The following is a 55,759-nucleotide window of genomic DNA, read 5'->3' as shown; positions in this document are numbered from 1 at the left end:
GCCCAAGGAATGAGCGCACGGCCGCTGACCTCGGCCGAAATCGCCATGGCCCGCAGCGTGTTCGGCGACGCGATCGATTATGCGCCGGTGCGGATCGAACAGCGCAAATGGGCCTTTTTCCAACCACGCGAGACCGTGATGGCGCCGACCGGGTGCATTCATTTCCACCCCAAGGGCACGCGCTATCGCGATGATTTTGCGTGTGGAAACCTCGATGATCAGGGCCTGCTGATCCACGAATTGACGCATATCTGGCAAAGCCAAAACGGGATTTACCTGCCGCTAAGACGCCATCCCTTCTGCCGCTACGATTACGCAATTCGCGCCGGACTGCCGCTCAAGCGCTACGGTATCGAACAGCAGGCCGAGATCGTGCGGCATACCTTCGTGCTACGCCACGGCGGCTTCATCCGCGGCGCGATGCCGCTGGCGACGCTCGAGGGGATTTTGCCCTTCTAGCGTGATGGAAAGCTGCCTTGCGCCGCAAGCGGGAATGGCTGAAATTCGTGTTAGCTGCCATCGCTCAATGCTCGTTCAAAAGCCGAGCGAGCGGTATCTGTGTCGAATGGCGCGGCGCTCAAATCCGGAAACATTTTCGTTTTGCGGGCAATTTCGTTGAACCGACCAGCGGCCATGCCCGCGCGGTGGCTGGCGACAAGATTTGCATCGTTTGAAGACCAGTCGGCATCATTCAAGAAACCACTGTAAAAGGCACGAAAAACCTGATCCCGCGCGCCAAAATATCCGACGATCGGTTCCAATCGTTCGATCGCCGTGTCGACCAGCAACGCCTCATCGCCTGCGCCAAATCTGTGAAGCCACGTGCGAGCTAGGGAGAGTGCTTCATCGACGCGCTTGTCGCTGTTTTTAATTACCTCGACCGACGCGTTGATACCTTCATCCCAGATGGTCACCCAACCATCTTGAAAATCAACTGAATGAGGGAGACCGTCTGCGAGGCGAACGATTGCCTCGCCGCCCACGGGAATCTCAAACACATCGCATTGCATTTCGATGAAGATCGTGAGGGGTCGGTCGCCCTTGTTCCGTATCGGTAAGCGCATTTAGCCAGATCGCCTCGAAAGCGTTAAACTGACATGATAGCTTAATGTCTGCAATTGGGGCGAAAGCGGAAATCGACTGTCCTACAACCGCGCGGCCATGCCATACTGGCCGGGCTCTTTGAACGTGTTGGCTTCATGGATCGCGCCTTGTCCGACGGCGCGCCACACGTAAGGGCGATCCCGCGCCAGGGCGAAAGCCGTTTATCCCTAAACTTCGCCTAAACTTCCGCGGTCCCGGACCGTTCGCGCGATGCCATGCGCCGCCGGCCCGTACCCCCGCTTGGTGTGACGTTTGCGACTTTACGGAGCCGCCCGCACCCCTCAGGCTGCGCGCTCCAGCCCCGCCGCTTCCGCCAGCTCCAGCGTCAGCACCGCGACCGCACCCCGGCCCGGCCCGGCACTCTCCAGCTTCAGGCCCCCGCCCATCGCGTTCATCGAATTGGCGCACCAGTGCAGCCCGAGCCCGCCCGATTTGTGCTGTCGCGTGGAAAAGCCGCGCTGGAACAGGGTTGGCGTCTGGTCGGCGGCAAAGCCCTCGCCATCATCGCGGATTGCGATTCGCGCGGTATCGCCGACGTGCTCGATCGTCACGGTGATGCAGCCGCTCGCCGTGCCCGTCGCGGCGATCGCATCGGCCGCGTTCGAAAAGAGGTTGCCGATCACCTGGCTCAGGATGATGCGGCTAGCCAGTACCCGGCACGGATGCGCCGGGAAGCTGAAGGCGATCGACACAGCGCCCGAATAGCGCGCGATCGTGGCATTCTTGGCGATGATCTCGGTCACGTCGCACGGCTCGAGCGCGGGGCGTTCGTGCGCGGCGCTTTGCTGCGCGCCGATGATTTCCAGCACATGACTCATCGCCTCGCGTCCGATCTGCAATTCCTGACGGCGCGCGTCACGGTCCCGCTTCTCGGCGTCGAGGGCGGCGGTCACGAAAGCGATCAGCTTTGCACGGCGTGGCCCCGGCACATCGTCGGTTGCCAGCTCGGCCATGGCCCGGTCGAGCACGGAGCGGTCGATCGGCGGCGCTTGCGCGATGCCCTGCGACAGGATCGTGCTGATCGGATTGAGCGCATTGCGAACATTGTGCATCACCGCGACCGCGCTCTCGCTCTTGCCCAGCGCAAAGCTCTGCACTTCCAGCCGTTCGCGCAAGTCCTTCAATTGTTGCAGCATCGCGTTGAAACTGTTGCCGAGCGAGCCGATCTCGTCCTTGCGCACTTCATCCGGCAGCAGGCCAAGCGACCCCGAAGTGCGCACCACCTGCATATGGCTTTCGACGCGCGCCAGCGGGCGCAGCACCAGCGTCGTGATCATCCGCCGCAGCATCGCCAGCACGACGAGGAGCAACAGCGTAGATCCGGCGACTGCCAGCCAAAGCATGCGCTGGCCGAGCACCGAAATGTCGCGCGGCACGGTGAAGGCGGCACTCGCCACGGCACGGCCGTCACTGCCGCGGATCGGCACCGCGATCCGCATGGTCGCGCGCGCGGCGGTAATCATATTGGCATCCGGCGCGACATCCAGGTCGAGCGTCGCGGGCAGTTGCAGCACGTCCGACAGTGCCTTCGACGTAATCCGCCGCGCCATCAGCACATAGCCGCGCGGCGCGCCGGTGCCATCGCTGCGGCGCACCTTGGCCACGCCGATCGCCGCCAGCTCGCGTCCAAGCCGCAGATAATAGCTGCCCGAACTCTTCGCGCCCAGGAACCGCCGAAAATCGGTCTGCGTGAGCGCCGCGGCAAAGGCCGCGCGCTGATCGGGTCGATCCACGTTGCGCACGGCATCGCGCCAGCGCACGATCGCGATCCGTCCGTCATTGCCGATATAGGCCATGCCATCGACGTTGAGATTCGCCATGGCGAGCGGCGAGAAACTCTCGCGTTCGAACTCGCGATTGGGACGGGCCATATACTCATAGCTTGACGTCCAGTCGCCATAATCGCGTACAGCCCCCTCAACCTTCGACGCGAAATCGCTGAGCGCGGCGCGGGTCCGCTCGACATGCGCGTCGATCGATTTGGTCTCTAACTGATTGAAACTCGGGATGATCAGCGCGGCGAGCAAGGCCGTCAACGCGATCGATCCGACGAGGCCGACCGCGGTCAGGATAAGGACGAGCTTCGCGCCGAGCGAGCTGGGATTGCGCAACCGCCCGACCCTGCCCCTGACCCCGCTTTGCACGGAACGGAGCGGTGCCATCAGCCGTGCGTCCCGTGACCCGCTTCGACATCCTCAGCGGTATCGTAGACCGCGGTGGGATCAACAATGAAACGGGCTTCGGCGATGCCGCGTGCTACATCCTGCGCGACCGGGCGCGACAGGAGATAGCCCTGCATGTGGCTACATCCCGCGACACGCAGGGCTTGCAATTGCGCCTCGGTCTCGACGCCCTCGGCGACCACGCCAAGCCCCAGCGCGCGACCGAGATGAATGATCGAATGGACGATCGCGGCCGATTCGCGTTCACGGCCCATGCCGTCGATGAAGCTGCGGTCGATCTTCAGGCAATCGAGTGCGAATTTTCGAATGTTGTAGAGCGAAGAATAGCCCGTGCCGAAATCGTCGAGCGCGATGCGGAAGCCCATTTGGCGCAATTTATAGAGCGTGTCGGCAGCCCGATCGGCATCGTCGAAGATCGCGGTTTCGGTGATCTCGATCTGCACCCGCTGCGGCGCGACGCCGGCGCGCTGCACGCTTTCAACCAGACGGCCGACGAAATTGTGACGGCGGAACTGGCGCGGGCTGAAATTGACCGAGACATATTGGCTCGGCCATTCCGCCAGCACCTTGAGCGATTCGGCCAGCACCCAGTCGCCAAGTTCGTGAATCAGGTTCGATTCCTCGGCAATCGGGATGAACACCGCCGGGCTGATCGGCCCGTGATCCTCGGTGTTCCAGCGCAGCAACGCCTCGAACCCGACGACTTCGAGCTCTTCGCGCGCGACGATCGGCTGATAGACCAGGCTAAGTTCGCCCTTGGCGATTGCCTGTGACAAGCCGCCTTCGATTGCGCGGCGCAGGCGGATATTCTCGTCCATGCCCTCGTCGAACACGCGGACGATTCCGCGCCCGTCGCGCTTGGCGTCGTTGAGCGCGAGATCGGCGCGGCGCATCAGATCGGTCGGATCGCGGCTTTCGCCCGGCTCGGTGACGATCAGGCCGATCGAGGCGCCGCCCTGAACCGAATTGCCGAGCACCTTGAATGTGCCCGAGCATGCCTTCAAAATGCGCGTGCATTCCATCTCGGCAGCTTCCGCGCCGGGGGAATCGAACAATAAGCCGAACTCGTCGCCGCCCAGCCGCGCGACCAAACCACCTGCGGGGATATGCACCTGCAAGATGCCGCAGATCGTGCGGATGAGTTCGTCGCCAGCGAGGTGGCCGAGCGTGTCGTTGACCAGTTTGAAGCGGTCGAGATCGACCATAGCAACTGCGAACTGGGCGGTGCTGCGCGCGCGGTCGGTCAGCGCGCGACGGAACGCCAGCCGGTTGGGTGCCTCCGTCAGCGAATCGTGGTTCGCCATGTGGATCGCGCGGCTTTCGTTCGCGGCGAGTTCGTGGCCCTGCTCCTGCAATTGCACGACCTGAGCCGCCAGAATTTCGCGTGCCGTTGCCAATTCGCGGTCGCCTTGCCAGCGATGCGCCAGTGCGGTCGCCATCTGCGTGACCTCGGCCACTTCGAACGGCTTGGCGATGTAGAAGATCTTGTCGGCTGGGCCTGCCGCCTTGGAAATCTCGATCGGCGAGAAATCGGAAAAACCGGTGACGATGACGAGGTTGATATTGGGATCGAGCGCACGAATCCGGACCGCAGTTTCCTTGCCGTCGATGCCCGGTGGCATGCGGACGTCGATGAAGGCGACCGCGTACGGGTCGCCATTGCGGATCGCCGCTTCCACCGCTGCGACGCCGTCCAGGCCTTGCATCGCGTGGGTCAGGACGAACTGGGGGTCGGCGTCTGGATTGTCCGCATCGTCGTCGGCACCGAACAGTTCGGCCGCCATCGCGTCGAGCGCGCCGGTGTCGGCGGAGACCGGCGCGAAGCTGCGCCGATAGCTATCGTGCATGGCCGGTTCGTCGTCGACGATCAGTATTCGCATATCGGCACCGCCCGTAAGATCATTGGGCGCGTCGGCCCGTTGCAATGGGGTAAGCGGATACGGTTAAAGCGGGGTAAACACGTAGTTTATCGGAGTGCACGCACGCCCAGTTCAACTGCGCCTAGCGGCCCCGCCATTCCCCCCAGCGCAGCAGGCACGACATAGTCATCGATCGGCAGCAATCCGATGGCCGAAACATAGCCGCCGAGGCTGTCGACAAGCTTCGCGCGGATCGCGGGGAAGAGATGCTGCGTACCGACCATCACCCCACCGCCCAGCACGATCCGTCTCGGAATTCCAGTAAGGACCAGCATGTGGCAAAGCTGCGCCAACGTATGCGCCACCCCGTCCCACGCCGGATCATCGATCGGCAGATCCTGCGCCGCGACTCCGGTACGGGCGCGAATCGCGGTCCCGGAAACCAGACCCTCGACGCAGGCGCCGTGAAAGGTGCACGACCCCGGCCACGCGTCGCCGGGCGCTCGCGTCGGCCGGATATGCCCAAGCTCAGGGTGCGTCAGCCCGGCAACCGGATCACCGCCCAGCACCAGCCCGACCCCGACGCCGGTCCCCACGGTGACATAGGCATGATCAGCCACGTCGCGCGCAGCGCCCCAACGACCTTCGCCAAGGGCCGCGCCATTCACGTCGCTGTCGAACCCGAACGGCACACCCGCAACGCGCCCCAGCCGCATGCCAACATCGGTATTCGACCAGCCCGGCTTGGTCGCCGCGGTAATAAAACCGTAATTCGGCGCGCTACAATCGAGCGAGACCGGCCCGAAGCTTGCAATACCGAGTGCATCATAGCCCGACCATCGGCGCAGCACTTGCTCGACCGCGCCGAGCGTTTCGTCGGGCGCAATCGTCGGAATGGTCACGCGGTCGCGCACATCGTCCGGCCCACTGGCGAGAACGCAGATGACCTTTGTTCCCCCAAGTTCGACGCCAGCGACCAGTGGGTCGGTCACTCGTCCCACTTCACTCGACCGTGACCGACTTCGCCAGATTTCGCGGCTGGTCGACGTCGGTGCCCTTGATCACCGCGACATGGTACGCGAGCAACTGCACCGGCACGGCATAGACAAGCGGCGCGATCAGCGGGTGGACCTTGGGCATGGTGATCGTCGCGAGGCAATTCTCGCCCGCCGCCTGCACCCCATCATAATCCGAGATTAGCACCACCTTGCCGCCACGCGCCTGCACTTCCTGCATGTTGCTGACGGTCTTGTCGAACAACGGGCCGGAGGGTGCGATGACGATAACGGGCACGTTTTCGTCGATCAGCGCGATCGGCCCGTGCTTCATCTCGCCCGCGGCATAGCCCTCGGCATGGATGTAGCTGATTTCCTTGAGCTTCAGCGCACCTTCCAGCGCGAGCGGATAATCGGTCCCGCGCCCGAGATACAGCACGTCGCGTGCGCCGGCGATCAGGTGCGCCATCGCCTGGATCGTCTCGTCATAGGCAAGTGCGCCGTTGAGCGCTGCCGGGGCCTCGGCGAGGTGATGGACGATCGCCTTTTCCTCCGCCGCCGTCATGCGCCCCTTGGCCTTAGCGAGATTGGCGGCAAGTGCTGCCAACACCGCCAGCTGACAGGTGAACGCCTTGGTCGAGGCAACCCCGATCTCCGGCCCGGCATGCGTCGGCAGCAGCAAATCCGCCTCGCGCGCCATTGAGCTGGTCGGGACGTTGACGACGGCGGCGATGGTCTGCCCTTCGGCCTTGGCATGACGCAGCGCGGCGAGCGTGTCGGCGGTCTCGCCCGACTGGCTGATCACGATCATCAGCCCGCCCGGCTCCATCACCGGCGCGCGGTAACGGAACTCGGACGCGACATCGAGATCGACCGGCACGCGCGCAAATTGCTCGAACCAATATTTGGCGACCATGCCGGCATAGAAGCTCGTGCCGCACGCGACGATCGTCACGCGCTTGATGCTCGACAGATCGAACTCCGGGATCGGCAGCGTGATCTTCTCCTCCATCCGCTGGAGGTAGGACCGCAGCGTCTGCGCGACCACGATCGGCTGCTCGTAGATTTCCTTGAGCATGAAGTGGCGGAAATTGCCCTTGTCGATCAACGCGCCGGTGACTCCGGAAATCGTGATCGCGCGCTCGACCGGCATGTTGTCCTTGTCGAAGATCTTCGCGCCGTCGCCGGTGATGACGACCCAGTCGCCCTCTTCGAGATACGAGATGCGCTGCGTCAGCGGCGCGAGCGCGAGCGCGTCGGAGCCGAGGTAGGTCTCGCCCTCGCCATAACCGACTACCAGTGGCGACCCCAATCGCGCGCCGATCAGCAAGTCGGGATGCTGGCGGAACAGGATCGCCAGCGCGAACGCCCCGTGCAAGCGTGGCAGCACCTCCGCCACCGCATCGGTCGGGCTCATCCCGCCCTCGACCTTTTCGCTGATCAAATGCGCGACGACTTCGGTATCGGTTTCGCTCGTAAACACCCGCCCGCGCGCGATCAGCTCGTCGCGCAGCGGCTTGAAATTCTCGATGATGCCGTTGTGGACCAGCGCCACTTCTTCGGTGGCGTGCGGGTGCGCGTTGTTCGTCGTCGGCCCGCCATGCGTCGCCCAGCGGGTGTGTGCGATGCCGACGGTTCCGTCGAGCGGCGTTGCGGCCAGTTCGCGCGCGAGGTTGATCAGCTTGCCCGAGGCGCGCCGCCGCTCGATCTCGCCATCATGCACGGTCGCGATCCCGGCGGAATCGTAGCCACGATATTCAAGCCGCCGGAGCCCGTCGAGCAGACGCTCGGCCACGGGTTCCTTGCCGACAATGCCTACGATACCGCACATGGGGTGGCTCTTTCGCTACAGGGTGTAAGGAACACGGATTCCCGGCATTTCGGCAGGAAAGTCCTTGGTATTGCGCGTGACGAGGATACGGCCGCGCAATTGCGCGGTGGCGAGGATAATGGCATCGGGGGACTTTAGGCGGGGGCGCTGGCGGCGCAACGAGGCCGCCGTGCTGGCTATCTCGGCATCGATCTCATCCACGTTGAATCCCGACAAAAACGCCTCGGCGCTGCGAAGCATGGTTGGCGTACCCTTCGACAAGACCTCGACCCACACCATCCGGCTGGTCCATACCCGGCGATGCTGCTCCACAGCACGGAGTATTTCAGTCTTGGCCATGTCGTAGCCCGCCAGTGCATCGATGATGATGTTCGTATCGAACGAAAAACCGTTCATTATCAGGCGCCGCGCGGTTTGGGATATTTCCCCGCGACCATATCGAGGTAAATCTGACGCTGCCGGTCGTCTTCAGCATCGAACAGATCCGGAAATTCGGCCTTTACCGACTCGTAATCGTCATCCCAGGGCCGAGTCGATGACGCACGCTCGCGACGTTGCCATTCGACCGCGTCACCAATCTCGGTTCGATCCTTCCAAGCGCCGAACCCAGCATCAAGCCAGTCCAATTTGTCAGATGCGGACCCTTGCGGGTTATAGACCGAAACTGCCTCGCGGAGCACAGCGGCACGCGACGTGCCGCGATCAGCAGCGATCTGATCGAGCCGCTTAATGTCTTCATCGGGCAAATCAGCCAAAATGCGCGTCATAATGATATACTGATATCATATCTCGATATCATTCGCCAGACCTTTTCCGCGCAAGCATCGCGGTGCGGAAGCGGGCCGCCCAGCCCGACTTGACCATTTGCGGCGGTCGGACCAGCGCCAGCGCGTCCGCTTCCACATCGGCGGTGATGACCGATCCCGCCCCGACAATCGCGCCCGCGCCAATCGTTACGGGCGCGACGAGGGCCGAGTTTGAGCCGATGAAAGCACCCGCACCGATCACCGTCTTATATTTGAAAAAACCATCGTAATTGCAGGTGATCGTGCCTGCGCCGATATTCGCGTCCGCGCCCACCTCAGCATCGCCGAGATAGGTCAGGTGGCTCGCCTTCGCGCCAGGCCCAAGCGTCGCCTTCTTCATTTCAACGAAATTGCCGACCTTCGATTTCTCGCCCAGCACGGCACCGGGGCGCAGCCGCGCGAACGGGCCGACCTCAGCCTTCGCGCCGATCGTAGCACCCTGGATATGGCTGAAGCCGTGGATCGTCGCGCCATCACCGACGCTGACGCCGGGGCCGAAGAAGACGTTGGGTTCGATCACCACGTCACGCCCGATGACGGTATCATGCGCGAACCAGACCGTCTCCGGCGCGATCAGCGTCGCGCCATCGGCCATCGCCTGCGCGCGGCGCGTCGCTTGCCAGGACGCCTCGACGCCTGCGAGTTCTCCGCGACTGTTAACCCCGGCAACCTCCTCGGCGGCGGTTTCAATCACCGCCGAGCGACGCCCGTCGGCCGCCGCCAGCATCACCACATCGGGCAGATAATATTCCCCCGCGGCATTGTCGTTTCCAACGCGGGCGAGCAGCGGGAACAGATCGGCGCTGCGCACCGCCATCAGCCCGGAATTGCACAAGCCGACCGCGCGCTCGGCTTCGGTCGCATCCTTATACTCGACCATCTTGTCGATGATCCCGCCGGTCGCGATGATCCGGCCATAAGCGGCGGCATCGGCGGGGCGGAAGCCGAGCACGACGATGGCGGGCGCGTCGTCCGCGTTAAGCCGATCGATCATCGCCTGCATCGTCGCCGAGGAGACCAGCGGCACGTCGCCGTAGAGGATCAGGACATCGCCATCGAAACCCGCGAGCGCCGCTTCGGCTTGGGCTACCGCATGGCCAGTGCCGAGCTGCTCGGCCTGCAGCGCGGTCGCGATGCCGAGCGGCGAGACCGCGGCCTCGACTTGCGCGCGCCCGGAACCCGTCACCACGACAGTGCGCTCGGCCTTCAACGCGGCGACGGCTGCGATCAAATGCAACAACATCGGTCGCCCCGCGATCGGGTGCAGCACCTTGTGCAGATCCGATTTCATGCGGGTGCCCTTGCCCGCGGCTAGGATGATGGCGGCGAGAGGTCGGCTCATACGCACAGCCCTGCCACGACAGTCTTGCCAATTCCATAGCAACCCTGTCAGGCGGAACCACATGACGAAGAATTCATTCCAAATCGTCGGATTCGACCTCGACGGGACGCTGGTCGACAGCAGTGGTGATCTGACCGCCGCGGTCAACGACACGCTCGCCTTTGCCGGTCGCCCGTTGCTGACGGTCGAGCAGGTCAAGACGATGGTCGGCGGCGGCGCGAAGCACATGCTGGCGCAAGGACTGGAGGCGACCGGCGGCTGCACGCCGGAGGAATTCCGCCCGCTCTATAAGCGGATGCTGGCTTATTATGGGGAGCATGTGTCGGTGCATACCCGGCCGTTTCCGGGCGCGCTGGCCGCGCTCGACCAGCTCGATGGAATGGGGGTCCGGACCGCGATCGTTACCAACAAGTTCGAGTCGCTCGCACTCCGCTTGCTCGCGGATCTCGGCCTGACCGAGCGGTTCACCTGCATCATCGGCGGCGATACGCTGGGGCCGGGCTTGTCCAAGCCGCACCGCGCGCCGATCGACGAGATGATCCGGCGCAGCGGCGGCGCCGTCGGTACGGTTCGCGCGGCGTTCGTCGGCGACTCGATCTATGATATCATGGCAGCGAAGAATGCCGAAATCCCCGGCATCGCGGTCAGCTTCGGCTTCCTGCTCGAGCCGGTCGAAGAGATGGGTGCCGATGCGGTGATCGATTCGTTCGACGACCTGCTGCCAACGCTCGCGCGGCTGTCAGCCTGACGCTGGCCCGGCGCCACCCTGGCGCCACTTGATCCACAAATGCCGCGCGAGCATCGGCGGCGGCATCCGCAACCAATGTGAGCGGATATAGAAGGCCTGGCGCGTAAAAGGTCGCGTCGCCCTGCCCCACCCGTCGCGCGCGGTTACGCGGCGGAGATAGGCGCGGTCCGAAAGACGCGGAGAAAGATCGATCGTTATTGGCGTAGTGTAGCCGACGACTGGCGTACCGTAGAGCTGATGACACAAGCGGAACGCCCGCTTGACTGCCGCCAACAATCCATGCTCCCACGCCCGCTCATAGACGCTCAGGCAAAAATGCCGATCATTTAACGCAAATTCGCGGCAGAACTGATCGACATCCCACAGATTGCGCATCCCACCCGCTAGATCCCCGTCGGCAAACAGATGCGCCGCGGCGTGGACGATCATGTCGGCTGGCGACAGCGTCCACAGCCCCGGCGCAACCTCGACGGCATCTGACAGCAAAGCCACCGCATCGGGCGTGATCCGCGCGGTGCGCGGCAGGATCGTATGGTGCACGTCGATCATCCGGTCGCGGTCGCGGTGGATCAGCGGGGGCAGTTCGTGCATCCATTGCCGGTAGTAAGCGTCGTCATAGGGATCGGGCTTGACCCATTCCCAGCCCGCACCGAGCAGCGCCGCCTCGACCGCACCGAGCGTCTCACGCGGCACGAGGATGTCGAGATCGCCGATCGAACGCCCTTGGCCCGCGTGCAAATCCGCCGCGACGAACGCCGTCCCCTTCAGCAACACCACGGGCACGCCCAGCGGCGCAAGCGCCCGCCGCGCCGCCTCGGCCTCCCACAATGCGATGACGCGCCCCTGTTCGGCCGAGGCCCGCGCATCGGTGAGGATGCGCGCGACTCCCGGCGGCATCGCGACGCCGTCGAGCCGCCACGCTAGCGTCCCGATCATCTGCTCCGCCCGCGCGATCGCGAGCAGCGCCGTCCAGCCGTCCGCATCGAGCGTCCGCACACTCTCGGGAGCGCGCAGCGCAGCGGCAAGAAGCCAGCCGTCTAGCGCGCGGTCCATGCTGCCTCCACTTGCGCGATGGCGCTCGCCGTATCCGGATAGTCAACCGCGCGCGCCGGCACGCTGTTCACAAGCGCCGTCAGCGCATCGAACCCGCGCTCGCCGATCGCGACGTAGTTGGTCGAGGCTTGCGTCAGCCGCACGAACACTTCGCTCGGTGAGACATCGCGCGCCGCCGCCTCGAAGCCGAAGCTCGGGAACAGGATCAGCGCGGGACGCGCCGGTGCGTCCATCGCCGCCACCGCTGTCGCATCAGGCACGACATGCCGGATACTGCCTTTGGGCGTCCCCTCCAGCAGCGGGCCAAAGCGGTCTTCGGGCACCTCCGCCGCGACCGTGGCAATGCTCGCATTCTTCAAGCTGATCAGCCGCGGAAAGGCGTGGATCAGACCGGTCTCGGGATCGAGCAGCGCGAATTCATCCCCCATCAGCCGCCACCCGCGCAGGCTGAGCAGGGCGGCAAGCGTCGATTTCCCCGCGCCCGAAACGCCGGTCAGGATCAGCGCCTGCCCGTCACGCTCGACCACCGCTGCATGCAGCAGCAGATATCGCCGCTGCCCCAGCGCCATTTGCAAATTCATGCCCATCTCGGCGGCGAGCAATCCTTGGGCGAGCGGCAACGGGGCCGCTTCGGGCAGGACGTAATCGCCGCCGATCATCACCGCTGCGCGCGCAAAGCGCCGCCACGGCCGCGCGGCGAAAAGGCGCACGGTGAAATCGGGCACGCCATCATACGGCTTGGGATAGGCCGCATAGAGGCTTTCGAGCTGCGCGATCGGCGCGCGCCAGTCAGACCCGATGCGAAACCCGACCGGGCCGATCCGCACGGCGAAGTGATGCCTCATGCGGTCGACACAAGGCCGGTCGCGACCAATTCATCAAGCCGGGCGAGCAACGCCGCTTCATCGGCATCGCCAAGATCATACTCCACCGCCAGCCGCGCAAGCAGCGCCGATCGGGAAAGGCCGGCCTCCCCCAGCGTCGCCAGAATCTCAGGCGCAGGCGCCGTGATGAGATGGGTGATGCCCGATGCGCGGTGATACACGGCGGTAAAACTATCGAGATGCACGATCTTCAGCGTCTCGGGTCGTGCCATGCGGTACACGGTCCCCCCGCCCGCATCTTCCACCGGATCAGCCGCGCGGCATTTGCAACGACGCAAAGCAGGTGAAGCCGCTCGTCCCCGATTGCAGGCGTCGGATGTAATTGGTGTAGGCGCGGCTCTGATCGTAGCTCGTCCCCGGCAATTGCCCACCGGCAAGCGCCGTGCGGACTTCCTCACCCTTGAAAGGTCGGCTGGGCGGCGCGAAGGCGCCCTGCGTGCCGCTCGGCACCGTCGTCCCGTCTGGCGCGATGAAGCTGCCTGCGCGGCCCGGATCGGGAACGGGGATTTCACACGTCGAGATCGATGCCGTGGTCGCGGCCAACGCTGGGCGGATCGACACGACCGCCGCCGCCCCGACGGCACCGAGCATCAGCGCGCGGCGACGGGTCGTATTCGGGGCTTCGGGCAGATCGTCGTTCATCACGTTTAGCCCTTTCACATTCGCAAATCGCTGGCAAGCAAGGCTATCCGCGTTAAGCATCTTTCCGCCAGCGGACCGCCCCAGGGCAACCGCGATCGAGAAGCGCACCGCCATTGTGATGGCTGGAATTGGACCTTAAGGGCCGTTTCATGTTGCAGGGATTCGGTTCGCGCACGCTTTCGGCGATCGGCATCGTGCTCGTCGCGGCGATCGCGGTGTTCCTGATCGATTCGGGCGTCGAGGCGGCGCTGATCACCTTGGTCGGCGGGATCGCCGCGGCGCTGGTCGCGACCGGTGTCGGCGATCAGCCGATCGAGTTACCGCGCCCCGTTCCGGTCCCCGCCGCGCCGCCCTCCCCTGCAATCCAGGAAGTGATCGAGGCGATCGTCGAACCAGTACTGATTATTGCCGACGGTCGCGTGACCAACGCCAATACGGTCGCACTGGCGCTGCTGGGCAAGCATATCGTGGGGGAGGATGTCCGCGTCGCGATACGCCATCCGGGTGCCGCGGAACGCCTCGCCAGTCCGATGTCGGGCGTGCCGCAGGGGCCGATCAATCTGGTCGGTCTCGGCACGATGGATCAGCATTGGGAAATGCACATCGGGCGCGCCGCCGGCGGGCAGCGAATCGTGCAACTGGTCGATCAGACCGGCAACTACGCGGCTGAGCGAATGCGCGTCGACTTCGTCGCCAACGCCAGCCACGAACTCCGCACGCCGCTCGCCTCGATCCTCGGCTATATCGAGACGCTGGGCGACGAAAAGGCGGGAGCGGACCCGGAGGTGCGCGCGCGATTCCTGAAGATCATGTTCGACGAAGCACGGCGGATGCAGCGGCTGGTTGAGGATCTGATCTCGCTCAGCCGGATCGAAGCAGAAAAATATCGCCTGCCCGATCGCGCGGTCGATCTCGGCGCTTTGATCGGCGAAGTCCGCTCCGAACTGTTCGACGGACAGGACCGGCGCAACAACGATATCGTCGCTACGATCGATCCGGGCGTCCCGCCGGTGATTGGCGACCGCGCGCAATTGAGCCAGATGCTCCACAATCTCATCGGCAATGCGATGAAATATGGACGGCCGAATACGCCGGTCGCGGTGAAGCTATGGCGCGATCCCGCCGGAATGGTGCGGATCAGCGTCGCGGACGAAGGCGACGGCATCGCGCCCGAGCACGTCCCCCGCCTGACCGAGCGATTCTACCGTGTCGACCCCGGCCGCAGCCGCGCCGCCGGGGGGACCGGGCTCGGTCTCGCGATCGTCAAGCATATCGTCGAGCGGCATCGCGGGCGGCTCGACGTGGCGAGCATTATGGGCACGGGCACGACGATTACGGTAATGCTCCCCGCGCATATTCCTGCCCAAGCGGACCCTGTCATCAAACGGTAACGCGAGTGTCACACAGGGTGCCCGTCGCCCTGTTACCGCGACTCCGGGGCAGGTGACGCCCGTAGGGGAAATTCCATGAACCGGATCGCTGCAACACTGTCGCTCCTTCCATGCGCCGCATCGATGCTCGCGCTTGCCGCATGCCAGGATCAGGCCAATGGCGGTGGCGCCGGATCGCGCGATCACATCACCGTCGTTGGATCCTCGACGGTATTTCCCTTCAGCACGATCGTCGCCGAACAGCTCGTCAACGCGACGCCGGGGGTGAAATCCCCCGCGATCGAGGCGACCGGAACGGGTGCCGGCATGAAGCTGTTCTGCGCTGGAATCGGCGCCGCGCATCCCGATATCGAGGACGCATCGCGCCGGATGAAGGCGAGCGAATATGCGACGTGCAAGGCGAACGGCGTCAACGAGATTCTTGAGATTCACATCGGGCTCGACGGCGTGGCCTTTGCCGAATCGAAATCGGGACCGAAGCTGCAACTGACGGCGGTGGACCTGTACAAGGCGCTCGCCGCAACGCCGATGGGCCAGCCCAACGCGGCCAAGACATGGAAAGACGTGAACCCGGCGCTCCCGGCGATCCCGATCCAAATTTACGGCCCACCCTCAACCAGCGGCACGCGCGATGCGCTGGCCGAGCTGATCCTGGCGCGCGGGTGCGATGCCATCGATCCGTCCTTCGCCGAGAGTAAGGAGAAGAACCCGGCCGGCTACGCCAAGCGCTGCACCGCGATCCGCGAGGACGGTGCGTATGTCGATGCCGGCGAAAACGACAATCTGATCGTCCAGAAGCTGCAGTCCAACCCCAATGCGATCGGCATCTTCGGCTATTCGTACCTCGAGGAAAACAAGGACAAATTGAACGGCGTGCCGCTGAACGGGGTCGAGCCGACCTATGAGACGATCGCGCGCGGGGCGTACCCCGGATCGCGCCCGCTCTTCCTTTATGTGAAGAAAGCGCATCTCACCGCGATCAAGGGCTTGCGCGAGTATCTTGGGCTGTACGCAAAAGCGTGGGACCCGAGCGGCCCGCTCGTCGCCAAGGGGCTGATTGCGGCGCCCGAGGACGTGCGCAAGCTGAGCGCGCAAATCGTCAAGGCGGAGACGCCGCTCGATCCGGCGCAGCTGCAATAGCGATGTCGGTGCTCGCGCTTTTTCTGGTCATTGCGGGACTGGGCCTGATCGGCTGGCTGACCGCGCGGATGCGCGCGGTCGGCTTCCGCCGCGGCAGTACCGCGCGGTTCAGCTCGCTGCCGTCGCATTTCGGCGGGTATGTCGCCTTGTGGACGATGCTCCCTGCGGCGCTGTTCCTGACCATATGGGCATCGACTTCGCCTGCGCTGGTGACGGATCGCGTGCTGCGCGATCCCGCCGCCGCACAACTGCCGCCGCCGGGGTTCGACCGCGCCGCGATCCTGTCCGAAGCGCGCAACCTGGCGGCGGGGAACAGCTTCGGCGCGTTCAACCCGCTGTCGCAAAAGCTCGCCCCCGCTTATGCCGTCGCGCAGAGCCGGTTCGACTGGATCGGCAGCGCCGCGGCGTTGCTGCTCGCCTTTGCCGGCGGTGCCTTCGCCTACACACGGGTCCGCCCCGATTTCCGCGCGCGGACCCAGATTGAGCATGTCGTGATGGCTGGCCTGCTCGGCGCATCGCTGATCGCGATCCTGACCACGATGGGCATCGTCGCCTCGCTGCTGTTCGAATCATGGCGTTTTTTCAGCGTTGTACCCATTGGCGATTTCCTGTTCGGAACGCATTGGAGCCCGCAAGTCATCGATCCCGCCGATCCGGGCAAGACGCTCGGCGCGGTGCCGCTGTTCTGGGGAACGTTCTTCATCGGCGCGGTGATCGCGATGATCGTAGCGATCCCGTTCGGGCTGATGAGCGCGGTGTATCTGACGCAATATGCGACGCCGACCGCGCGGCGGTGGATGAAACCGATCCTTGAGGTGCTCGCGGGCGTTCCCACTGTTGTCTACGGCTATTTCGCCGCGCTGACGGTGGCGCCTGCGGTGCGCGATTTCGCGGTGTCGATCGGCATCACCTATGCCAGTTCGGAAAGCGCGCTCGCCGCCGGATTGGTGATGGGGGTGATGATCATCCCGTTCGTGTCCTCGATGGCCGACGATTCTCTCGCTGCCGTGCCCGCGGCGATGCGTGACGGCAGCCTCGCGATGGGCGCGACCGCGTCCGAGACGATCCGCCGGGTGCTGCTGCCCGCCGCCCTGCCCGGCGTCGTCGGCGGCGTTCTGCTCGCGGTCAGCCGCGCGATCGGCGAGACGATGATCGTGGTGATGGCCGCCAGTGGCGTCGCCACGCTGACGCTCAACCCCTTCGCCAGCGCGACGACGGTCACCAAACAAATCGTCGACCTGCTGACCGGCGAGGCCGAGTTCGACAGCCCCAAGACGCTCGCCGCCTTTGCGCTGGGGCTGACGTTGTTCGTCATCACCCTGCTCCTCAACATCGTCGCGCTGACGGTCGTGAAACGGTATCGCGAAGCTTATGAGTGACACGCTGGTTCCTGGCATCCCCGTCACTGCGGCGGAACCGGCCGAGCGTGCGCCGACCGACTGGCGCACCACGTCGATGCAGCGCCGTATCCGCCGCCGCTATGGTGCCGAGCGGCGCTTCCGTTTCATGGGGCTGGCAGCGGTCGTCATGTCGGCCGGTTTCCTCGCGGTGTTGCTGGTGACGATGATCGTCAACGGCGCGAGCGGTTTCCTGCAGACCCAGATTGCGCTGCCGATCGATTTCGCGCGCGCCGGCCTGACGCTCGACGTGGCGCGGCTCACCGGTCCGGGTGCGGATCTCGCGCTTGCAGGCGCCGGGATCGAGCAAGCGACCGCCGCCGCCGCCGTCGCCGCTTACGGCAAGGATGGCGGCAAATTGCTCTCCGACGGCGCGTGGCTGAGCGTGCGTGCGGCGGTGAAGCGCGATCCCGCGATCCTGGGCACGCGCGCAACGGTCTGGGTGCCCGCCGGCGGTATGATCGACGTCGCGGCCAAGCGCCAGGGCGATCCCGCTGCCGAGGCGATCGTCGCGCAGTTGCGCAGCAAGAACGCGCTCTCGACCAGCGTTAACGTACCCTTCCTTACCGCGTCCGATTCGAACGACCCGACCCGCGCTGGGATTTGGGGCGCGTTCAAGGGCTCACTCTTCACCATGTTCGTGACGCTGATCCTCGCTTTCCCAATCGGCGTGCTCTCGGCGCTCTACCTTGAGGAATATGCGCCGCGGAACCGCTGGACCGATCTAATCGAAGTCTCGATCAACAATCTCGCCGCCGTGCCCTCGATCATCTTTGGCTTGCTTGGCCTGGCGGTGTTCCTCGGCACTTTCGGCCTGCCGCGTTCGGCACCGCTCGTCGGCGGGCTCACGCTCGCGCTGATGACGATGCCGGTGATCGTGATCGCCGGTCGCAACGCGATCAAGGCGGTGCCGCCCTCGATCCGCGATGCGGCGCTTGGCGTCGGTGCGAGCCCGATCCAGGTCGTCTTCCACCATGTCCTGCCGCTGGCTTTGCCCGGCATCCTGACCGGCACGATCATCGGAATGGCCCGCGCGCTGGGCGAGACCGCGCCGCTGTTGATGATCGGGATGCGCGCCTTCATCGCCTCCCCGCCGGGCAAGATTACCGATCCCGCCACCGCGCTCCCGGTGCAAATCTTCCTATGGTCGGATCAGATCGACCGCGGCTTCGTCGAAAAGACCAGCGCCGCGATTATCGTCCTGCTCGTCTTCCTGCTCGCGATGAATGGCTTCGCGATTTACCTCCGCAACAAATTCGAGACTCGCTGGTGACCATTCCGAACCAACCCAAGATCGCCGCGCACCACGTCAACGTCTGGTACGGGGCGAAGCAGGCGATCAACGACGTCTCGCTCGATTTCGACGCGGATCAGGTCACCTCGCTGATCGGCCCGTCGGGTTGCGGCAAATCGACCTTCCTGCGCACGCTCAACCGCATGAACGACACGGTCGCCTCGGCGCGGGTCGAGGGCGACATCACGCTCGACGGCGAGGATATCTACGCGCCCGAGATGGACGTCGTGCAGCTCCGCGCCCGCGTCGGCATGGTCTTTCAGAAGCCAAATCCCTTCCCCAAATCGATCTTCGAGAATGTCGCCTATGGGCCACGCATCCACGGCCTGGCCGCGAACAAGCCGCAACTCGCCGAGATCGTCGAGAAGTCGCTGCGCCGCGCTGGCCTATGGGATGAGGTCAAGGACCGGCTGACCGAAAGCGGCACCGCGCTGTCGGGCGGCCAGCAGCAACGCCTGTGCATCGCCCGCGCGATCGCGGTCGATCCCGAAGTGATCCTGATGGACGAGCCGTGCTCGGCGCTCGACCCGATCGCGACCGCCAAGATCGAGGAGCTGATCCACGAGTTGAAGGGCCGCTATGCCATCGTCATCGTCACGCACAACATGCAGCAGGCGGCGCGGGTGTCGCAGCGGACTGCCTTTTTCCACTTGGGCACGCTGATCGAATATGGCGCAACCTCGGACATCTTCACCAATCCCCGCCAGGAGCGGACCAAAGATTACATCACCGGCCGGTACGGCTGATAGGACATGCCCTTGAACGACCATACAGTGAAAGCCTTCGACGACGAGATCGGGCAGTTGCGCGGACTGATCGCGCAAATGGGCGGCTTGGCCGAACACGCCATTGCCGCCGCGATGGAGGCACTGCGCCGCCACGATCTGGAGGGCGCACGCGCGATCGTCGCAGGCGACAAGAAAATCGACGCGCTGGAGATGGAGGTCGAGGCGCTGGCGGTGCGGATCATCGCGCTGCGTGCGCCGCTCGCCGACGATCTGCGCGAGGTCGTCGCGGCGCTGAAGATCGCCGGCGTGGTGGAGCGGATCGGCGATTACGCCAAGAACATCGCCAAGCGCGTGCCGCTGATCGAAAGCCACGGCGAGATCGAGCCGCTCTCGGTCCTCCCCGCCATGTCGGCGTTGGCGGTGCAGATGGTGCACGACGCGCTCGACGCCTTTGCCGCGCGCGATGCCGAGGCGGCAGTCGAAGTGTGCGATCGCGACCGGCAAGTCGATGATTTCTACAACAGCCTGTTCCGCGTGCTGGTCACCCACATGATGGAAAACCCCAAGACGATCGGCCAGGTCGCGCAATTGCTGTTCGTCGCCAAGAACCTCGAACGCGTCGGCGACCACGCGACCAACATTGCCGAAATGATCTATTTCGCGGCGACCGGCACGCACATGGCCGAGCGCGACCGCGGCGCCCTGCCCACTACTTAAGCTGCCCACGACCTGAAGGAGCGAACGACATGGCACGAGCCAAAATGTTGCTGGTGGAAGACGATGCGGCGCTCGCCGAGCTGCTGATCTGGCATTTCAAGCGCGAGGATTTCGAGATCACGCAAACCCCCGATGGCGAGGAAGCACTGCTGCTGGCCAAGGAAAATGCGCCCGACATCGTGCTGCTCGACTGGATGGTTGAAGGGCTGTCGGGCATCGAGGTCTGCCGCCGGCTGCGCCGGATGCCCGAAACCGCGAACGTGCCGATCATCATGCTCACCGCCCGCGGCGAAGAAGAGGATCGCGTGCGCGGGCTGGAAACCGGCGCGGACGATTACGTCACCAAGCCGTTCTCCCCGCGCGAACTGGTTGCGCGTGTCGGCGCGGTACTGCGCCGCGTTCGCCCGGCGCTGGCGGGCGAGCAGCTGACCTATTCCGACATCGAGATGGACACGGTCGGCCATAAGGTCCGCCGCTCGGGCGAGGTAATCCCGCTCGGCCCGACCGAATTCCGCTTGCTCAAGCATTTCCTGGAGCATCCCGGCTGGGTGTTCAGCCGCGAGCGCTTGCTGGATGCGGTATGGGGGCATGACAGCGACATCGAAAGCCGCACGGTCGACGTCCACATCCGCCGCCTGCGCAAAGCGATCAATCGCGGCGAACGGCCCGATATCATCCGGACCGTGCGCTCGGCGGGCTACGCGCTCGATTCGGGAGCGTAAAGAAAAGCGGGAGCCATGCGCGGGCATGTGCGTTTGAGCGGGCGAGCAGCACACAATGCTGCCCGTTCGCAGGAGACTCCCCATGAAGTTCATGATGTTTGCAGCCCTCACTGCCGCCGTCGCCACCCCGGCGCTCGCGCAGACGATGCCCGCGCCCGCGCAAGACCCCGCAATGACGCAGCCCGCGCCGCCGGCACAGCCCGCCGATCCAGCGATGGCTCCCACGCCGCCAGCTACCCCGATGACGACGCCAGACGCCAACATGTCGGGTGCGGCTCCAGCGGCACCAATGCCCGCTACGGGCTCCTATCCGATGTGTTCGCGGACCGTCGTCGATCAATGCACCGAGCGTTCGAACGCGCGTGGTGAGCGGCTGCATTCGACGCCGCGCCCTCCGCGCAAGCGCTGAGATTTCGCGGAAGTTTTTCACCCCACGTTTAAGCATACCGAGCCGACTCGCGGACTCCGCGCGTCGGCTTTTCGTGTCTGCGGTATGGCGGTGGCTTGCACCGCGCGTACAATCGCCTAGGACGCCTCAACCGATTTTTTGAGGAGTCCGCTCATGTCCATTCGTTTCGACAACAAGGTTGCCATCGTCACCGGTGCCGGTGGTGGCTTGGGCCGCGCCTATGCGCTCGAACTCGCGCGGCGCGGGGCCAAGGTGGTGGTCAACGATCTCGGCGGCGCACGCGATGGCACAGGCCATTCTGACGCTGCTCTTAAGGTCGTCGAGGAAATCGAGGCAATGGGTGGCGAAGCAATGTCGGACGGCGGCAGCGTCACCGAATATGAGCATATGGTAGAGCTCGTCGCCAAAGCGAAGGCCAAGTGGGGCGGTGTTCACATCCTGATCAACAACGCCGGTGTCCTGCGCGACAAGAGCTTCGCCAAGATGGAGCCCGCCGATTTCAAACTCGTGATCGACGTGCATCTCAACGGATCGGCCAATTGCACCAAGGCGGTGTGGGACACGATGCGCGGGCAAAATTACGGCCGCATCCTGATGACCGCATCTTCGACGGGCCTGTACGGAAATTTCGGCCAGGCGAATTACGGCGCGGCCAAGCTCGGCCTCGCGGGCCTGACCAAGACGCTCGCGATCGAGGGCGCGAAGAACAACATCAAGGTCAACACGATCGCCCCGACCGCGGGCACGCGGATGACCGAGGATCTGTTCCCGGCCGAGGCGTTTGCGGCCTTCGCCCCCGAAAAGGTCGCCCCTGCTGCGCTCTATCTCGTCTCGGAGGACGCCCCGACCAACCAGATCATCGGTGCTGGTGCGGGGGTGTTCCAGGCTGCCTATGTCACGCTGACGCAAGGCAAATTGCTGACCGGAGACGAGCTCTCGCCCGAGGGAATCGCCGCGCATTGGGCCGAGATCACCGATCGCACCGGCGAGCTAACCCCGCAGAGCGGGTCGGAGCAGTCGATGAGCATCCTCAAGAAGCTGCAAGGCGGCTGAGGGCGTCCTCACTCACTGTATTGCTACACCATTACACCTATGGTATTCCTCCTGTCATCAACAGGAGGAACCACCATGTATAGCGAAAGCGATATCGACGGCGCGGTGACGGCCGGGGCAATCAGTGCCCAGGCCGCCGCTGCGCTGCGCAACCACATCGCCGCGAGCAATGCCGCCCCGGCGGTCGACGAAGAACATTTTCGGCTGCTCTCGGGCTTCAACGACATTTTCGTCTCGATCGCGGTGGCGCTGGTGCTGACCGCAGTTGCGTGGATCGGCAAGTCGATCACGACGCCGCTGGCCGGGGCGCTGGTCGCGGTCGCCGCTTGGTCGCTTGCCGAATATTTCACGCGCGCGCGCCGCATGGCGCTGCCGAGCATCTTACTCCTTCTCGCCTTCGTCGGTGGCGTCGCAGCGACCTTGATCGGTGTTTTGGTCGAACTGCGGCCCGATTTCTCCGATTCGACCAATGCCGCAATCGGTGCGGGCATCGCGCTGGTGGCGACGGCGGCCGCGTGGCTGCACTGGCGGCGCTTCATGGTGCCGATCACCGTTGCTGCAGGCGCAGCAGCAGCAGCCGCGGTCGTCGTCGGGCTGGTAATGGCGGCAATCCCGGACAACAAGGACGCGATCTATCCGCTGGTACTGGTCTGCGGCGTCGCCGTGTTCGCGCTGGCGATGCGCTGGGACATGTCCGACCGTGAACGCCGGACACGCCGCTCGGATGTCGCCTTCTGGCTTCATCTCGCCGCCGCACCGATGATTGCGCATCCGGTGTTCCACATGCTCGGCGTGTTCGGCGGGGAGATCGGCATCGGTACAGCGCTGATCGTGCTCGCGCTGTACCTCGCCTTCGCCTTCGTCGCGCTGGCGGTCGACCGGCGCGCGTTGCTCGTCTCCAGCCTCGTCTACGTGCTCTATGCGATGTATGCGCTGTTCCAGAATGCGGGCGCGGTCGAACTTGCCTGGGCATTCACCGCGCTGGTGATCGGGTCGGCACTGCTGACGCTCTCGGCGTTTTGGCCGACGATGCGGCGGACCGTTGTCGGGATGCTCGGCAGCATCGGCGATCGCCTGCCGCCCGTCGGGCAGATGGTGGCGGCCTGATATAGCGATCCATTCGCTTTCCCGTTCGGCCCTGGACCTGATCCGGGGCTGTCGAAGCCCTGCGCGCCACGATCAATGTGGGATGTGTGGCGCGCAGCCCTTCGACAAGCTCAGGGCGAACGGGATAAGGCGTATCAAGCACCTGAGCCGGTCACAGCAGCGCCGCCTAGTCGACGATTTTCATCAATCGCCGCTCTACGGGCGCGAGGACCGGGCCCAGCTCGTGGCCTCGTTTCAGCACCATGCCCTGCTCGCCGATCAGCGCCCACATCCCCTGCTTGTTCCGCAGCGCCGGGCGCTTCTCGATCCGGAACTCAGGGCGTTCTGCAGCGCGGCGGAAGGCGGCGAAGATTGCGGCATCGTGTGCGAATTCGATCGCATAATCGCGCCACAGCCCCGCCGCGACCATCCGGCCATAGAGGTCGAGAATCCGCGTCAGCTCAAGACGCTCGAACCCGATTTGCGGCGCGACCCCTCGCGGAACGGGAAAAGGTGTGACGGTCCCCATCAGACGGCGAACACCGGATCACGCACGATCGCGCTGATCCTCATTCTCCGCGAGCAACGCGTCGAGCCGCTTGCGCATCGTCTCCAGTTCGCAGCGCAGCAATTCGACCTTCTGTGTCGCCGGATCGAACATCTCGCTGCACGGGGTGCCATACGCCAGGAAGCCGCTCGGCTTCTGGCCGCCCTCGACCATCGTCGCGCGCGCCGGGATGCCGACCATCACCGCGCCTTCGACCACGTCGCGCGTTACCACGGCATTGGCACCGACGCGCGACCCCTTGCCCATCGTGATCGGCCCGAGCACCTGCGCGCCGGATCCGATGATGACATTGTCGCACAAAGTCGGGTGGCGCTTGCCCGCGACGCCATTGTCGGGGTTGGTCCCGCCCAGCGTCACGCACTGGTAGATGGTGACGTTGTCGCCGATCAACGCCGTTTCCCCGATCACCACGAAACCATGGTCGATGAAGAAATTACGACCGATCGTCGCGCCCGGATGAATGTCGATCGCGGTGAGGAAGCGCGAGAAGTGATTAACCGCGCGCGCAAGGAAGAACAGCCGGGCCTTGAACAGCGCGTGTGCGACGCGGTGATACCCCAACGCCCATACGCCGGGGTAAGTCAGAATTTCGAGCCGCGAGCGGGGGGCCGGGTCGCGTGCCTTGATCGAATCGAGATAGGCGATCAATCGTCCCATCATGCCGGTATCCCCTTTGTATCTGCGACTATCTAGGGCGTCGGCCCACCGAATTAAAGAACCGTCCCATCGTTAACTTGGGACGCCTAAACCCTATCTACCTTGTGGGATTTTGACGGCGCGGTGCAGGATTGAGCATGCCAGACCTTTCAACCGTCGATTTTGCAGCGATTTTCGCGGTGATGCTCCCGTTCATTCTGGTCGGTTTTGCCGCGCAGATGGTCGATGGCGCGCTCGGCATGGCGTTCGGAATCATCAACAGCACCTTGCTGGTGGTATTCCTCGGCGTGCCCCCTGCCCTTGCCTCGGCCACCGTCCACGCAGTGGAAACGTTTACCACTGCAGCATCGGGCGTGAGCCACATTCTGCATCGCAACGTCGATTGGCGACTTTTCCGGCGGCTCGTGATTCCCGGCGTGCTCGGCGGAATTCTCGGCGCCTATGTCCTCAGCAACATCGACGGGTCGGTCGCGCGACCGTTTGTGATGACCTATCTCGCGGCGATCGGTCTGTATCTGCTGTACCGCGCCTGGCGCGGCCGGGTCGAACCGCGCGAGCCCAAGATTATCGAACCGCTCGGCTTCGCAGGCGGCTTCCTCGATGCGGCGGGAGGCGGCGGTTGGGGGCCGGTGGTGACCTCCAACCTGCTGGTGCAGGGGTCCCCGCCGCGCACCACGATCGGCACGGTGAACACGTCGGAATTCTTCCTGACCGCAACGATCTCCGCGACCTTCATCGCGACGCTGGGGTTTGCCGCCTTCACGCTGCAGACGCTGGGGATCCTGATCGGCGGCTTGCTCGCCGCCCCGTTTGGCGCGGTGATCGCCAAGCGGGTGCCGCCACGCCCGTTGATGGGTTTGGTCGGCACCCTGCTGACCGTGACGAGCGCCTATTCGATCTGGGCGGCGCTCGCCTAAGGTCGGGTTTAGCTCAACGCCGAATGGACCGTCGCGACGGCCTTCATCACGGCGCCGATCCGCACCGAAGTCTGAATCGCCTCGGCGGTAACACCGGCCTTTTTCAGGATCTGCTCATGGCTGTCGATGCACATGCCGCAGCCGTTCATCGCGCTGACCGCCAGACTGAAAAGTTCGAAATCGACCTTGTCGATGCCGGGCTGCCCGATCAAATTCATCCGCAGCTTGGCGGGCATCCGCTGATATTCGTCATTCCCGGCCAGATGGGTGAAGCGGTAATAGACGTTGTTCATCGCCATCAGCGCCGCCGCGCCGCGCGCCGCATTGGCCGCTTCGGGCGACAGCTTTGGCGCGCATTCGAGCTCGGCGGCGTCGACCAGCGGCTTGTAACCGGTGGCGTGCGCGCAGGCGAGCAGCAGGCCGAACTTCTGCTGGTCGGGCAAATGCGCTTCGTTGAGCAGCGACCCGACGTTGAGCCGGATGTCCTTGGCGAAATCCGGGAGCGCCCCGGCGAAATCCTTGAGTGACATGGAATTCTCTTTCTAACGCCCCTCCCGCAAGCGGGAGAGGTTTGGGGGAGTGTCTGACATAGAAAAGGGGCGCTCCGATTACGGCACGCCCCTCCCCTAACCCCTCCCGCGAGCGGGAGGGGAATTTGCGCTGCTTACGCCGCGAGCTGGAGGACGTCGTCGCCCTTGTTCCAGTTGCACGGGCACAGCTCATCGGTCTGCAGCGCGTCGAGCACGCGCAGCGTCTCGGCGGGGTTGCGGCCGACGTTCAGGCCGTTGACCTGCACCGCCTGAATGATGTTGTCGGGATCGACGATGAAGGTCGCGCGGAATGCGACATGCTCGTTCTTGTCGAGAATGCCGAGCGCCGATGCGAGCGTCGCACCGTTATCCGCCAGCCACGGGAAATCGGCTGCCGCCAGATCCGGGTCCGACTTGCGCCAGGCGAGGTGGACGTGTGCGGTGTCGGTCGATGCGCCGATCAGAACGGCATCACGATCCTCAAAGTCCTGCTTCAGGTTCGCATAACCGACGATCTCGGTCGGGCAGACGAAGGTGAAATCCTTCGGCCAGTAAAACAGCACCTTCCACTTGCCGGGGAACGCGTCCTGGCTGAGCGTCTCACCGGCTGGAAGCGCGTTGGTGCCCTGCTGGACGGGGACGGTGAAGTCGGGGAGCTTGTCGCCGATGGTAAGCATAATCGTGGCCTCCTGATGAAACGGGGCCTTGTTCGACATCCTCGCACGCGGCGTGCTTCGCCGTCTTCGCCAGGCTGCATATAGGGTCTGTTTATTATCGATCCAATGGGTTATTTACTCGTTGTTGATCGAGTGGAGCGATAAATGGCGACGTACCTGCCGACGCTGAAGCAGCTGCAATATCTGGTTGCTTTACAGGACCAAGGCCATTTCGGACGGGCGGCTGAGGCGTGCTTCGTCACGCAATCCACGCTTTCGGCGGGAATTCGCGAGCTGGAAACGCTGATCGGCGTAGTCCTGGTCGAACGCACCCGGCGCGTGGTGCGCTTTACGCCGCTTGGAGACCGAATCGCCGACAAGGCGCGCGGCGTGCTCCGGGAGGCGGAAGAGCTTGGCGACATGGCGCGCGCCGCCGGACGCCCTTTGTCGGGCGAGATGCGCATGAGCGTCATCCCGACGATCGCGCCGTTCATGCTGCCGCGCATCCTGCCGCGCTTGCGGCGGGATTACCCCGACCTGAAGCTGTTCCTGCGCGAGGAGCCGAGCGGACCCGCATGCGAGAGGCTGCACCACGGACGCGCCGATTGCGTGCTGCTCGCCTTGCCCTATGCGTGCGGTGAGGTGGCGTCCCAATTCCTGTTCGACGACAAATTGTTCATCGCAGGACAGCCCGGCGAGATGGGCAACGTCGCGCTTGCCATGCCCGCGACCGAAATCGACGAAACGCGCTTGCTGCTGCTCGAGGACGGGCATTGCCTGAAGGATCACGCTCTCTCGGCCTGTGCCCGCCCCGAATTGCGCGCCGAAGCGACGATGATGGGGACGTCGCTGCACACGATCGTGCAGATGATCGACAATGGCCTGGGGCTGACGATGCTGCCCGAAATGGCGCTTAAAGCCGGCATTCTCGACCATACCGGGCTGGTCGCGCGGCCGCTCGACGCCGCCAATCCCTCGCGTCGGATAGCACTTGTCTGGCGTCGCGGATCGCCGCGCGAAAAGGACTTCCAACTGCTCGCGACTGCGCTGGCGGAGGCTGCTTAGGAAACCAAATCGTCGCTCACCCGTATCTCCCTTGCGACGTCCCACTTGGACGCGCCCGTATTGAGTGGAGAACATCATGACTTCCAAGAACACGCTGTACTTGAGCGCCGCATTCGCCGGCGCATTGTCGATCGCAACGGCGGCGACCGCACAGACCACCGCACCGACGGCGGCAGATCCAGCCGCTGCGGCACCGACGACGGCGGCACCCGCTGCACCCGCTGCAAATCCGACCGTTGGCGGCGTTGCGATGGACGCTACAAAGCCGATCGCGGTCAACGCCGCCGCAGCCCCCAACCTCTCGACGCTGGTTGCCGCGGTTAAGGCAGCGGGCCTGGCGACCACGCTGTCCGGCCCAGGCCCGTTCACGGTGTTCGCGCCAACCAACGATGCCTTTACGCGGCTTGCGCCGGGCACAGTGGACAGGTTGTTGAAGCCCGAGAACAAGGCGACGCTCGCCAAGGTGCTGACGTATCACGTGGTGCCCGGGACGATCACCTTCGCCGATCTTAAGGAAAGAGCGAAGGCGAGTGGCGGCAAGGTCGTGCTGACCACGGTCGAAGGTGAGCCGCTGACGCTCGATGTCAGCGAGACGGCGGTTCAGCTGACCGACGTCAACGGCAACAAGAGCTTCATCGAAACGCCTGACGTCAAGCAGTCGAACGGCGTTGTCCATGTCGTCAACGGCGTCGTGCTGCCGACGCTCTAAGCACTCCACCGCGCGGCGGCGGCATCGTCGCTGCCGCGCGGTTCTACCCAAGTCGCGGCGTCCCCGCGCGTCTCCTTCTTCCAGAACGGGGCATCGGTCTTGAGCCGGTCGATCAGAAAGGCGCAAGCCTCGAGCGCCGCCGCGCGGTGCGCGGCCGCCGTACCGACGAAAACGACGATGTCGCCCGGGACCATGACGCCGACGCGGTGCGTAATCCGTGCGTCGATCAGCGCCCAGCGCTCCACCGCTTCCGCCGCGAGGGCAGCCAAAGCCGCCTCGGTCGCACCGGGATAATGTTCGAGTTCCAATGTCGCGACGCCGTCATCCGCGCGCACCAGACCGACAAAGGTTGCAACGCCCCCCGCCCCGCGCACTGCGATTGCCGCAAATTCGACACCCGCGTCGATCGGCGTTGGTTCAACCGTGATCATCCGCCCGTTACCGGCGGAAAGATCGCCACTTCGCGGGCGCCGAGCACCTTAGCATCCAGCCCGACAAACACCTGATCGACCGCCGCCCGCAACCGGGTCCGATCCGCGAACGCCTCAGCATGCAAGGCGCTTCCCGCCGACAACCACGCAATCAAGGCCGCGACCGTGTCGATCTCGGCCGGCGGATCGACGATTTCGCTGCCCCGCCCGATCCGCTCGCGGACCCAGGCAAAATACACTATCTCGATTGCCACGGACTCAATCCATATGTTTCAAGCCGACGCGGAGGTAATCCCAGCCGGTGATGACTGTCAGCGCCGCGGCGACCCACAAGGCGACCAGACCGACCTGCGCGACCCACGGATAGAACGGCACGGCGCCGCCCAAGATCAAAGCGCCAAGTGCGACCAGTTGCAGCGTCGTCTTCCACTTCGCCAGTTTCGAGACCGGGACCGAGACCTGCAACTGCGCCATGAACTCGCGCAATCCCGAGACCGCGATTTCGCGCAGCAAGATGATCAACGCGGCAATCTGATGCACCCCCTGGATGACTGCAGGATTGCCGTCGCGAGTCCCGACCAGCAGCAGAATCACCGCCGCCACCATGATCTTGTCAGCGATCGGATCGAGAAACACACCCAGTTTCGACACCGTTCCGTTGGCGCGCGCCAGGTAACCGTCGAAATAATCGGTGATCCCCATCAGGCAGTACAAAACGAAGCCGGCGGCATAGCCATCGGCCCAGCCCGGCCACCACAGGAACCATGCCAGCAGCGGGACCGCGACGATCCGCGATAAGGTGAGCAGATTGGGTAAGGTCAACACCGACCCGCTCTAGCCGCGCGATGCGGCGGGCGAAACCCCGCAGCAACACCGCAATGCACGCGACCGAGACGACAATCGGGTTGCTGCTGCCATCACCACTGGTCTATGGACAGGGCCTGTTCCGTCATTTCGAGGCCCCGACGACATCATGCTCAATGCGCTCGGCTTGCTGAAAGAGCGCCGTTTTCTGCCACTTTTCGTGACGCAGTTTCTGGGAGCCTTCAACGACAATCTGTTCAAGACGAGCATGGTGCTGTTCGCCACCTATCACATCTACAACAGCGCCGAGACCGAACAGAATTTCAACGCAATCGCGACCGCGCTTGGGATCTTGCCGTTCATGCTGCTGTCCGCGCTGTCGGGGCAATTGGCCGACAGCCACGATAAAGCCCGGATCATCCGCATCGTAAAGACTGCCGAAATCGCCATCATGCTGCTCGGTGCTGCGGGCATGATGCTGGCGCTATACGGCTTCACGCAAGTCGGACTCGGCCTGATGCTTGGTGCGGTGCTGTTCCTCGGCGTGCACTCGACCTTTTTCGGTCCGATCAAATACGCGATCCTGCCACAACATCTGCATGAGGACGAAGTGCTTGGCGGTACCGGGTTGGTCGAGGCGGCGACGTATATCGCGATCCTACTCGGCACGGTGCTCGCCGGAGTGATGGCGGTGGAACACGCCGCGATCGCGGTGCTTGTCGTCGCGCTGATTGGCTGGGCGGTCGCCTTCCAAGTGCCGCCTGCACCGCGCGAGGGGCCGAAGCTCAAGATCGACTACAACCCGTTCACCGCATCGTGGCGGCTAATCTCGGGGACGATGCACATCCGACGCCTGTTCCTGGCGATTTGCGCGATCAGCTTTTTCTGGACGATGGGCGCGGTGCTGATCATCATTTTCCCGCCGCTGGCTAAGAACGTACTGACTGCCGACAAACATGTCTCGACACTGATGATTGCGCTGTTTTCGATCGGCGTGGCGGTTGGCTCGGTGCTCATCAACGCCTTGCTGAAGGGGCATACCTCGGCGCGCTACGGGCCTGCCTCGGTGATGGTGATGGGGGTGTTCGTCGTCGCCTTCTCCTTATTGTGTCGAGGTTGGCCGGCGGCCCCGGCGGGGACGCTGTACGACCTGGTCGATTTCATCGAACTGCCGCGGGCGATTATGGTGATCCTGGTCCTGATGGGCATCGCCGTCAGCGGCGGCATGTTCGTGGTGCCGCTCTATGCCTTCCTCACCACGACCGTGACCAAGGATCAGACCGCGCGGACCGTGGCCGCCAACAATGTCGTCAATGCCGGAGCGATGGTGATCGGTGCGGTATCGGTACAGGCTTTGTCGATCGCCGGTGTCACACCCGAAAATATGCTGCTGTTGGTCGCGTTGATGAGCCCGGTCGCGGCCTGGCTTGCTTACAAGCTGCATCAGGCGTGCGACTGACTGCCGACGTCACACCGTAAGCTTCACGCGATAAAGGTGTAGAAGCAGATGAAGAAGGCCGAAAACGCAAGTGCGAACAGCTTGATGTCATTGTCATCTCGGTCCCGCGCCTGATCCAGCCGCGTCAGCACCAGCGTTTGACGAAAAGGGTGGCGCGAGGCTGGCGCCATCGCTGAGAGAGTGCGTTGCATGGCGATGAGTTAACGCTTTGTTTACGATTTCGGCCAGCGCTTCTTATGGTTAGCGACGTCTAAATCCGGGACAGTCGCACCTTGCAAAAACACAAATCGCGTGCGAGCGCCCGGGCACTTGATTGCACCCGAAAGGTCTGGATTTCCGGATGCCGCACACACCCTCACCGCTCGCCCGCCCATTCCCCGCGATGCCGCCGATCGCCGGCATAGCGCCTCATGTCGCGCGCGCGCACTATAAGAACTGGGACCGCTGCGACCTGACCTTCGTCACGCTCGCCCCCGGCACCAGCGTCGCGGGCGTGACGACGCAAAGCAAATGCCCCTCTCCCGAGGTCGAATGGTGCCGCGCCGCGCTCGCGCTGGGGCACGCGCGTGCACTCGTGGTGAACGCGGGCAACGCCAACGCCTTTACCGGGCAGCGTGGCCGCGCGGCGGTCGAGGCGATCGCCGCGCGGGCGGCCGGGCATTTGGGGTGCCAGCCGTCCGACATCTTCGTCGCGTCGACCGGTGTGATCGGCGTGCCCTTGCCAATCGACAAGGCCGAGGCCGGGCTCGACGCCGCCTTCACCGCCACGCCCTGTTCGTGGGAGGATGTCGCCAACACGATCGGCACCACCGACACCTTCGCCAAGGGTGCGATGACCAATGCGATCGTCGATGGGCGGACGGTGACTTTGGTTGGCATCATCAAGGGATCGGGCATGATCGCGCCGGATATGGCGACGATGCTCGGCTTTATCTTTACCGATGCAGCGGTCGATCCGATGTTCCTGCAGGCGGCCCTTGCCGAAGCGAATCGGTCGAGTTTTTCGAGCATTACCGTCGACAGCGACACTTCGACGAGCGACACCGTGCTGGCGTTTGCGACCGGGGCGGCGGGCAATGCACCGCTCACCGAATCGGAGGATGACGGGGCCGATGCGTTCCGTGCCGCGCTGTCGGACCTGTGCCTGCAACTCGCGCACCTCGTGGTGCGCGACGGAGAGGGCGCGTCGAAATTCATCGAGATCGCGGTGACCGGCGCCGACAGCGACGCGAGCGCGCGCACGATCGCGATGAGCATCGCCAACTCACCGCTGGTGAAAACGGCGATCGCGGGGGAGGATGCCAATTGGGGTCGCGTGGTGATGGCGGTCGGCAAGGCCGGCGAACCCGCCGAGCGCGACTTGCTGAGCATCCGCTTCGGCAACACGCAGGTCGCATCGGGCGGACTGGCCGTCGCCGGCTATGACGAGGCCCCGGTCGCGGCGCATTTGAAAGGGCAGGACGTCGAAATCGGCGTTGATCTCGGCCTAGGCGAAGGCCGCGCGACCGTTTGGACGTGCGACCTCACCCATGGTTACATCTCGATCAACGCCGACTATCGGAGTTGATCGAGATATTGCCGATTACGTGTCGCCATAATCGACGGTCGTCATGGATACACAAATTTACTTCGGTACCACCGCTGACGCTGGAATAGACGCGGGAACTGCAGCCGGAGCCGCAGGTGCCGCGACCGGCAACGGTGCCATCGCTGCGGAGGCGATCGCAAGCGGCACGTCCTCGTCGATGAACCCTTTCACCGCTGCACCAAGCGGGACCTGAGCGCTGGTACCCGTCATGAAGAATCCGGCAGGCAAGAACACGACTGCCGAAACTGCTGCTGCACCAATGCCCCCGGCAACACCCTTGTCGTCAAAAGCACCGCTCATGCGGATTTGCCGGCCATTGACCGTAACATACAAAATACGCGCGGAGAGATGGCCGGATTTGCCCCACATTCCCTTGTTCCGAACGTCAGTAATTTCTCCCATTGCCGGGCTTCCGGCGGGCACGACCGTGATGCCTTGAACGACAATGTCGGAGGCAACTTCCATATGAAAGCGCTGTCCGACGCGTAGCATCTTCCCTTTGGTCGTCAACGTTTCCGACAATTTGAGCGGCACTTCGGTGCCGACACGCAGGACCGCATTGGCCGCTGATGGCGCGGCAATCGGTGCTATGATCGTTTCAGCAGACGGCGCAGCTGCGGTTTGCGCAGAGACATACGCTGGCACCTGCGACGCTACCACACACACGGCCAACCCAGCTCTAAAGATATAAGACGTCATGATCCCCCCCGACTCGCAGTTTTTTGCAAGTTGCTCGACTTATTGCCGATCTTTGAGCCGGGGCAAGTAAAACTATCAAGTCGAGGGATCGCCGCTAGCTCCAGACGAACGGGCGGCGATACAGCATCACCCCAGCTCGCCCTCGAGCCATGCCTTCAACTTGCCCTTAGGTTCGGCACCGACCTTGGTCGCCGCAGGAACGCCGTTCTTGAACAGGATCATCGTCGGAATGCCGCGCACGCCGAACTTGCCAGGCGCATCGGGATTGTCGTCGATGTTGAGCTTGGCGATCGTCACTTGCTCGCCCAGTTCGTCGGAGATTTCCTCAAGGCTCGGCCCGATCATCTTGCACGGGCCGCACCATTCCGCCCAGAAATCGACCAGTACGGGGCCGGTCGCGTTGGTAACGTCTGCTTCCCAGCTCGCGTCGGTGATCTGCTTGGTGGCCATGATAAATCTCCTGTGGTTGACGGTGAAATAGGGTGTCGGGCTGACGCACTCAAGCGCGCGAACGCTAGCTTTGCTCCGCCTCGGCAAAGCCAGGCTTGTGCGCGTGCAGTGTAGCGTCGTCGAGCACGTGCAGCGTCGGGCCGCTAGTGTAGAGCAACGCCGTCTCGATCCGCCGCCCGGGGAAGATAACCGCGAGCGCTGCGCCATACGCTGCCATCTGCCGCACATGGTACGGCGGAATGGCCTCCGCGGTCGCGGGCACGCCGCGCCCGGTCTTGAAATCGATTACACGAACGAGATCCCGCGTGACGAGCAAGCGATCGACCGTGCCCGACACGACGAACCCGTCGGGGAGAACCGCTGCGATCGGTGCCTCGGCCAGCGAATCACCGCCAAACAGGGCAGCAAAGGCGGCATCGTCGAGCACCGCCAGCACCGAAGCCGCGATCTCGATCCGCGCCGCTGCATCCGCAACCATCCCGACCCGTGCGAGCCACCGGTCGGCCGCTTCGGCGCGCTGCGCGGGCGCGACTGCCGGGAGCCGTTCGAACAGCGCGTGGATCAAGCGACCGCGCTCGCCGGCGGCGCGCATGACCTCCGTCGGGGGCGCGTCCGCGACCATATCCTCCCCCAACGATGACGGTGCGAGCGGGCGCGGCGGCCGCGCCTCAACCGGCGCGGGGCACGTCGCCCAGTTCGGCAAGGCGACCGTCTCGGCCACGGCCCGCGCGCTCTTCCGGTCTGGCGCTACCGGCCGTTGCGGAGCGCGGCCGGCGAAATCGCGCGCACCCTCGCCCTCAACCCCCAGCGCCCGCATCGCGCGATCGGCGGCGGCATACCAGCTTAGCTCAGGCGCCATCCCTTGCGCCTTCGGCCCGACCGACCCGGCGATCACCAGCCGCTCCTCCGCGCGAGTCGAAGCGACGTAGAACAGCCGCCAATGCTCCTCGAGATCGCTCGCCGCGGTTTCCTCCACCAGCGCGGCCAGCGGCCCGGTCGCCTCGCCTTTGCGCGGGCGGATCACGGGCAATTCCGCCGCCATGTCGCCCGCGCGCCATTTCAGCGTCGAGCGGGGCGAACGCGTCGGATCGACCGCCGCATCGGCCAGGATCACCAGCGGCGCTTGCAGGCCCTTCGCACCATGCGCGGTCATCACCCGCACCGCATCGAGCGGGGCCGACGGGTCGCGCTTGATCTCGACCTCGCCGCGATCGAACCAGTCGAGAAAGCGTTGCAGCGACGGCGTGCCGAGCGATTCGAAATCGAGCGCCGCGCTCAGCACTTCCTCGATCGGATCGCGCGCCTCCTGCCCCAGCCGATGGACCAGTTTGCGCCGCCCCCCGAGCGGACCCGACAGAATTTCCTCGAGAAACTGATACGGCGTCGCAATGTCGGCGCGGGCCAACAAGGCAAACAGCGGGGCGAGATCGCTCGGACCGCCCGGCCGCGTGAGATGCCGCCACAAGCTGATCGACCCACGCGGGGCCTCCGCCATCAGCCGCTCCTGGCTCCACCCGATCAGCGGCGAGACCAATAGTGAGGCGAGCGATAGATCATCCTCCGGCTGCAGCACGAAGCGGATCGCAGCGAGCAGATCCTGTACCGACAGCGGCGCGTTCAGTCGCAACCGGTCGACGCCCGCCACGGGCACACCCTCGGCATACAGACGCGCGACGATCAGCGAGGCGAGTTCGCCGCGCCGCTTGACCAGGATCATCACATCCTCGGGCCGGAGCGTACGGCCCTTGCTTTCCAGCATCAGCGTGCCGATCCACCCCTTGATCGTCCGCGCGATCTGCCGCGCGAGTTCGCGCGTGGAATCGGACACCCAGCTTTCCTCATCCTCTTCGGACCCGCCCGCCACGACCAGCGGCCAGAGCGAGACGGTGCCCGGCCCCGGCACTTCGCTGGCATGCACTTCGCGGTCGGCAATCGCGCCCAGCCCCGGTTCGGGCAGCGCTTCGATCGCGGCGTCGACGAATTCGAGCACGGGGCGCGTCGAGCGGAACGATTGCGTCAGCGACAGCCGGTTCCAACGGCGCGCGCGCTCTTTGCCAGTCCGCGAACGCTCGTCTCCGTCCGCCTCCCAAGCATTGGTCGCAAGTTGTTCGAAATGCCGCTCCGCGCCTTTAAAATAGATTGGGTGGGTGCCCTGAAAGCCGAAGATCGCCTGCTTGTAATCGCCCACTGTGAAAAGCGTCCGAAGCTTGTTCTCATGCGCCCCTTCGCCCGCGAAGAATTCCTCCGCGAGCGCGCGAACGATAAGCCACTGTTCGGGGTTGGTGTCCTGCGCCTCGTCGATCAGGACATGTTCGGTCGCCTGGTCGAGCTTGTAGCGCACCCAATCGCCCATTCCCGGCTGCGCCAGCAGATCGATCGTCGCGCGGATCAGATCGTCGAAATCGACCGCGCCGATCCGCCGCTTCGCGCGCTCATAGGTCGCGGCATAATCGCGCCCGACCGCCAGACCCGCCGCGAGCAGATCGGCATACGCCGCGCGCTCGCGCAGGGAGAGCAGATCGGCGCACTCCTGCCCTACCTCGATCGCGAGGTCAGCATAGTCGGGATCGGCGGCGAGCAATTTGGGCGAGTATTTGCGCGGCTCGCGCTTGGCGGTGAAGGGCACGGCGATCAGATCACCCAGCATCCGCGCGCGCATTTCTGGCGCAGCCTCGACCCAACATTCGGCGATATCGGCATGGTTGCCGCCCGTGGCCGTGCCCCAGGCGCGGTTCGCCGCCGCCAGCCGCGCGACCGCATCGACGTCGAACACCGCATCGCCGCACGCATCGGCAATCTCCGCCTCGATCTCACCGGTCGGCAAGTCGAGCGCGCGACGGAGGAACGGCTGCACCCCCTCCCCCATCGGCAGTTCGGCCATCGCGGCGGGCGCGCGCGCGCAGGCGAGCAGGAAGCGCTCGGCCTCGCCCTCGCCCAGCCTGAGGCTCAGCGCGCCGACGGTGGCAACGGTGGAGTCGCGGCCCTCCGCCTCGGCGGTGACGAGCAGTTCGGCGAGCGCCTCGCGCGCGAGCACCGCTTCCTCGCGCGCCTCGATCGGGCGGAAGCCGGGGGCGAGGCCAGCCTCGACCGGGAAGGCCGACAACAGGCTCTGGCAGAAACCGTGGATCGTCTGGATCCGGATACCGCCGCCCGGTGCATCGAGCACGCGCGCGAACAGCGTCCGCGCGCGCGCGATCAGCGCGTCGGTCGGGTCCTCGCCGAGCGCGCCGAGATCGCTAACCAGCTCGGGGCGCGGCATACGCACCCATGCCGCCAGCCGCTCGCCAATCCGACCCGCCATTTCGGCCGCACCCGCTTTGGTGAAGGTCAGGCACAGGATCGCCGCCGGATCGACCCCGCGCAGCAACAGCCGATACACGCGCGCGGTCAGCACCTGCGTCTTGCCGGTCCCGGCGGAGGCAGAGAGCCAGACGTGCCCGCCCGGATCGCTCGCTTGCGCTTGCGCATCCTTCAGGATCGGGAGGGGGCGGCGCGTGTCTGAGATGCTCATGGCATAGCCCTCCACCCGTTCGGGCTGAGCTTGTCGAAGCACTGCGTACCAAACATGATACCGCGCTTGCTGCACGGGCCATTCGACAGGCTCAGGGCGAACGGAAGATGGTCAGTCACGCCCATACCATTCGTCACGCCGCATCAATTGATCATACTCGGCATAGGGTGCGTAATCCGGATGCAGTTTCGCCTCGAACGCACGCGCGCCGGTGAGCCAGTCCGCCGCCGCCTCGCTAAAGTGATGCGCCGCCAACGCGGTGAATTTCTCGGGCAAGACCTTGTCGCCCTTGCCCGCCGGATCGACCGGCGAGGTGGCGCGACCGAACGACTCGCCATTCTTGGTCAGCGACCAATATTCGAAGCCGCGCGCCGCCCCCTGGATGCCGGCAAAGCCACCGCGTTCGGCGATCAAGCCGAGCAGCCCGAGCTGCAGACTGAACCCCTCGCGCACCGCCGCCGACGAGGGGGCCTTGCCGGTCTTGTAATCGATCACCGCGAGCGCCCCGTCGGGCAGCCGATCGATCCGGTCGAACTTGCCCGTCAGCGTGACCCCGGCAATCGCGATGTCCCCCGCCTGCTCGACCGCCAGCACCGTGCGCCCGGCATCCACATTGCGGCCCATTTCCGCGACGATCCAGTCGATCGCCTCCATCAGGCGCGGCCGCCACAAAGCGCGCTGCATCGGGTGCGCGCCATCGAACATGCCGCGCGCGCGGTCGTGCAGCCGGTCGAGCGCGCACGCATCCTCGCGCGCCCAGCGTTCGAGAATGTCGTGCACTGCGGTGCCGCGCCACGCCGCACTCGGATCGGCATCGACCGGATCGAGCTGGATCAGCCCGAGGATGCGCTTGGCATAAAAGGCGTAGGGGTCGGCCTTAAGCCGGTCGACATCGGTCACCGCGATCTTCTTCGGGCGTAGCTCGGCAGGCGGGACCGGGGCAGGCTTGGGGGCCGGCTCGTGCAGACCGGGATCGTCGAGCGCGCGCGCCCAGCCCTCCAGCGCCGACGCGCGTTCGAACTTATCCCCGGCCAGTGCCTGCAAGCGCAGCCAGAAGCGCGAGGCGATGGCCGGTTGCGTGCCGCCGCGCCGCGCGCGCGTAATGATTGCAGCCGGTGCGCCGAGCGCCTGCGCCAGATCGTGCGCCGCCATGCCGACGCCACGATCGAGCCCCGGCAAGCCCAGCTCGGTGCGGATGCGCGGTGCGAGCCACGGATCGGGCGCGGGCAGGCCGGGCCATGTCCCTTCGTTCAACCCGCCCAGGATCATCAAATCGGCGGTCTGCAAGCGCGCCTCGATCAGGCCGTAAATCGCAAGGCGGGGATGCCCGCCCTGCGGTGGACGCACCGCGATTTCATCCATCAATGTCTTGAGCAGCGGCGCGAGGCTGGCCGGATCGATCGTCGCCGGGCCGTGCACGGCGTGCAGTTCCGCCTCGCGCAGCAAATCCGCCGCCGCGCGGCCGGCCGGGCCGGACCACAGCGCATCGCCGCACAGCGCCTGTGCCGCCTCGCGCAATGCGGCGAGCAGGCTCGTGAGCGGTTGCGCCTGGCGGTCGAACGCCTGTTCGATCGGCGCGAGCAGCGCGCGCGCTTCCGGCCACCACGCCAGCGCCATCTGCGCACGTCGCGCGTCGCGCAGGTGCGCGTCGATCCCGACCAGGCCCGCCGCCGGGCGCGGACCGCGCAGCACCCGGTCCAGCGCGCGCACGCCGTCGAGCCAGTCGCCCCGCGCCGCGCCGAAGCGCACCAGCGGATGTTTGAGCAACGTCAGCAAGGCGAGCGGCGCGAAGCGCTGCGTGGCCGCCTCGGCGAGCGCGGTGAGCAATGTTCCAGAAGGCAGGATCGACAGCGGGCGCCCGGCGGAATCATCGACCGCGATGCCCCAGCGCGCGCAATGTGCCGCAACGCGACGCGCAAGGCCGCGGTCGGGGGTGACCAGCGCCGCCGTCCGCACCGGCGTCTCGGCGACTTCGCGGAGCGCGAGCGCAATCGCCTGCGCTTCCTCCCCCGGCGTCGCGAGTTCAGCGGCAGTGATCCCGCCGATTCGACGCTGTTCAGGCCCGAGCGTGGTCCATTTCGCGGTGAATTCCGCCGAGGCGAGCGCATTCGCCACCGCCTTGCCGCGCGCGACGGTTGCATCATGATCGCTACCATCGCGCCAGGTGCGGAACTCTGTGCGGTTGACGCTCATCCGCTCCAGCAACAGCTTGATATGGAATTGCGGGTGCGTCTCGATCGATCGCCGCGCCAGCCCGGTTACAGGGTCGGGATCGAACGGGCCGAGCGCGTTCCATTCGTCCGAATCCATCCCCGTCGCCAGATCGGCCAGCACCACCATGCCGCGCGGCAAATCAGAAATGCTGCGCAGCAAATGCGCAACCGCAGGCGCGCTATCGGTGATCCCGGCCGCGCAGACGAAGCCCGACGGAGGCGCGGTTTTCCAGCGTGCCGCAAGTCGCCGCAGCACAAATCCACGACGCGCCGCCGCATCGATCCGGCCGATCCGTGCCAGTTCCTCCGGCCAGCGATCGAGCACGATACCGAACAGATCGAGCGCGCGCTGCCAATGCGCCGACATCGCTTCGTTGAGTTCGATCTCGCGTAATCGGCGGGGTTCGATTTCCTCGACCAGCAACTGATCCAGCGTCCGCGCCAGATCGCCCGCCAGCCGCACCGCTTCCGCCGCATCGACCGGCTGCCCGCCGCGCGCGCGCTCCTCCGAGACCAGCCGCGCGAGGATCATGCGGCGTTCGAGCGGCGCGACCGCAGGCGGCAGCGGATCCGCATCGTCCGCCGGATCGAGCGCAGCACCGATCGCCTCGTCGATCCCAGGATCGCCGATCGCCACCAATCGCGGCAGCAACAGACCGCCGTCGCTCGCGCGGACGAAGGCATCGGTCAACGCGCGTTTGGCGCGGTTGTTGGGGAGCAAGACGAGGCCACGCGCGAGTTCCAGATCCTGTCCGCCGAACTGCCGAATCAGCCCCGCCGCCAACGCATCGGCAAAGGCGCGGTGCGAGGGAATCGTGAAAAGTTGCGGGGCCGCGCGCTCAGCCATCGGCCAGCATCGCCTCGGTCTTGCCGACCGCGGCGGGGGTTCCGACATCGAACCACAACCCCTGATGGACGAGGCCATAAGCGCGCCCGGCTGCAATCGCGCGTTCCCAAAACAGCATCGTCGAGAACGGCCCCTCCGGCCAATCCACGATGACGCGTGGGGAAAGGATTTGCACCCCAGTATAGACGAACGGCGCCAGCTTGCCCGGTTGCCGCCGCCCGATGATCCGCCCGTCGGGGGCGAGCCGGAAATCACCCTGCCCGCCGTGGTGGTTCGCGCGGGCGAGCGGCACCATTAGCAGCAGCGCGTCCATCGTCGCATCATCCCACCGCGCGGCAAGCATGCGGATCGCATCGGACGGGCCATCGACCCACAGATTGTCGCTGTTGACGACAACGAACGGCGCATCGCCGATAAGATCCCGCGCCTGCACGATGCCACCGCCGGTTTCCATCAACCGCTTGCGTTCATCGGAGACGACCACGTCGATCCCCGAGACGCGATTGTGCAAATGCGCCTCCAGCGCGTCGGCCAGATAATGGACGTTTACCACCGCGCGCTCGACGCCGCTCGCGCGCAGCCGGTCGAACACGTGATCGATCAGCGGTTTGCCCGCGACCTCGACCAAAGGCTTGGGACGCGTCGCGGTCAGCGGGCGCATCCGTTTGCCGAGGCCGGCGGCCATCACCATCGCTGTCTTCGGCACCGCCCCACCCGGATCGGGCCGGATGTGGAGCGTGCGTTTGGGTTTCAGCATGACGACAAAGCCAGGGGATCACCGCGCAGCCCTTGAGGGATCGTCGCGTCGAACCACGCCTTCACCGGTGCGAGCGCGGGATGCTCGAGATCGCGGTTCAGATAGCGCCAAACGCGCGGGCACAGCGTCGGATAGCGCGGCTTGCCGTCGCGCTGCCACAGCCGGGTGAAGATGCCGACGATCTTGGCGTTCCGCTGCGCGCCGAGCACGTGATAGGCGGCATCGAACCCGGGGTCGGTAGCAACTGCAGCCTTGTAGTGCGCGAGCATCGCTGCCTCGACATCCTCGCTTACGTCACGCCGTGCGTCCTGCAGCAAAGACACCAGATCATAGGCCGGATGGCCCGCCAGTGCGTCCTGAAAATCGAGCAAACCGAGCGTATCGGGGCCGATCAGCATCAGATTTTCGGCATGGTAATCGCGCAGAACGGTGACTTTCGGGCCGACCAGCGCATGGTCGAACACCGCATCCCATGCCGCCGAATAGGCCTCCTGATCGGCCTCGATCCCGATCGCCGGGCAATACCATTCGGTCAGCAGATCGGCCTCGCGGTGCAGGACCGCGCGGCCATAGGGCGCCAGCGCGGCAGCCTCACGCGTATGAAGCGAAATCAGGATGTCGATCGCCGCCGCATAGAGCGCCAGCTCGCGCGACGGTTCGGCATCGACCGTCTCGCGCATCCGGACGTCGCCGAAATCCTGCAACAGGACGAGCCCATGGTCGAGATCTTCACCATGAATCTCGGGCGCGGCAAAGCCGTTACCGGTCAACCAGCGCGCCATGTTAAGAAACGGTCGCGGGTCCTCGTGCGGCGGCGGCGCATCCATCAGGATCGCGCTGCGCGTTGGCTCCACCGCCCTGAAATACCGGCGGAACGAGGCATCGCCCGCCACCGGCACAATGTCTGCGTCGTCCCATCCGTTCGCGGCCAGGAACGCGGCCGCCGCCGCCGGTGGTGTCATATCTGCTGCCATCGGTCCTTCCAGCCCGGCGGGACCGCGGCTGTCAAGCGACGGCTTCCGTCGGGCAGCATCTCCAGCGTCAGCGCGAGGGCATCGGGCCACCAGCCGGGCGCGCGTTCGGGCCATTCGACCAGCAGCACCGAATCGTCCGCCGCCTCGTCCAGACCGATCTCATCGATCTCATCAGGGTCATCGATACGGTACAGATCGACGTGGAGGACGGGCAGTCGCACTTCCGGCGGGGCATAAGGCTGCACAATCGCAAAGCTGGGACTTGGTGCCTCGCCGACCAGCCCAAGCGCCGCAAGAAGGCCCCGCGCGATACTCGTTTTGCCCGCGCCGAGCGGACCGGACAGCGTCACGACATCGCCGGGTGCCACGAGCGCCGCCAGCCGGGCACCGAGCGCCTCGCTCGCCTCCGGATCGCGCAGGTGCATCAATAGCCCGTCAGCAGCATGTCGAGTGCGTTCATGATGGCGTCCTGTTGATGTGCCAGCCACCCAACCTTGGGCGGAATGTCGCGCTTTCGCATTGCAGCGGCATATTGGGTCATCATCACGACGTCAGTGTCCTGGACGCGAAAAACCGGATTGAGCCTCGCCGCCGGTGTTGGATACGCCTCCAGCAGGAACAGCGGCACCATCAGGCGCGTGTCGAGACCAGACAAATAATCGGTCTGGCAATCGAGCAGATACCCGCGTCCGTCAGCGCTTTGATGCACATCGAACCGCGCCATCAGAAGAGCCGATATTTTTCCAACGGCAGACCGTGCTTTTCAACCCAAGCGTTGGAAGCCTCAATCGCGTCCTTATTCTCCTCCTGCCAGCGGCGGTTGCGTTCTGCCGAGATTTGCTTGGCCAGCCCTTCCTCGCACGCACGCGAGACATTGATGCCATAGTCCTTCGCCGCCGCGACCAATTTGGTATCGAGCGACACGTTGGTCGCACGCCGAATAGCCGGGGCTTCGTCCCGCCGGGAAACTCGAATCGCCATTTGGCCCTCCAAATCTATGCGCACAGTCTATGCGCATGGCCGGAAACGCACAAGATCACCGCCGCGGCAACGTCACCGTGATCAGCGTCCCCTGCCCAGGCTCGGACAGCAGCTCGATCGTCCCGCCATGCGCCTCGACGAATTGCTTCGCCAGCGGCAAGCCAAGCCCGAGCGCACGCTCACCACTCCGCGTGATCCCCGGCTGTCCGAATCGATCGAACGCGCGCGCAAGCGACGGGCCACTCATCCCCGCCCCATCGTCCGACACGACGATCCGCGCCGCCGCCGCCGTCCCGTCCGTGTGGAGCAGGACACGCCCGCCTTCCGATGCGCCCGTCACGGCATGGCGGAGAAGGTGCTCGATCACCTGTTGCAGGCGCTTGGCATCCCCCTTGGTAGCGCCGGTCGAGGGGAGAATCTCTATCGCAAAATCCAGCGCGCGCTTCTTCGCCAGCGGTGCGACCGTATCCGCCGCCGCACGCGCCACGCCGTCGAGCTCGACCTCGAGCATTTCGAGCACAGGTTGCTTGCCCTCGGCCTGCGTCAGATCGAGCACTTCATCGACCAGCATCCCCAGCCGCTCGACCGATTCCAGGATCGCCTCGACATAGCCCGACGCCGCCTTGGTCAATTTGCCGGCATAGCCCTCGTTCAACATCTCGGCGAACCCGCTGATCGAGGTCAGCGGGGTCCGCAGTTCATAGCTCATCGTTGCGACGAACGCGGTCTTGATCCGGTCCGCCGCCTCCAGCGCCTCGTTGCGATCGCGCAGCGCGGTTTCGATCCTGCGGCTGTCGGAGATATCGAGCATCGTGAACAGTCCGTTGCCGTCGGGCAGCGGCACGGCCGCAAATTCGAAATGCCGCCCGTCCTTGAACGCGACACGCCCACCGCGCTGCTGCCGCTCGACCGTTGCCGCGCGCACCAGATCGCCGATCAGCACCGACCGCGCCGGGTTAGCTAGCTGCCGCGCCGCGACCTCGGCCAGGGCATCGACGCGCGGGTGCGTCACCAGAAACGCTTCGTCGAAACCCCACATCGTCCGGAACTTGTTGTTCCAGAGTTGTAGCCGGCCATCCGCCGCGAACACGCCAAGCGCCTCGAACAGATTCTCGAATGTTGCAGTGCGCACGCGCAGCAACGTGTCGCGCGCGCTGGCCAATTGCACCTGTTCGGTGCGATCCTCGAAGATCAGCAGCAGACCGCCGTCGGGCAGCGGCTGCGCCACAACGCGCAGATGCACGCCGCCGGGCAAATGCCATTCCTCCTCCTGCCCACCGCCCGCCGCCAGGAACCAGTCGCGCCGCTCGGACTTCCAGCCCGGAAAATCGCGCACTTCGGGCAGCCGCTGCGTTTCGCGCATCCGTTCGAGCACGCGATCAAATTCAGGCCGGTCGGCGAGCCATTCGCTCTTCATCGCAAACAGGCGCCGGAACGGCTGATTGCAAAACACCAGGCTGCGGTCGGCGGCGAATTGAACGACGCCCGCCGAAAGCCGGTCGAGCATCGCACGCTGCGCATCGTCGAAGCGCTTCAGCCGCGCCCGCGCTTGCTCCAAATCCTCGATATCGATCGCGAACCCGGCCACACCGCCGGTCGACAGCGGCGCATCATAGACGCGCAGCATCCGCCGTTCACCGCGGATCGTCGCTGGCATCGCCTGCGATTGGACAGCCTTGGCATCGCGCGCCAGCACCGCACTCGCCAGCGGCCCGCCGACGCCCGAACCCTCGACCAGTTCCAACCCGCGCGCGATGACGTCCTGCTCCGACGCGCCCTCTACCGCCGCGACATAATGCGAATTGACCATGGCGAGGCGCAAGTCGGCACCGCGATACCACATCGGCATCGGGGCCGCCTGAATGACCCCGCTAAGCTCCTCATAATAGGTCGTCGCCTCCGCCACCGCAGCGTCAAGCCGCGCGATCTCGGCCTCGCTCTCGGTCGCGTCGAACACCCACACGATCACGCCGCCCGGCGCCTGCACGTCGCGCGCGGCGCGGCTCCCACGCAACATCAGCGCGCGCGCCGAACCTTGCGCTCGCACCGCCCGCGAGAACGGGCGACCCGATTTCTGGGCAGCAGCGATGTCGGCGGAAAGTGCTGCGGTATCCCCGGGCGGCAGCCCGCCGCCCTGCCCGCCACCCTTTGCCGTAAGGTCATCGAGATAGCGCGGCGGCGTCGTCAGCCCAAGCCAATCCGCGAGCCGCGGCGGACACTCGAGCCGCCCGTCAGCACGCACGATAAGCGCAAGTGCCGGGGCAGAAGCCAGCATCGCCTCCAGCCGCGCGTTTACGGCGAATGTCTCCGCCGCCTCCCGCCGCGCCCGCAGCCCGGTGTAGAGGATCCACACCGCGACGGCGAGCAACCCGGCCAACAAGAGACCTGCGACCACGCTATTGGCCTGCGGAATCACCGTCGTTCAATCTCCATGCTTGGCCGGCAATCCTAACCAATCTCGTGTGCGGTAAGCGATAAAATGGGAGAATACAAAGGGCCGCGAGCCGGGAGGAATTGAGGCCGCGAAGGACCCTTTGTTGCTTTTGGGTGACATCGGACGAAATGTTTCCCGATTGTAGCAGTTGAATGCTTGATGAACGGGCGGGGATCGTCAATTCTCTGCACATTCAGGATAAAGGGGCCAAATCATGATTTCTCACCGCCTTCGGCAGGCCACCGCTCTGGGATCTGCCGCGTTCGTGGCGACGCTGATGGCGTCGGCGACGCCTGCGCTCGCCCAGACCAGCCCGACGACTTCGACCATCCCGCCCGCTCCGTCTGATCAGGCCGAGGCGCAGGATGAAACGAATATCGTTGTAACGGGATCGCGCATTCGCCGCCCTGGCCTCGATTCCTCCGTTCCGGTCACGACGATCTCCGGCCAGGCCTTTTTCGAAACCGGCTCAACCTCGGTCGGCGACACGCTGAATGATCTGCCCGCTTTGCGCAGCACGTTCAGCCAGGCGAACTCGACACGCTTCCTCGGTACCGCTGGCTTGAACCTGCTCGATCTCCGCGGCTTGGGTACGCAACGCACGCTCGTGCTCGTAAACGGCCGCCGCCACGTGGCTTCGGACGTTTTGTCAAATGCTACCTCCGTCGACGTGAATACGATCCCGACCGACCTGATCGATCGGGTCGATGTGGTAACGGGCGGCGATTCGGCAGTGTACGGTTCGGATGCGCTCGCGGGCGTGGTCAACTTCGTCCTCAAGGATCACTATGAAGGCGTGCAGATCCGCGCCCAGGGAGGGATCAGCCAGCATGCCGACGCCGGCAGCAATTTCGTAAGCGTTCTCGCTGGCAAGAACTTCGCCGATGGTCGCGGCAATATCGCGATCGCGCTGGAATATGCCCATCAAGAGGATTTCTACGCGAGCGACCGCGCAGAATACCGGTCCGTCAGCGGCTTCGTTCAAGTGCGCAACACGGGCGCCGTCGGGTCGCCGCAGTCGATTTTCGTCAACGATATCCGCAACGGGGTCTATACCAACGCGGGCACATTCCTGACCTACTTCGGCGGCTCCAGCTACACCCCGGTCATCTTTCAGCCGAACGGCACGCTCGTCCAGCAGACCGGAACTCCGGTTGGGCTAGCACCGACGCCAAGCTATATCGGTGGTAATGGCGACAATTTCCGCGACGGTACGCAGTTTGCGTTCCGGCCTCGCCTGGACCGTTACAGCGCCAATCTGATTGGCCATTTCGAAATCAGCCCAGCGTTCGTACCGTTCGTTGAAGCGAGCTTTACGCGGACCAAATCCTTTGGCAGCGCATCGGGACCGTTCTTTACCAACGCTCTTGGTGAGCGGTTTCGGACCGACAACCCCTATTTGAGTAACCAGGCGCGTGGCATCATCCGCGATTATTATGGTGACTATAATGGGGCCACCGATCCGGTCACTGGCGCTTCGATCGGTGACGGCATCAACGACGCCGACCAGAACGGGTTCGGTTTTTACAAGAACGCGGTCGACCTGACCAACCGTACGGAAGCTGCGCGGCGCGACACATATCGTATCGTGGCCGGGGTAAAGGGCAACTTCAATAACGACTGGCACTATGAAGTGTCCGCCAATTACGGCCAGTTCAACGAACACACACAGATCAATGGCAACGTAAACCTCCAGCGCTATTTCCTGTCGATCGACGCGGTTGATCAGGGGCTTGCGCGCGGCGGTGTCGCGAACGGCAACATCGTGTGTCGGGCCTCAGTCAGCCCAGCCGCCGCAGCGGCGGCGAATGCCGGCGCGATTGGTGCGGGCGTAAACGCAGCCTATGCCAACGCACAACTTGCGGGCGATGTGGCCGCGTGCGTGCCCGTCAATTTGTTCGGAAGCGGAAAGGTGACGAGCGCGTCGCAGAATTATCTGCTCCAGAATTCGATCGCCGATGGCAAACTCACCCAGTTTGTCGCCAGCGCGTTCGTCAATGGCGACACGAGCGGTTTCTTCAACTTGCCCGGCGGCCCGGTCGGCTTCGCGGTCGGTGCCGAATATCGCCGCGAGACCAATTTCTACCAGCAAGACGTCGCGACTGCATCGGCTGCGACATTCTACAATGCGATTCCGCTCTTCAATCCGCCTTCGTTCGAAGTGAAGGAGGCGTATGCGGAAGTTCGAGTGCCGATCTTCAAGGATTTGCCGTTCATCAAGGAATTGACGGTGAATGGTGCGGCGCGTGTGGCAGACTATAAGGGCAACACGGGTACCGTTTATTCGTACAATGGCGGCGTCGAATACGCACCGGTAAGCGGTCTTCGCTTCCGTGGTAACTACTCGCGAGCCGTGCGCGCGCCAAACTTGTCCGATCAGTTCACGCCGCTTGGCCAGAACTTTTTTGGCTTTTCCGACCCGTGCGCGTTGCGCAATCGCGCTTCGGGCTCGCAGTTCCGCGCCGCGAATTGCGCGGCGGCGGGCGTTCCCGCCGCTTACGATTTCGTCTATCAATCGACGCCAGGCTATCTTTCGGGGGGCAACCCATCGCTGCAGGCCGAAAAATCGGATTCGTACACGATCGGCGGCGTGTTCCAGCCCAAGTTCGTACCGGGATTTTCCTTCTCGGCCGATTATTACAACATCACGGTCAACAACGTGATCAACACCCCCGGCGCCCAGGCGATCATCAACGCGTGTTACGATTTGCCAACACTCAACAACCAGTTCTGCGGCGCTTTCCAGCGCGACACGACACGACCGCTGACCCAAGGCCAGTATGTCAACAACAGCCTTGCAGCGACGCCACTTAACTATGCAAAGTTGGTGGTCAGCGGTATCGACTTCGATATCGGTTACGAGCACACGTTCGGGAATATTGGCAAGTTCTCGATCCATGGCATCTACACGATGGCGCTCCAGGCAAGCAATTTCCTCGATCCAACCAACCCGACCTTCGAAGATCGCACGCTTTCCGAACTCGGCGATCCTCAGAACAGCTTCAATCTGGATATATCGTTGAAGCATGGCCCGCTCACGCTCGGCTACAAAATGCAGTATCTCGATAAGATGACGAATGGCGCCTATGAACGGTATTTCAGTGTTCAGGGTCGCGCACCGACCAACCCCAACGCGGTTGCACCGGAATATAAGCTCTATCCTGTGATTACCTATCACAATGTTCGGGCAGAACTGGACGTAAGCACGAAATTCAACGTGTATTTGGGTGTCGATAACGTCTTCGACCAGCTCCCACCCTTTGGTCTGTCCGGTGCGGGCGGCGGGAGTGCGATTTATCCGAACGTCGGGCGGTACCTGTATACAGGTGTCCAAGCGAAGTTCTGATCAATCGTAACCGTAACGACGATCCGTCAGCCGCAAGGCGGGCGGATCGTTCTCCTTCCGGTAGATTTGCCGCGATGACCGGAAATGATGTTGATGCCGCACGTAATGAGCCGGTGCTCTCACGCGCGCTGGCTGACGCCATTGAGCATCTTACCGCCGACCGGCTCGGGCTCGCCGAGGACATCGTACGCCGCCACCTGAACGACCATCCCGATGATGTGGCAGCGCTGTGCATCCTTGGCGATCTGGCGGCGCGCGCGGGAGTGCTTAGCGAAGCCGTCGACTTGTTCCAACGCGCCGTCGATCTCGCTCCCCGGTATTCGGAGGCACGGTTCAATCTTGCACGCGTCCTCGCGCGGATCGCGCAGATTCCGCGGGCGATAAGCGAGCTCACGGCCTTGCTCTCGGCCGACCCGTCAAATCTTCCTGCGACAAAATTGCGGCTCGCACTGCTTGCACAAACAGGCCAACACGATCGTGCGGTCAGAGAGCGCGCCGATCTCCTGAGGCGGAGGCCGCACGATCCATATCTGTGGATCGCTCAGGCCAACGAGCTTAAGACGGTCGGCCGACGCGAAGAAGCAATTGCCGGATTTCGGCATGCATTGGCGTTGAACCCCCACGCGGGCGAAGCATGGTGGGGACTGGCGAATCTCAAGGTCGGCGCGCTCGCCGCGGACGACGATGTGGACGCGATGCTGTTCGCCATCGAGCACGCTGGCGAACATTGGCGACGCACCATCCCCACGCATTTCGCGCTTGCGAGGGCGTTCGAAGATGCTGGTGCTTACGAACCAGCGTTCAAGCATTATAGCTTGGGAAACGCGCTGCAACGGCGCACCCGCGATTACGATTCAGCCACCACTACCCAGGAAGTGGACGCGACGATCGCGCAGTTCACACCCAGCTTCGCCGCCGATGTCAGCAATCTCGGCTGCCTGTCGCGCGCACCGATTTTCATCGTCGGCATGCCGCGCGCGGGATCGACCCTGGTCGAGCAGATCCTCGCGAGCCACTCGCAGGTAGAAGGCACGTCCGAACTTCCGATCATCCCGGCACTGGTAAACCGCAAGCTCGGCGCGGAGCGCAGCCGTCACGATCAGACCTTCTCTTCCGTGCTGGCGCGGCTAGATGGAACAGACTTACGATCCCTCGGCGACGAATATATCGCTGGGGCAGCGATCTATCGCCATACTGATCGTCCCTATTTTATCGACAAGCTGCCGACGAACTGGATGGATCTCGCGTTGATTTGCACGATGCTGCCTAATGCAAGGATCATCGATGCGCGGCGCGACGCGCTTCCCTGCTGCTTTGCCAACTGGAAGCAGTATTTCCCACTCGGTCACGGCTTCTCGAACGATCTGCGCGATATCGCCTTCTATTACCGGGATTATGTGCGTGCGATGGCGCATTTCCAGCATGTGGTGCCGACGCGGATTACGCGGGTCGACCATACGCTGCTGCTGGAAAATCCCGAACGCGAGATCCGGGCGTTGCTCGAATGGCTTGAATTGCCCTTCGAACCGGCGTGTCTCACGCCGCATCTGACCAACCGACCCGTGCGGACCGCAAGCTCCGAACAGGTTCGCCGTCCTATCAGCACCGCAGGTGCTGACCTTTGGCGGCATTTCGAGCCGTGGTTGGGGGAAATGAAGACGGCACTAGGCGATCTCGCCTAGCGCCGTCGTCGGAGATCAATAGCGGTAATGATCGGGCTTGAACGGGCCTTCGGTCGGCACGCCGATATAGCCTGCCTGCTTCGGGGTCAGCTTCGACAGCTTCACGCCGAGCTTTTCGAGATGCAGCGCAGCGACCTTCTCATCGAGGTGCTTGGGCAGGACGTAGACTTCGTTCTTGTAGTTCTCGCCCTTGGTCCACAGCTCGATCTGCGCGAGCGTCTGGTTGGTGAACGACGCCGACATCACGAACGACGGGTGACCCGTCGCGCAGCCGAGATTCACCAAACGGCCCTTGGCGAGCACGATGATCTGCTTGCCATCGGGGAACTTCACCAGATCGGTACCCGGCTTCACTTCGTTCCACTCATAGTTGGACAGAGCGGCGATCTGAATCTCCGAGTCGAAATGCCCGATGTTGCAGACGATCGACATCGGCTTCATCGCCGCCATATGCTCGGCGGTGATGACGTCGGCATTGCCCGTTGCGGTGCAGAAGATGTCGGCGCGGGTCACGGCCTCTTCCATCGTCACGACTTCGAAGCCTTCCATCGCCGCCTGCAGCGCGCAGATCGGATCGACTTCGGTCACCATAACGCGTGCGCCGCCGTTGCGGAGCGACTGCGCCGAACCCTTGCCGACATCACCGAAGCCGGCGACGACGGCGACCTTGCCGGCGAGCATCACGTCGGTCGCGCGACGGATCGCATCGACCAGCGATTCCTTGCAGCCATAAAGGTTGTCGAACTTCGACTTCGTCACCGAGTCGTTGACGTTGATCGCCGGGAACGGCAGCTCGCCCTTCTTGGCGATCTCGTACAGGCGATGGACGCCGGTGGTGGTTTCCTCCGAGACGCCCTTCAAATTCTTGACGGTCTCGGTCAGGTAACCCGGATACTTGGCGATATAAGCCTTGAGGGCGCGCTGGAATTCGACTTCCTCGTCATTCTCGGGCTCGCCGAGCGTGTGGCCGGCTTCGAGCTTGGCACCCCACAAAGCGAACATCGTTGCGTCGCCACCGTCGTCGAGGATGATGTTGGCGGTCTGACCGTTGCCACCCTTGTCGGTGTCGGCACCCCAGTTGAAGATGTCGCCGACATAATCCCAATATTCGGCCAGACTCTCGCCCTTGATCGCGAACACCGGAACACCGGTCGCGGCGATCGCGGCGGCGGCGTGATCCTGCGTCGAGAAGATGTTGCACGTTGCCCAACGGACGTCGGCGCCGAGCGCGGTCAGCGTCTCGATCAGCACTGCGGTCTGGATCGTCATGTGGAGCGAACCGGTGATGCGCGCGCCCTTCAGCGGCTGCGACGCGCCGAATTCGTCGCGAAGTGCCATCAGGCCAGGCATCTCGGTCTCGGCGATGTTGATTTCCTTGCGCCCGAAATCGGCGAGGGAAATGTCGGCAACGACATAGTCGGTCTTGCGGTCGAGAACGGTGGCCACGCGGGTATCTCCGGTATGATTGATGCGCGCCCCTAGCCCGCCTTGCGCTCAAAATCAAATATAAAGATGTCTTTATATGTCCCGGTCGAGCTAGGCCCGGCCCGCGCCGCTGACCAGCAGTCGCGGGTCGATCCCGGCGCCAGAGAAGGCGGCGGTCCAGCGGTCGCTGGTGTCGGTCTGATACAGCAACGCGGTGTCGCCGGGCGTACTGAACCAGCCGTGGGTCGTCATTTCCCCATCGAGCTGCCCCTCCCCCCAGCCGGCATAACCGAGTGCAACCAGCCAGCGGCTGGGTCCGGTGCCCGCCGCGATCGCCTTCAGCACATCGATCGTACCCGACAGGGCCCAAAGTGGCCCGTCCTGCCCCACCACGGCGACGGTATCCTGCCCGCCCCAGTCGAGCCCGTGCAGCACGAAGCCACGGCGCGGCTCGACCGGACCACCAAGATGCACCGGTGCATCGGGCGCGACGCCGGGGTCGATCTCAAGCTGGCGCAGCACGTCGTGCAGTCCGAGTCCCTCGATCGCCGTGCCGATCCCGATCCCCAGAGCGCCCTCGGCATCATGGGCACACATCGCGATCACGGCGCGGTCGAATCGCGGATCGCCCATGCCGGGCATCGCCAGCAGGAACTGGCCGGTGAGGTAGCGCACATTGTCCATCGGCATGATCCATAAGCGCCCGGCGCGCCCACCGCCACGCTTGAAATTCGCGGCGGACTGCACGACGTACTGCGCGCCACAAAATTCATCCGGCCAATAGGAGATTCCCTCATGACGATCAGCGTCGGCGACCGCATCCCCAGCATCACGCTCACCAAGGCAACCGCGAATGGGCCGGACCAGGTCAGCTCGGACGATTTCTTCAAGGGCCGCAAGGTCGCGCTCGTGGCGGTGCCCGGCGCGTTTACCCCGACCTGCTCGGCGCGGCATTTGCCCGGGTTCGTCGACAATGCCGATGCGTTGAAGGCAAAGGGCGTGGACGAGATCGCCTTCACCTCGGTCAACGACGCTTTCGTGATGGGCGCCTGGGGCAAGGCGAGCGACGCCGATTCCATTACCATGCTGGCGGACGGCAATGCCGTTTTCGCACGCGCGGTTGGCCTGACCTTCGACGGATCGAAATTCGGCATGGGCGAGCGCAGCCAGCGCTATTCGATGCTCGTCAATGACGGCGTGGTCGAACAGCTCAATGTCGAGGCGCCGGGCGCGTTCGAGGTTTCCTCGGCCGAACATCTGCTGAGCGAAATCTGAGCCAAGATGAATGGAGTAGCGGTCGTGGAACCGTCCTCGCCCGCGCTTCGTTGCAAGATCGTAACGCCATTTAAAAAGGAGCCCATCATGACCGATGCAGTCGATGCCGCCAAGGATCTCGCCAACGAGGCGACCAAGGAAGTGAAGAAGGCGACCGGCGAACAGACCCTGTTCGAACAGGCTCAGGAGGCCGTGACCGAAGCGATCACCGCGACGGTCGATGCGGTCAAGGCCAACCCGCTCGCGGCAGCCGGCATTGCGGCTGGAGCAGCCGCTGCAGTGGCTGGCGCTGCGTTCGGTGCGAGCAAGCTGCTCGCCAAGGACGAAACGCCCGCCAAGGGCGGCAAAAAGGCCTAAATGTCCGGTGGGCGCGCGCAACCCGCGCGTCCACATGGTCTTGCGCACGTAACGATCCGGCATTAGCCGCTAAGGATGACGCAAGCATCCGATATCGTCGCCGAGCTCGACCGCCTCTACCGTGCCTCGGTCGAGCGCCTCCAGAGCGCGCTCACCACCTATATCACGACTGGCACCCCGCCGCCGCCGGAGACGCGCCGCGACGGGAGCTTTGCTTATCCCGAAATCCGTTTGCACTATCGTGGCGGCGGCGACCGGCCTGCGCCGATGCGGTCGTTCGGCCGGCTGGTCAGTGAGGGCGATTATGCCATCAGCGTCACCAAACCCGCGATCTTCGCCGACTATTTGACCGAGCAGCTGACGCTGCTGATCGAAGATTATGACGTGACGGTCGAGGCGGTGCCCGGCCGCCAGGAAATCCCCTTTCCCTATGTGATCGATCCCGGTCACGCGCTCAGCCTGGATGAAATCTCCGCGATCGACTTGGCGCGGCATTTCCCGGCGACCGAGTTGGCGCATATCGGCGACGAAATCGCCGACGGTCTCTACGCGGTGACGACCGGAATCCGCCCGCTCGCTCTCTTCGATGGCCTGCGCACCGATTTCTCGCTCGCGCGGCTGCGGCATTACACCGGCACCCCGCCCGAGCATGTCCAGCGCTACGTGCTCTTCACCAACTATCACCGCTATGTGGATGAATTCGTCCGCTGGGCGTTCAGCCAACTTGGCCCCGACAAGGACGGCAACGCATCGCGCTACACTGCCGTATCGGGCGCAGGCGGTGTGCTGCTCCACGCGGGCGACGATGTCGAGGCGGCGCTTGCCGATACCAGCGCATGGCGGCGGCACCAGATGCCGGCCTATCATCTGATCGCAGAGGACGGCACCGGCATCACACTCGTCAACATCGGCGTCGGCCCGTCCAATGCCAAGACGATCTGCGACCACCTCGCGGTGCTGCGCCCCGAGGCGTGGCTGATGATCGGCCATTGCGGCGGCCTCCGCCCCAGCCAGCGGATCGGCGATTATGTGCTAGCGCACGCCTATCTGCGCGACGATCATGTGCTCGACGACGTGCTGCCCCCCGCCATCCCGGTCCCCGCCATCGCCGAAGTCCAGCTCGCGCTCGCCCGTGCCGCCGAGACGATTTCGGGCCAGACCGGCGACGAGCTGAAACGCCGCCTGCGTACCGGCACGATCGTCACCACCGACGACCGCAATTGGGAATTGCAATATTCGCGCAGCGCTTTGCGCTTCTCGCTCAGCCGCGCGGTCGGCATCGACATGGAATCGGCGACGATCGCGGCGCAGGGCTATCGCTTCCGCGTGCCCTATGGGACGTTGCTGTGCGTCTCCGACAAGCCGCTCCACGGCGAATTGAAGCTGCCGGGGCAAGCCAACCGCTTCTACGAACGCGCGATCAGCGAGCATATGCGGATCGGCATCGAAGCCTGCGAGGAACTCCGCCGCGAAGGCAAGAAGCTCCACAGCCGCAAACTGCGCGCCTTCAACGAGCCGCCGTTCCGCTAACGCCCCCGTGCTCCTGCGAAAGCAGGAGCCCAGGGTTACGCGCGTTGTAGGGTGCGGCCGGGGGAAACGCTTTCAATCTCGCGCGTTACGGCTGCTCAAGGATTTCAGGAGCACCCGACATGGCGACCACCAAAACCCCCGCCAAGACCACGACTCGCAAACCCGCCGCCAAGACCAACGGCGCACGTAAGGCCAACGCGACCCGCGCCAAGAGCGCGAAGACCAACCATTGGGGCACAGCGGCCATCGTCGGCGGCGTGGCAGCAGTTGGCGCAGTCGCCACCGCAGCGCTCTTCGCGCTCCGCGGTTCGGCCGTGCTCAGCGACATGGAAGACACGCTGATCGGCGGCGGCAGCCACGCGCATCAGGCCGACGGTAGCGATTCGAGCGCTTCGTTCCGGGCAGGCATCGCCGACGAAGGAACGATCCCCGGCTGAGCCGTTATCGCGTCAACACGAAGTCGATCCACACATCTGCCGTCACGTTCTGCTCCCCCGGCAGGACAGGCGG

The 55,759-nt window shown here is 64.5% G+C and carries 57 protein-coding genes (2 of these 57 cut by a window edge); 24 read left to right on the top strand and 33 right to left on the bottom strand.

Annotated elements, in window-relative coordinates:
* On the top strand, positions 1 to 13 hold the end of the coding sequence (locus HMP06_RS03770) for a copper chaperone PCu(A)C (protein WP_176495898.1). 428 nt of this gene lie to the left of the window's left edge; only the last 13 of its 441 coding nucleotides appear in the window; its start codon lies beyond the left edge, outside the window; it ends in the stop codon at positions 11 to 13.
* Positions 10 to 459: a vgr related protein gene (locus HMP06_RS03765; protein ID WP_176495897.1), complete on the top strand. Its 450-nt coding sequence runs from the start codon at positions 10 to 12 to the stop codon at positions 457 to 459. Before HMP06_RS03770 ends, HMP06_RS03765 begins: the two co-directional genes overlap by 4 nt.
* A 50-nt stretch (positions 460 to 509) precedes the next feature.
* Here the strand turns inward: HMP06_RS03765 and HMP06_RS03760 are convergent, their stop codons facing one another.
* From HMP06_RS03760 to glmU, 8 genes are all read right to left on the bottom strand, one after another.
* Positions 510 to 1,064, bottom strand: a complete 555-nt coding sequence (locus HMP06_RS03760; protein WP_176495896.1) for a hypothetical protein — start codon at positions 1,062 to 1,064, stop codon at positions 510 to 512.
* A 321-nt stretch (positions 1,065 to 1,385) separates the two neighbouring features.
* The gene (locus HMP06_RS03755; RefSeq protein ID WP_232089853.1) at positions 1,386 to 3,215 is read right to left on the bottom strand and encodes a sensor histidine kinase; all 1,830 of its coding nucleotides are present in this window, start codon (positions 3,213 to 3,215) and stop codon (positions 1,386 to 1,388) included.
* A 50-nt stretch (positions 3,216 to 3,265) separates the two neighbouring features.
* The gene (locus tag HMP06_RS03750; protein ID WP_176495894.1) at positions 3,266 to 5,167 is read right to left on the bottom strand and encodes a putative bifunctional diguanylate cyclase/phosphodiesterase; all 1,902 of its coding nucleotides are present in this window, start codon (positions 5,165 to 5,167) and stop codon (positions 3,266 to 3,268) included.
* 86 nt (positions 5,168 to 5,253) lie between these two features.
* Positions 5,254 to 6,138 carry an ROK family protein gene (locus tag HMP06_RS03745; protein WP_176495893.1) on the bottom strand — a complete coding sequence of 295 codons (885 nt, stop codon included), beginning with the start codon at positions 6,136 to 6,138 and terminating at the stop codon, positions 5,254 to 5,256.
* Between the two features lie 10 nt (positions 6,139 to 6,148).
* Positions 6,149 to 7,972 (bottom strand): glutamine--fructose-6-phosphate transaminase (isomerizing), encoded by a 1,824-nt coding sequence (gene glmS, locus HMP06_RS03740; RefSeq protein ID WP_176495892.1) that lies wholly within the window; start codon positions 7,970 to 7,972, stop codon positions 6,149 to 6,151.
* Between the two features lie 15 nt (positions 7,973 to 7,987).
* Complete coding sequence (locus HMP06_RS03735; RefSeq protein WP_176495891.1) at positions 7,988 to 8,368, bottom strand: type II toxin-antitoxin system VapC family toxin; 381 nt, start codon at positions 8,366 to 8,368, stop codon at positions 7,988 to 7,990.
* 2 nt (positions 8,369 to 8,370) lie between these two features.
* Positions 8,371 to 8,739, bottom strand: coding sequence for a ribbon-helix-helix domain-containing protein (locus HMP06_RS03730; protein ID WP_176495890.1), 369 nt, complete (start codon positions 8,737 to 8,739; stop codon positions 8,371 to 8,373).
* A 28-nt stretch (positions 8,740 to 8,767) separates the two neighbouring features.
* Positions 8,768 to 10,120, bottom strand: coding sequence for a bifunctional UDP-N-acetylglucosamine diphosphorylase/glucosamine-1-phosphate N-acetyltransferase GlmU (gene glmU, locus HMP06_RS03725; RefSeq protein WP_176495889.1), 1,353 nt, complete (start codon positions 10,118 to 10,120; stop codon positions 8,768 to 8,770).
* A 61-nt stretch (positions 10,121 to 10,181) separates the two neighbouring features.
* Between glmU and HMP06_RS03720 the strand changes: the two genes are divergently transcribed.
* Positions 10,182 to 10,868, top strand: coding sequence for an HAD hydrolase-like protein (locus tag HMP06_RS03720; protein ID WP_176495888.1), 687 nt, complete (start codon positions 10,182 to 10,184; stop codon positions 10,866 to 10,868).
* On the opposite strand, the gene HMP06_RS03715 is transcribed toward HMP06_RS03720, so the two are convergent.
* The 4 genes from HMP06_RS03715 to HMP06_RS03700 are packed head-to-tail and all read right to left on the bottom strand — an operon-like array spanning position 10,860 to position 13,447.
* Positions 10,860 to 11,921: a nucleotidyltransferase domain-containing protein gene (locus tag HMP06_RS03715; RefSeq protein WP_176495887.1), complete on the bottom strand. Its 1,062-nt coding sequence runs from the start codon at positions 11,919 to 11,921 to the stop codon at positions 10,860 to 10,862. The genes HMP06_RS03720 and HMP06_RS03715 overlap by 9 nt on opposite strands.
* The gene (locus tag HMP06_RS03710; protein WP_176495886.1) at positions 11,906 to 12,766 is read right to left on the bottom strand and encodes an HprK-related kinase A; all 861 of its coding nucleotides are present in this window, start codon (positions 12,764 to 12,766) and stop codon (positions 11,906 to 11,908) included. Before HMP06_RS03710 ends, HMP06_RS03715 begins: the two co-directional genes overlap by 16 nt.
* Positions 12,763 to 13,017, bottom strand: a complete 255-nt coding sequence (locus tag HMP06_RS03705) for an HPr-rel-A system PqqD family peptide chaperone (RefSeq protein WP_176495885.1) — start codon at positions 13,015 to 13,017, stop codon at positions 12,763 to 12,765. Before HMP06_RS03705 ends, HMP06_RS03710 begins: the two co-directional genes overlap by 4 nt.
* A 37-nt stretch (positions 13,018 to 13,054) precedes the next feature.
* Positions 13,055 to 13,447, bottom strand: coding sequence for a hypothetical protein (locus HMP06_RS03700; RefSeq protein WP_176495884.1), 393 nt, complete (start codon positions 13,445 to 13,447; stop codon positions 13,055 to 13,057).
* Positions 13,448 to 13,596: 149 nt separating this feature from the next.
* Between HMP06_RS03700 and HMP06_RS03695 the strand changes: the two genes are divergently transcribed.
* The 10 genes from HMP06_RS03695 to HMP06_RS03650 all read left to right on the top strand — a co-directional run bounded on the left by HMP06_RS03695 (position 13,597) and on the right by HMP06_RS03650 (position 23,405).
* On the top strand, positions 13,597 to 14,838 hold the full coding sequence (locus HMP06_RS03695) for an ATP-binding protein (RefSeq protein ID WP_176495883.1): 1,242 nt from the start codon (positions 13,597 to 13,599) through the stop codon (positions 14,836 to 14,838).
* A 75-nt stretch (positions 14,839 to 14,913) separates the two neighbouring features.
* Complete coding sequence (locus tag HMP06_RS03690) at positions 14,914 to 15,978, top strand: substrate-binding domain-containing protein (RefSeq protein ID WP_176495882.1); 1,065 nt, start codon at positions 14,914 to 14,916, stop codon at positions 15,976 to 15,978.
* A 2-nt stretch (positions 15,979 to 15,980) separates the two neighbouring features.
* Positions 15,981 to 17,357, top strand: coding sequence for a phosphate ABC transporter permease subunit PstC (gene pstC / locus HMP06_RS03685; protein ID WP_176495881.1), 1,377 nt, complete (start codon positions 15,981 to 15,983; stop codon positions 17,355 to 17,357).
* Positions 17,350 to 18,648, top strand: coding sequence for a phosphate ABC transporter permease PstA (gene pstA / locus HMP06_RS03680; RefSeq protein WP_176495880.1), 1,299 nt, complete (start codon positions 17,350 to 17,352; stop codon positions 18,646 to 18,648). The genes pstC and pstA overlap by 8 nt, the downstream gene beginning before the upstream one ends.
* Complete coding sequence (pstB, locus tag HMP06_RS03675; protein ID WP_176495879.1) at positions 18,645 to 19,415, top strand: phosphate ABC transporter ATP-binding protein PstB; 771 nt, start codon at positions 18,645 to 18,647, stop codon at positions 19,413 to 19,415. Before pstA ends, pstB begins: the two co-directional genes overlap by 4 nt.
* 6 nt (positions 19,416 to 19,421) lie before the next feature.
* Positions 19,422 to 20,114, top strand: a complete 693-nt coding sequence (gene phoU, locus HMP06_RS03670) for a phosphate signaling complex protein PhoU (protein ID WP_176495878.1) — start codon at positions 19,422 to 19,424, stop codon at positions 20,112 to 20,114.
* 29 nt (positions 20,115 to 20,143) lie between these two features.
* Positions 20,144 to 20,836, top strand: a complete 693-nt coding sequence (gene phoB, locus HMP06_RS03665) for a phosphate regulon transcriptional regulator PhoB (protein ID WP_176495877.1) — start codon at positions 20,144 to 20,146, stop codon at positions 20,834 to 20,836.
* A gap of 82 nt (positions 20,837 to 20,918) precedes the next feature.
* Positions 20,919 to 21,245, top strand: coding sequence for a hypothetical protein (locus HMP06_RS03660; protein WP_176495876.1), 327 nt, complete (start codon positions 20,919 to 20,921; stop codon positions 21,243 to 21,245).
* A 153-nt stretch (positions 21,246 to 21,398) separates the two neighbouring features.
* Positions 21,399 to 22,298, top strand: coding sequence for an SDR family NAD(P)-dependent oxidoreductase (locus HMP06_RS03655; protein WP_176495875.1), 900 nt, complete (start codon positions 21,399 to 21,401; stop codon positions 22,296 to 22,298).
* A 75-nt stretch (positions 22,299 to 22,373) separates the two neighbouring features.
* Entirely contained in the window at positions 22,374 to 23,405 is a 1,032-nt protein-coding gene (locus tag HMP06_RS03650; RefSeq protein ID WP_176495874.1) for a hypothetical protein, read from the top strand.
* A gap of 166 nt (positions 23,406 to 23,571) precedes the next feature.
* Here HMP06_RS03650 and HMP06_RS03645 read toward each other — a convergent pair whose 3' ends face one another.
* Both HMP06_RS03645 and epsC read right to left on the bottom strand, forming a co-directional pair.
* Positions 23,572 to 23,913 (bottom strand): DUF2794 domain-containing protein, encoded by a 342-nt coding sequence (locus HMP06_RS03645; RefSeq protein WP_176495873.1) that lies wholly within the window; start codon positions 23,911 to 23,913, stop codon positions 23,572 to 23,574.
* 18 nt (positions 23,914 to 23,931) lie between these two features.
* Positions 23,932 to 24,612, bottom strand: coding sequence for a serine O-acetyltransferase EpsC (gene epsC, locus HMP06_RS03640; RefSeq protein WP_176495872.1), 681 nt, complete (start codon positions 24,610 to 24,612; stop codon positions 23,932 to 23,934).
* A 134-nt stretch (positions 24,613 to 24,746) separates the two neighbouring features.
* Between epsC and HMP06_RS03635 the strand changes: the two genes are divergently transcribed.
* A complete protein-coding gene (locus HMP06_RS03635; RefSeq protein ID WP_176495871.1) occupies positions 24,747 to 25,526 on the top strand; it encodes a sulfite exporter TauE/SafE family protein in 780 nt (259 codons plus the stop codon).
* Positions 25,527 to 25,534: 8 nt separating this feature from the next.
* Here HMP06_RS03635 and HMP06_RS03630 read toward each other — a convergent pair whose 3' ends face one another.
* Positions 25,535 to 26,056 (bottom strand): carboxymuconolactone decarboxylase family protein, encoded by a 522-nt coding sequence (locus HMP06_RS03630; protein WP_176495870.1) that lies wholly within the window; start codon positions 26,054 to 26,056, stop codon positions 25,535 to 25,537.
* A 134-nt stretch (positions 26,057 to 26,190) separates the two neighbouring features.
* On the bottom strand, positions 26,191 to 26,733 hold the full coding sequence (locus HMP06_RS03625) for a peroxiredoxin (protein WP_176495869.1): 543 nt from the start codon (positions 26,731 to 26,733) through the stop codon (positions 26,191 to 26,193).
* Positions 26,734 to 26,877: 144 nt separating this feature from the next.
* Between HMP06_RS03625 and HMP06_RS03620 the strand changes: the two genes are divergently transcribed.
* Together HMP06_RS03620 and HMP06_RS03615 are read left to right on the top strand one after the other, a co-directional pair.
* Positions 26,878 to 27,777, top strand: a complete 900-nt coding sequence (locus HMP06_RS03620) for a hydrogen peroxide-inducible genes activator (RefSeq protein WP_176495868.1) — start codon at positions 26,878 to 26,880, stop codon at positions 27,775 to 27,777.
* A 76-nt stretch (positions 27,778 to 27,853) separates the two neighbouring features.
* A complete protein-coding gene (locus HMP06_RS03615; protein WP_176495867.1) occupies positions 27,854 to 28,486 on the top strand; it encodes a fasciclin domain-containing protein in 633 nt (210 codons plus the stop codon).
* Here HMP06_RS03615 and HMP06_RS03610 read toward each other — a convergent pair.
* The 3 genes from HMP06_RS03610 to pgsA are packed head-to-tail and all read right to left on the bottom strand — an operon-like array spanning position 28,483 to position 29,742.
* Positions 28,483 to 28,917: a molybdenum cofactor biosynthesis protein MoaE gene (locus HMP06_RS03610; protein WP_176495866.1), complete on the bottom strand. Its 435-nt coding sequence runs from the start codon at positions 28,915 to 28,917 to the stop codon at positions 28,483 to 28,485. The two genes, HMP06_RS03615 and HMP06_RS03610, sit on opposite strands and share 4 nt — an antisense overlap.
* Positions 28,914 to 29,171 carry a molybdopterin converting factor subunit 1 gene (gene moaD / locus HMP06_RS03605; protein WP_176495865.1) on the bottom strand — a complete coding sequence of 86 codons (258 nt, stop codon included), beginning with the start codon at positions 29,169 to 29,171 and terminating at the stop codon, positions 28,914 to 28,916. Before moaD ends, HMP06_RS03610 begins: the two co-directional genes overlap by 4 nt.
* Before the next feature lie 4 nt (positions 29,172 to 29,175).
* Positions 29,176 to 29,742 (bottom strand): CDP-diacylglycerol--glycerol-3-phosphate 3-phosphatidyltransferase, encoded by a 567-nt coding sequence (pgsA, locus tag HMP06_RS03600; RefSeq protein ID WP_176495864.1) that lies wholly within the window; start codon positions 29,740 to 29,742, stop codon positions 29,176 to 29,178.
* Between the two features lie 148 nt (positions 29,743 to 29,890).
* Between pgsA and HMP06_RS03595 the strand changes: the two genes are divergently transcribed.
* On the top strand, positions 29,891 to 31,180 hold the full coding sequence (locus tag HMP06_RS03595) for an MFS transporter (RefSeq protein ID WP_176495863.1): 1,290 nt from the start codon (positions 29,891 to 29,893) through the stop codon (positions 31,178 to 31,180).
* Positions 31,181 to 31,203: 23 nt separating this feature from the next.
* Here HMP06_RS03595 and HMP06_RS03590 read toward each other — a convergent pair whose 3' ends face one another.
* Positions 31,204 to 31,371: a hypothetical protein gene (locus HMP06_RS03590; protein WP_176495862.1), complete on the bottom strand. Its 168-nt coding sequence runs from the start codon at positions 31,369 to 31,371 to the stop codon at positions 31,204 to 31,206.
* A 149-nt stretch (positions 31,372 to 31,520) separates the two neighbouring features.
* Here HMP06_RS03590 and argJ point away from each other — a divergent pair, with 149 nt between their 5' ends.
* A complete protein-coding gene (argJ, locus tag HMP06_RS03585; protein ID WP_176495861.1) occupies positions 31,521 to 32,747 on the top strand; it encodes a bifunctional glutamate N-acetyltransferase/amino-acid acetyltransferase ArgJ in 1,227 nt (408 codons plus the stop codon).
* Positions 32,748 to 32,804: 57 nt separating this feature from the next.
* On the opposite strand, the gene HMP06_RS03580 is transcribed toward argJ, so the two are convergent.
* The 10 genes from HMP06_RS03580 to HMP06_RS03535 form a co-directional block, all read right to left on the bottom strand.
* Positions 32,805 to 33,467: a hypothetical protein gene (locus HMP06_RS03580; protein ID WP_232089852.1), complete on the bottom strand. Its 663-nt coding sequence runs from the start codon at positions 33,465 to 33,467 to the stop codon at positions 32,805 to 32,807.
* A 126-nt stretch (positions 33,468 to 33,593) separates the two neighbouring features.
* Positions 33,594 to 33,917, bottom strand: a complete 324-nt coding sequence (gene trxA / locus HMP06_RS03575) for a thioredoxin TrxA (RefSeq protein WP_176495860.1) — start codon at positions 33,915 to 33,917, stop codon at positions 33,594 to 33,596.
* A gap of 64 nt (positions 33,918 to 33,981) precedes the next feature.
* A complete protein-coding gene (gene addA, locus HMP06_RS03570; protein WP_176495859.1) occupies positions 33,982 to 37,428 on the bottom strand; it encodes a double-strand break repair helicase AddA in 3,447 nt (1,148 codons plus the stop codon).
* Between the two features lie 111 nt (positions 37,429 to 37,539).
* Entirely contained in the window at positions 37,540 to 40,488 is a 2,949-nt protein-coding gene (gene addB / locus HMP06_RS03565; RefSeq protein ID WP_176495858.1) for a double-strand break repair protein AddB, read from the bottom strand.
* Complete coding sequence (locus HMP06_RS03560; protein WP_176495857.1) at positions 40,481 to 41,245, bottom strand: nucleotidyltransferase family protein; 765 nt, start codon at positions 41,243 to 41,245, stop codon at positions 40,481 to 40,483. The genes addB and HMP06_RS03560 overlap by 8 nt, the downstream gene beginning before the upstream one ends.
* On the bottom strand, positions 41,239 to 42,207 hold the full coding sequence (locus HMP06_RS03555) for an aminoglycoside phosphotransferase family protein (RefSeq protein ID WP_176498349.1): 969 nt from the start codon (positions 42,205 to 42,207) through the stop codon (positions 41,239 to 41,241). Before HMP06_RS03555 ends, HMP06_RS03560 begins: the two co-directional genes overlap by 7 nt.
* Positions 42,204 to 42,644, bottom strand: coding sequence for a tRNA (adenosine(37)-N6)-threonylcarbamoyltransferase complex ATPase subunit type 1 TsaE (tsaE, locus tag HMP06_RS03550; RefSeq protein WP_176495856.1), 441 nt, complete (start codon positions 42,642 to 42,644; stop codon positions 42,204 to 42,206). Before tsaE ends, HMP06_RS03555 begins: the two co-directional genes overlap by 4 nt.
* Complete coding sequence (locus HMP06_RS03545) at positions 42,644 to 42,943, bottom strand: CcdB family protein (RefSeq protein ID WP_176495855.1); 300 nt, start codon at positions 42,941 to 42,943, stop codon at positions 42,644 to 42,646. The genes tsaE and HMP06_RS03545 overlap by 1 nt, the downstream gene beginning before the upstream one ends.
* Positions 42,943 to 43,200 (bottom strand): type II toxin-antitoxin system CcdA family antitoxin, encoded by a 258-nt coding sequence (locus HMP06_RS03540; RefSeq protein WP_176495854.1) that lies wholly within the window; start codon positions 43,198 to 43,200, stop codon positions 42,943 to 42,945. The genes HMP06_RS03545 and HMP06_RS03540 overlap by 1 nt, the downstream gene beginning before the upstream one ends.
* Positions 43,201 to 43,255: 55 nt before the next feature.
* Positions 43,256 to 45,475 carry a sensor histidine kinase gene (locus HMP06_RS03535; RefSeq protein ID WP_232089943.1) on the bottom strand — a complete coding sequence of 740 codons (2,220 nt, stop codon included), beginning with the start codon at positions 45,473 to 45,475 and terminating at the stop codon, positions 43,256 to 43,258.
* 373 nt (positions 45,476 to 45,848) lie between these two features.
* On the opposite strand from HMP06_RS03535, the gene HMP06_RS03530 reads away from it, so the two are divergent.
* Both HMP06_RS03530 and HMP06_RS03525 read left to right on the top strand, forming a co-directional pair.
* Entirely contained in the window at positions 45,849 to 48,980 is a 3,132-nt protein-coding gene (locus tag HMP06_RS03530) for a TonB-dependent receptor domain-containing protein (protein ID WP_176495853.1), read from the top strand.
* Between the two features lie 74 nt (positions 48,981 to 49,054).
* Complete coding sequence (locus tag HMP06_RS03525) at positions 49,055 to 50,662, top strand: tetratricopeptide repeat-containing sulfotransferase family protein (protein ID WP_176495852.1); 1,608 nt, start codon at positions 49,055 to 49,057, stop codon at positions 50,660 to 50,662.
* 15 nt (positions 50,663 to 50,677) lie between these two features.
* Here the strand turns inward: HMP06_RS03525 and ahcY are convergent, their stop codons facing one another.
* The gene (ahcY, locus tag HMP06_RS03520) at positions 50,678 to 52,108 is read right to left on the bottom strand and encodes an adenosylhomocysteinase (RefSeq protein ID WP_176495851.1); all 1,431 of its coding nucleotides are present in this window, start codon (positions 52,106 to 52,108) and stop codon (positions 50,678 to 50,680) included.
* 90 nt (positions 52,109 to 52,198) lie between these two features.
* On the bottom strand, positions 52,199 to 52,771 hold the full coding sequence (locus HMP06_RS03515; protein ID WP_176498347.1) for a YqgE/AlgH family protein: 573 nt from the start codon (positions 52,769 to 52,771) through the stop codon (positions 52,199 to 52,201).
* Positions 52,772 to 52,882: 111 nt separating this feature from the next.
* Here HMP06_RS03515 and HMP06_RS03510 point away from each other — a divergent pair, with 111 nt between their 5' ends.
* From HMP06_RS03510 to HMP06_RS17875, 4 genes are all read left to right on the top strand, one after another.
* Positions 52,883 to 53,362 (top strand): peroxiredoxin, encoded by a 480-nt coding sequence (locus tag HMP06_RS03510; RefSeq protein ID WP_176495850.1) that lies wholly within the window; start codon positions 52,883 to 52,885, stop codon positions 53,360 to 53,362.
* Positions 53,363 to 53,449: 87 nt separating this feature from the next.
* Complete coding sequence (locus tag HMP06_RS03505) at positions 53,450 to 53,719, top strand: hypothetical protein (protein WP_176495849.1); 270 nt, start codon at positions 53,450 to 53,452, stop codon at positions 53,717 to 53,719.
* A 75-nt stretch (positions 53,720 to 53,794) separates the two neighbouring features.
* Entirely contained in the window at positions 53,795 to 55,249 is a 1,455-nt protein-coding gene (locus HMP06_RS03500) for an AMP nucleosidase (RefSeq protein ID WP_176495848.1), read from the top strand.
* 119 nt (positions 55,250 to 55,368) lie between these two features.
* Complete coding sequence (locus tag HMP06_RS17875; RefSeq protein ID WP_232089851.1) at positions 55,369 to 55,686, top strand: hypothetical protein; 318 nt, start codon at positions 55,369 to 55,371, stop codon at positions 55,684 to 55,686.
* Between the two features lie 4 nt (positions 55,687 to 55,690).
* Here HMP06_RS17875 and HMP06_RS03490 read toward each other — a convergent pair whose 3' ends face one another.
* Positions 55,691 to 55,759, bottom strand: the end of a protein-coding gene (locus HMP06_RS03490; RefSeq protein ID WP_176495847.1) for an SIMPL domain-containing protein. Its footprint extends 660 nt past the window's final position; the window shows 69 of its 729 coding nt (coding positions 661-729); the start codon falls outside the window, past its right edge; its stop codon occupies positions 55,691 to 55,693.

The sequence above is a fragment of the Sphingomonas sp. HMP6 genome, from assembly GCF_013374095.1.
In the GTDB taxonomy this organism is placed as follows: Bacteria; Pseudomonadota; Alphaproteobacteria; order Sphingomonadales; family Sphingomonadaceae; genus Sphingomonas.
Note: the sequence above shows the minus strand (reverse complement) of the source record. Positions and strands in the feature narration are given on the sequence as shown.

Coding starts and splice junctions, on each gene's coding strand:
- HMP06_RS03765 (WP_176495897.1), top strand. CDS start 10: ATGAGCGCACGGCCGCTGACCTCGGCCGAAATCGCCATGGCCCGCAGC.
- HMP06_RS03760 (WP_176495896.1), bottom strand. CDS start 1,064: ATGCGCTTACCGATACGGAACAAGGGCGACCGACCCCTCACGATCTTC.
- HMP06_RS03750 (WP_176495894.1), bottom strand. CDS start 5,167: ATGCGAATACTGATCGTCGACGACGAACCGGCCATGCACGATAGCTAT.
- glmS (WP_176495892.1), bottom strand. CDS start 7,972: ATGTGCGGTATCGTAGGCATTGTCGGCAAGGAACCCGTGGCCGAGCGT.
- HMP06_RS03735 (WP_176495891.1), bottom strand. CDS start 8,368: ATGAACGGTTTTTCGTTCGATACGAACATCATCATCGATGCACTGGCG.
- HMP06_RS03730 (WP_176495890.1), bottom strand. CDS start 8,739: ATGACGCGCATTTTGGCTGATTTGCCCGATGAAGACATTAAGCGGCTC.
- glmU (WP_176495889.1), bottom strand. CDS start 10,120: ATGAGCCGACCTCTCGCCGCCATCATCCTAGCCGCGGGCAAGGGCACC.
- HMP06_RS03720 (WP_176495888.1), top strand. CDS start 10,182: ATGACGAAGAATTCATTCCAAATCGTCGGATTCGACCTCGACGGGACG.
- HMP06_RS03715 (WP_176495887.1), bottom strand. CDS start 11,921: ATGGACCGCGCGCTAGACGGCTGGCTTCTTGCCGCTGCGCTGCGCGCT.
- HMP06_RS03710 (WP_176495886.1), bottom strand. CDS start 12,766: ATGAGGCATCACTTCGCCGTGCGGATCGGCCCGGTCGGGTTTCGCATC.
- HMP06_RS03705 (WP_176495885.1), bottom strand. CDS start 13,017: ATGGCACGACCCGAGACGCTGAAGATCGTGCATCTCGATAGTTTTACC.
- HMP06_RS03700 (WP_176495884.1), bottom strand. CDS start 13,447: ATGAACGACGATCTGCCCGAAGCCCCGAATACGACCCGTCGCCGCGCG.
- HMP06_RS03695 (WP_176495883.1), top strand. CDS start 13,597: ATGTTGCAGGGATTCGGTTCGCGCACGCTTTCGGCGATCGGCATCGTG.
- HMP06_RS03690 (WP_176495882.1), top strand. CDS start 14,914: ATGAACCGGATCGCTGCAACACTGTCGCTCCTTCCATGCGCCGCATCG.
- pstC (WP_176495881.1), top strand. CDS start 15,981: ATGTCGGTGCTCGCGCTTTTTCTGGTCATTGCGGGACTGGGCCTGATC.
- pstA (WP_176495880.1), top strand. CDS start 17,350: ATGAGTGACACGCTGGTTCCTGGCATCCCCGTCACTGCGGCGGAACCG.
- phoU (WP_176495878.1), top strand. CDS start 19,422: ATGCCCTTGAACGACCATACAGTGAAAGCCTTCGACGACGAGATCGGG.
- phoB (WP_176495877.1), top strand. CDS start 20,144: ATGGCACGAGCCAAAATGTTGCTGGTGGAAGACGATGCGGCGCTCGCC.
- HMP06_RS03660 (WP_176495876.1), top strand. CDS start 20,919: ATGAAGTTCATGATGTTTGCAGCCCTCACTGCCGCCGTCGCCACCCCG.
- HMP06_RS03655 (WP_176495875.1), top strand. CDS start 21,399: ATGTCCATTCGTTTCGACAACAAGGTTGCCATCGTCACCGGTGCCGGT.
- HMP06_RS03650 (WP_176495874.1), top strand. CDS start 22,374: ATGTATAGCGAAAGCGATATCGACGGCGCGGTGACGGCCGGGGCAATC.
- HMP06_RS03645 (WP_176495873.1), bottom strand. CDS start 23,913: ATGGGGACCGTCACACCTTTTCCCGTTCCGCGAGGGGTCGCGCCGCAA.
- epsC (WP_176495872.1), bottom strand. CDS start 24,612: ATGATGGGACGATTGATCGCCTATCTCGATTCGATCAAGGCACGCGAC.
- HMP06_RS03635 (WP_176495871.1), top strand. CDS start 24,747: ATGCCAGACCTTTCAACCGTCGATTTTGCAGCGATTTTCGCGGTGATG.
- HMP06_RS03630 (WP_176495870.1), bottom strand. CDS start 26,056: ATGTCACTCAAGGATTTCGCCGGGGCGCTCCCGGATTTCGCCAAGGAC.
- HMP06_RS03625 (WP_176495869.1), bottom strand. CDS start 26,733: ATGCTTACCATCGGCGACAAGCTCCCCGACTTCACCGTCCCCGTCCAG.
- HMP06_RS03620 (WP_176495868.1), top strand. CDS start 26,878: ATGGCGACGTACCTGCCGACGCTGAAGCAGCTGCAATATCTGGTTGCT.
- HMP06_RS03615 (WP_176495867.1), top strand. CDS start 27,854: ATGACTTCCAAGAACACGCTGTACTTGAGCGCCGCATTCGCCGGCGCA.
- HMP06_RS03610 (WP_176495866.1), bottom strand. CDS start 28,917: ATGATCACGGTTGAACCAACGCCGATCGACGCGGGTGTCGAATTTGCG.
- HMP06_RS03595 (WP_176495863.1), top strand. CDS start 29,891: ATGCTCAATGCGCTCGGCTTGCTGAAAGAGCGCCGTTTTCTGCCACTT.
- HMP06_RS03590 (WP_176495862.1), bottom strand. CDS start 31,371: ATGCAACGCACTCTCTCAGCGATGGCGCCAGCCTCGCGCCACCCTTTT.
- argJ (WP_176495861.1), top strand. CDS start 31,521: ATGCCGCACACACCCTCACCGCTCGCCCGCCCATTCCCCGCGATGCCG.
- HMP06_RS03580 (WP_232089852.1), bottom strand. CDS start 33,467: ATGACGTCTTATATCTTTAGAGCTGGGTTGGCCGTGTGTGTGGTAGCG.
- trxA (WP_176495860.1), bottom strand. CDS start 33,917: ATGGCCACCAAGCAGATCACCGACGCGAGCTGGGAAGCAGACGTTACC.
- addA (WP_176495859.1), bottom strand. CDS start 37,428: ATGAGCATCTCAGACACGCGCCGCCCCCTCCCGATCCTGAAGGATGCG.
- addB (WP_176495858.1), bottom strand. CDS start 40,488: ATGGCTGAGCGCGCGGCCCCGCAACTTTTCACGATTCCCTCGCACCGC.
- HMP06_RS03560 (WP_176495857.1), bottom strand. CDS start 41,245: ATGCTGAAACCCAAACGCACGCTCCACATCCGGCCCGATCCGGGTGGG.
- HMP06_RS03555 (WP_176498349.1), bottom strand. CDS start 42,207: ATGACACCACCGGCGGCGGCGGCCGCGTTCCTGGCCGCGAACGGATGG.
- tsaE (WP_176495856.1), bottom strand. CDS start 42,644: ATGCACCTGCGCGATCCGGAGGCGAGCGAGGCGCTCGGTGCCCGGCTG.
- HMP06_RS03545 (WP_176495855.1), bottom strand. CDS start 42,943: ATGGCGCGGTTCGATGTGCATCAAAGCGCTGACGGACGCGGGTATCTG.
- HMP06_RS03540 (WP_176495854.1), bottom strand. CDS start 43,200: ATGGCGATTCGAGTTTCCCGGCGGGACGAAGCCCCGGCTATTCGGCGT.
- HMP06_RS03535 (WP_232089943.1), bottom strand. CDS start 45,475: ATGCTGGCTTCTGCCCCGGCACTTGCGCTTATCGTGCGTGCTGACGGG.
- HMP06_RS03530 (WP_176495853.1), top strand. CDS start 45,849: ATGATTTCTCACCGCCTTCGGCAGGCCACCGCTCTGGGATCTGCCGCG.
- HMP06_RS03525 (WP_176495852.1), top strand. CDS start 49,055: ATGACCGGAAATGATGTTGATGCCGCACGTAATGAGCCGGTGCTCTCA.
- HMP06_RS03515 (WP_176498347.1), bottom strand. CDS start 52,771: ATGGACAATGTGCGCTACCTCACCGGCCAGTTCCTGCTGGCGATGCCC.
- HMP06_RS03510 (WP_176495850.1), top strand. CDS start 52,883: ATGACGATCAGCGTCGGCGACCGCATCCCCAGCATCACGCTCACCAAG.
- HMP06_RS03505 (WP_176495849.1), top strand. CDS start 53,450: ATGACCGATGCAGTCGATGCCGCCAAGGATCTCGCCAACGAGGCGACC.
- HMP06_RS03500 (WP_176495848.1), top strand. CDS start 53,795: ATGACGCAAGCATCCGATATCGTCGCCGAGCTCGACCGCCTCTACCGT.
- HMP06_RS17875 (WP_232089851.1), top strand. CDS start 55,369: ATGGCGACCACCAAAACCCCCGCCAAGACCACGACTCGCAAACCCGCC.